Origin of the sequence: Paenibacillus sp. MDMC362 (assembly GCF_003269305.1) — a bacterium.
Classification (GTDB): Bacteria; Bacillota; Bacilli; order Paenibacillales; family Paenibacillaceae; genus Paenibacillus_AQ.
The window spans coordinates 1-57671 of the sequence record NZ_QLYT01000051.1 but is presented as its reverse complement, the minus strand read 5'-3'; the positions used below and the strand labels follow the sequence as shown (position 1 = coordinate 57671).

The window sequence follows — 57671 nt, the reverse complement described above, 5'->3', positions numbered from 1 at the left end:
GCAGATTATGCAGGGGAGCTGTCCTGGAGCTACGATCATTACTCCCTGAATTATGGCACCAATCATATCGTCATGTCCGCCAAGACCAAGAACAAGGAAGCGGCCATGAAATTCATCAACGAGCTTTATGCGCCCGAGGTGGGCATGCAGGTGCTGTTCGGATCCCTCGGACCGAATATTAAAGATAACGGAGACGGTACATATGCCGTTCTGCCTCCAGCCGATGCAAAGATGGATCCGGGCACATGGAAATGGACCTCGACGATGGCGGACCACGGCGCATTTTATATCCCCGATACCTTAGAGCTGACGCTTGGCACCGATATGCAGGAGGTGCTGGGTCAATCGGAGCCGCTGGAGGCGGCCTTGGACGTGGATCCCGATAAAGACGTGTTCCCCGGCATGTTCATCAAGTATTCCACCATGGACAATAACGCCATGAGCCTGAACAACACGAATGTAATGAATCTGGCGGAATCCAGTTTTGCCAAATGGGTGACCAAGGGCGGCGTGGAAGCCGAATGGGACGCGTACATCAAGGAAAGCGAGAAGGCAGGCCTGAAGCAGAATCTAGAGATTATGCAAAAATATTACGACGAGTACATGAATCAAAACTAGGAGGGAGGATATGGAATCACGTAAAAGACAGAACACCTTCAGACGAGATTATCAGCTGTGGATTATGATTTTTCCGGCTATTATCGTCATCCTGTTGTTTAACTATATCCCGATGTACGGCATCCAGCTTGCTTTTCGGGACTACGATTTCAGCAAAGGCTTGACCGGCGGCGAGTGGCGAGGGCTTGCTTACTTTCAGCAATTCATCGACAGTTACCTGTTCACGGATCTAATGCGGAACACGTTTCTGATCAGTCTGGCCACGATTGTGCTTGGCTTTCCGGCTCCGATCTTATTGGCCCTCATCCTTAACCAGATCCGCAGAAAAAGAATGAAGCAGCTGATGCAGACTACCGTATACCTGCCCCATTTCATATCCATTATCGTGCTGGTCGGCATGCTGAATTTGCTGTTATCCTCCGAAACCGGAGTTGTCGGTCACTTCATGAAGGCGGTGGGGCTGGGACATATCAATCTGTTGGCATCCACCTCGACCTTTATCCCGGTGTATGTGCTTTCCGACATATGGCAGCACTGCGGCTGGAACAGCATTATCTATCTTGCAGCCTTGTCCACCGTGGATCCCCAGCTGTATGATGCCGCCAAAATCGATGGGGCCAGCCGATGGCAGACGATCCGGTATGTCGACATCCCCGCCCTCATCCCGACCATCATCATCCTGTTCATTCTCAGCATGGGGAATATCCTCGGGACCGGCTTTGAGAAAATATTCCTGATGCAGAATTCGCTGAACCTTCCCGTCTCGGAGGTCATAGCCACCTACGTCTATAAAATCGGGATCATCTCTAATCAATTCAGCCTGGCTTCGGCCATCGGTTTGTTTAACACGCTCATCAATTTCGTATTCTTGTATGCGATGAACACGATCTCGAAGAGAATGTCGGAAACGAGCCTATTCTAATGATCGGGGAAGGAGAAACGGTTGTGGAACATGAATATACGAGAACGCGTTTAAACGGCAAGGAGTTAGCGTTTAAGATCACATTGGGTTTTCTGTGCAGTATGATTTTTCTGCTGATTGCCTATCCGCTGTACTTTATCATCATTGCTTCGTTCAGCGACTCAACGCTCGTCTCTACGGGGAAAGTCCTGTTTATCCCCAAAAATATTAGTTTTTTCGGTTACCAGGAGATTTTCAAGGATATGCGGATTTGGACCGGATATCGGAATACGCTGTTTTATACGGTGTTCGGCACCTTGGTTAACATGCTGTTCACGCTTCCGGCAGCTTATGTGCTATCCAGAAAGGAATTCCGCGCCAGACGGCTGATTATGTTTATGTTCGTGATTACGATGTTTTTCAACGGCGGGCTGATTCCCACCTATTTGCTGATGAAGGGGCTTAGTCTGACGAACACCATCTGGGTGTTTATTCTCCCCTTCTCCGTGAATGTGTTTTATTTGATCATTGCGCGGACCTTTTTTGAGAACTCGCTGCCGCAGGAGCTGCATGAGGCGGCTGTCATGGACGGCTGCTCCCATTTCACCTTTTTCTTTAAAGTGGCCTTGCCGCTGTCCAAAGCGTTGGTATCCGTCATCGGACTCTATTATTTGGTGGGGCACTGGAATGACTTCTTCACCGCGCTGATCTATATCCGAGACACGAAGCTCCAGCCGCTGCAAATCGTTCTGCGGGATATTCTGCTGTCAAACCAGGTATTCTCGAGCGGTGCCGGAACAGGCGGGGATGCAGGGGGGTATGCGCAGCGATATGCCGACCAGATTAAGTACGGGGTCATTATTGTATCGACGCTTCCGATTCTGCTCATTTATCCGTTTATGCAAAAATATTTCGAGAAAGGCGTCATGATCGGCTCCATTAAAGGTTAACGCGTCCGGTAAATTTACGAATCAAGTTTCAGAGGAGTAGACAAAAAAAGGGACAGTCCCGAAAGATCCAGGATCTGGCGGGACGTCCCTATTTGTATGTTAAATAAAGCCGATGGATATGGGTGATTGCCGCCGTCACGCTAGAGGGCAGGGTGCCAGCGGCGTGCAAATGGGATCAGGATTCATGGAGGCTTTCATCCGTAAAGTAGATTCCGTTGCCGGAATCATCCTTGGCACTCAACCAGAGGCCGTCCGGAGTTTCACCCGGTTCGCCAATAAATTGCAGCTTGCCGGGATTGTTCTCGTATATTTCCCGAACAGATGGCACGAGAAAAACAGGTCCGGCTGCATCCGGGCCTCCTTCCGAGACTTGTTCAACCATCAATTCAACGTCGGTACCGGGAAGCTTGAAGGCGACCGTGTAATCTCCTTCGCGCCATGATTCTTCCAAACCGAGCGTGTCGCGATAGAGGGTCTTGCCTGTCTTGATATCTTTGACCGGAACAAAATAAAAAATAACGTTGCCTTCCATGTTCTCACCTCGAAATAAAATATAGTTTCGTGATGTAAAATAACTGGGTTATATTTAACATAACTGAGTTATGTTTTATAATCAAGCTGTTTTTTTAGAAATGGCTATTCACAGCTATCAAGCATTATATCTCTTAAATTGTTGCTATGTTAGAATTTAGATATCTTTACATGAACGTTTCGGAGGGAGTTACATGAGTCATATACCAATACCGGGTACCACGCAGCACAAACTCATACAGGCAGGATTGAAGCGTTTTGCCGAGATGGGATACCACAAAGCGGAAGTTGACGACATTGCTGCCGATGCCGGAGTGACCGTGGGAGCTCTATATCATCATTACAAATCCAAAAAGAAATTTTACGGCTTGCTTCGTGATGACGTAACACTTCGAATATTGGATCGCATGGAAGCTGTTGCCGATGCAGCCCCTCCCGATCAGCGCCTGAAATCGGCTCTATTGACCGCTTACGACAGCATGATTCGCCTTAAAACGGGGCGATTGCTGTCTGAGCCCGATCCCCGTAAAGGAGACAATCCCGTTGCCCGTTATCTCGGTCAACTGGCCGCAGCATCAGGGGAAGAGGCTGGCGAAGAAATGGGCATTCTGCTGGCGGAGGCATTGCGTGCCGCGTTTGCGCAAGTCGTGGAACATGACGGCAGTGAGGCTGCCATGAGGTTGGTACTAAACAGATTGTTAACGTCATGAATGGGATGTTTTAATGTAACGGTTATGACTGATTCCGGATCATATCCACGAAGTTCATGGCGGCAGCAGATAACGGTTCATGCTTGCGGGTGCAGACCGCTATGATATTTTGAAGCTCGATTCCATCGACAAAGACCCGGCTTAGTTCGCCGCGTTCCACATACTCTCGTACGACGAGTGAGGACACAAAGTTTGCACCGTATCCGGCAATGACGGCCATAATCGCTTCGTGCAGACCGTTGAATTGCAGCGTAATCCGCGGGGAAGGCGCGCTATGGGTACGGCATAAGGCAAATAATCGTTCGCGCGTTGAACTGCCTTCCTCCCGCATAACAAAAGGCTCTCTCATCATCTCTTCCAGGGAGATACGCTGATTGGCATAGCGGTGATCGGGGGATACGACAAACCATAACTCATCCCGGAACAGCTCCTCGATCTGTATCGTATTCGGAGATTCCTCTGGCAGGCCGCCGTATATCGCAAGGTCGACATTCATATGTAACAGCTGCTTAAGCGCATCGCTTGAATTCGTGGTGGTAATGCTCATCTCTACTTCTTCGTACCGCTGCTTGTATTTCGCAAGCCAGGCCGGCAGAAGAAAATGGGAAGGAAGATAGGTAGCCGCCAAGCGGATCTGTCCCCTCGAACCGCTGCGGTAATCCAGGCAGAATTGTTCAATCTGCTGCTCGACGGAGAAGAGTCTTTTGGCAAGCGGAACGAGCTCGGCTCCGGCCGCCGTCAATCCGATGCCCCTGCCCTGCGGCTTGAACAGAGTTAGGGAGAGTTCTTTCTCGAATTTTTTTATCTGGGCTGTTATGGCGGGTTGGCTTATATTCAACAATTCAGCAGCACGGGTAACACTGCCCGTTGTGGCGATAACGTGAAAGAGCCGTAATGCGTGCAAATTCATGAGTGTCGCACTCCTATCTATTCATACATTTAAGTTATATAAGTCCTTTAAATATATATTATATCTATAATAATAAATCACATACAATGATTTTGTAAGATCCATATATGGAGAATAAGGGAGGAAGCGGACATGAAAATGAAGGATGCTGCAGCTGCAATTTGGGATAAAGTAGACGATTACGTTACAGAACATTTGATTCCTTATGATGAGGTTCTGGAGAGGGTCTTAGCTGCAAATCGGGAGGCCGGATTGCCGGAGATTGATGTATCCAGGACTCAAGGGAAGCTGCTGAACCTCATCGTTCAGATCAAGGGTGCGAAACGAATTTTGGAGATCGGTACGCTGGGAGGTTACAGCACGATCTGGATGGCCAGAGCGATTGGGGATGGGGGGCGGCTGATTTCACTGGAGCTCGATCCGCATCATGCCGAGGTTGCCACATCCAATATTGCGTTGGCCGGACTGGAGGATCGGGTGGAAATCCGGATAGGCGATGCTGTGCTGCTGCTGGAGGAGCTGGCCAAGGAGAAGGTGGAGCCGTTCGATCTGATCTTCATTGATGCCGATAAACCGAACAATCCGAATTATTTGAAGTGGGCGTTACAGTTCTCACGGCCGGGCACCGTCATGATTAGCGATAATGTGATCCGGAATGGAGAAGTTATCGATCATCACAGCACAGATCCTCGGGTGCACGGTATACGCACATTCATGGATATGCTGTCCGCCCAATCCGCGATTTCCGGCACGGCGATTCAAACGGTGGGAAGTAAGGGGTATGACGGCTTTTATATCGGAGTTGTATCGTGAGCTAGACTGGAACATCGTTCCATTTAAGGCGATCTGTAACAGGTTAATAGCAGAAGGGAAATGAACGCGCAGCAATCGGATTCGGCTTTATTTGAAAAAAAGGAGGGTGTCCCAAGATCTTAGATCTGGTGGGATACCCTCCTATTACGATTAAGAAACGCTATTACTCCGAATCGGGAATGACAAAAGATACGCTTGTCCCTTCATGGACCTCGCTTTGAATGGAAAGACCCCTCCCATACGTCTGAATCAATCTGCGATTCGTATTGTACAGGCCAATTCCTCTCTTGTCCTCTCGCGGAGCCTCCAGCAACCCCTGTACCTTTTCTCTGCTCATTCCCATGCCGTTATCCTTGACCTGAATCAGCGTGGAAAGCTCCTGACGTTCAATACGAATGTGTACGGTTCCGCCTTTAGCTATTTGCATAATACCGTGCTGTACGGCATTCTCAACCAGAGGCTGAATCGTTAAGGGAGGAAGCAGGAGGTGAATGTCCTGATCCACGTTCCATATGACATGGAGCCTGTTGCCATGTCGCTCCTTCTCAACATACAAATATGCGCGTACAAGTTCGAGTTCATCCGATAGTGAGACAAATTTGCCGGAGTTTTGATATTGAAAACTGATTTGCAGGTATGAACTAAAGGCCTCGTTAAGTTTTCGCATTCTTTCCACATCAATTTCACTCAATGCGTGGATTGAATTCAAGGTGTTGAACAAAAAATGCGGGTGGATTTGAGCTTGCAGATAGGCAGCTTCCATACGCAGGCGCTCGTTCACGGACTGTTTTAACGTAATCAACGACTGGATACGGTATTTAAGCTCCATCGGATCCACTGGTTTCGTGACATAATCATTGGCACCCGCCCGAAACCCCGCATACATGTCGGAGGGCTCGCTTCGTGCCGTCAACAGAAGCACAGGGAGTTCGGAAGGGGAATAACGTTCTCTTATCTTCCGCGTCAGCTCGTAACCAGAAATCTGCGGCATCATCACGTCTGCGATTACCAGATCCCATGGTTTCGTTCCGAGCAGTTCCAGCGCTTCCCCGGCAGATGTTGCTAATTGCAGGTGGTAAGGCTCCGTCATTAATATATTTGCAAGCACTCTCAAATTCACAAAATTATCATCAACGGCTAAAATGTTCATCTGCTCTTCCACTAACGGGACTTCTGCGGTTAGAAGCGGCTGGTCATTCAGGTCGTTCCGGCTTGCCGCCATTTCTTTATAAGCCTCGAGCCGAACAGCCGATAGGTTCGGGGCGATCTCTACATTAGTCGAATCCGCCAAAGGCAGCGTAAATGTAAACGTCGAGCCCTTTCCGATTTCGGAGTGAACCGTCATCCAGCCGCCATGAAGCTCCACCAATTCTCTGCTGATGCTAAGGCCCAAACCTATGCCGTTGGTGTCGCCGTATCCGGGATCGCCTTGTTCGTAAGGCAGAAATACCCGCTGCTGGGTTTCCTTATCCATTCCCGTTCCCGTATCCGTTACCTCGATGAACATTTGCCCGTTCTTAGCGTTGGCCGTTACGGCAATGATTCCTTCCTCGGTATGTTTGATGGCATTATGCAGTAAATTCATGAGGATTTGCACCAGCCTCTTTTCATCAGCCATAACGAGAGGGAGGGCTTCGGATGTGTCTATATCCATTTTCAATTGTACGGTTTTTCCTTCGAGCAAATACTTCAGGATATCGATAACGCCATTTACGATAGAGGGAAGGGATAGCGGCTCGGCATGCAGTACGATTCGCTTTTCCCTCAGCCTTACGGCGTCCAGCAGATCATTCAGCAAATGCGACATCTGACGTCCAACCTTTATAAGGAGTCTCATATCCTCCGCACTTCGACGGTCCATATTATGTTGTTCCCTGTCCGACACGCTCTGGGCGATATTCATGATCCCGTGCAGCGGCGTTCGCAGCTCATGTGACGTCTGGGCCAGAAACCGGTCTTTCATTTTGTCCGCTTTCTGCAATTGGCGGTTGAGCTTGCCGATTTTATCCGCGTTTCGGAAATAACGCTTAAACCAATAGGCTGAAAAACCGATAATGGCCGCGATCACATCCACGGGGTAATATACCATTGGAAGTCCCTGATATTTATTGAGCGCTCCCCAGATCACACTGGAGAAAATACCGCTGGCTGCCAGGAGGAGAAAGATAGCGTCGTCCCGGCTTGCAGCCACCATTCTCGCAAACATATAGACAGAGATGAACAGCGGCAACAAATAATGAATGCTAAAAAATTTGTATTCTACCGTCCAGAAAACAAGAGGAGCAGGCGCGATGACAAGGAATCCGGTATATAGAAGCAGGGAAATGCCATAACCGATAAACCATCGGTTTCGTTTCTTTACGGTGAAGCTCCTGCTCAGTTTCCAGATGAAAAAAGAGAGCCACGAATAAGATAATACGGCGATTTTAAGATCCCACGCGTAGTTGATCGGCAGCCATTTCAGCAGCAGATCATCATGTGAAATGACAACGGTCAAGGCTGCTGCAAGAAGCAGCAGAAAAAAGTCAAGAAATGTCCATTCCCGCGGGTTGAATAAATACAGGATGCAGGAATATATACCGTGAAGGATCAGCACAACAAACGTGATGAGCTGAAGATCGATAGAGAGTCCGCGTTCACCGTGGATGGCTTCATGGGATCCCAGCTTGATGGAATATACGATCCCGCCGGCAAACGGATTTTCGAAGTTGGCCACGCGAATGATCAAATCGATTTCTTGCGTATGTTCGGCGGGAGCGTAATCGACAACGAAGGGACTGCGAGCGGGTGAATAGTTGTCTTTGCCGTTCTCTCCGGTGTTGCCCATCTCTCCCATCTTAAGGCCGTTTATCTCGACGCTCGCCGAAGCCTGAATCTGTTGGATCCAGAACGAAAGGGGAGCGGTTAAGGATGGATCGACCAGAATACGAAGCCGATAGGTTCCGGTACCATAGGCAGATCCGGATTCCTTCGTTTGGCTCTCCTGCCAATTTCCCGGAACCTGCACATAGCGATGCTGCGGATTGGTTTGCTCCAGCTCTTGTTTTGTGGCCAGCATGTCAGGATAGAACTCCCATTCTCCATCCAATGTTATGGATTTGGAATGAATGAGGTCCCAGCTGCGTAAATCGAGCACCCCTTGGGAAGCTTTCGGATGGTGGGGAGGAACGAAGGCCTCGATCCAATACCACCGAAGGCTGAGGAGCACGGACAGAAAAACAGCAACTGCCAATATATACTGAAGAATCTTTTTAGTTTGAATGCGATAGGTATGGTTTGCAGATCGTGTTGGCACTGTTCACGTTCCCTTTTAGGTTTGGTATGGTTTGAAATCCGAGAATTCTTCTTCTTAATATACGAGAAAATGTGACGACCGTATAGCTATTCCCCAATAAAAAGCAGTCGTTCGGTTCTTTGGTAGTAGTCCCAAGTACTCACTGACAAGGATTCCGTTCACTTTTATTGAAATCGGATAGAAAATAACCGCCTTTTTTACCTGTCATGAATCAGGAAAAAGACGGTTATTGTGATCATTGTTAGGTTGAGGTCTTGCTTGTAATGGCTACATTCCTACGTCATGTCCGGAAGGGCTCTTTGCATCCTGCTCCTTCGGGGTGAACGGCCACCAGTTAGCCCGGCCGAAGATACGGACCATCACCGGTACGAAGAATGGAAGGAACAGGAGTGCGTAGAGCACAAGTCCAACCAGGACAACCGTTGCAATCTGCATCATGGACAGTACGCCGGACGGATACATCGCTGCAAAGGTACCGCCAAGAATGACCACCGCGGACAGGATCACCGTACCCATGTTGCGCATGGCATGCAGAATGGCATCCTGAACATTCCAGGATTTGTTCTCGTTGAAGCGCGCCATCAGGAAGATGCTGTAATCCACCCCAAGCGCGATCAGCATGACAAAGCTGAAGAACGGCGTAGCCCAGGTAATGCCGGAATATCCGAAGCCGTGAACGAAGATCATCTCCGTAACGCCGACCGCCGTAAAGTATGTGATAACCAGTGAAACAATCAGATAGATCGGCATGACGATGGAGCGCAGCAGCAAGACCAGGATAATGAAGATTCCGCTCAGCATGAGAATCACGGTTCGCGTGTAATCTTCATTCGATATGTTCTGCAAATCGTTGTTTGTGCTGGTTATGCCGCTGATGGCAACTTCGGCGTTCTCCAACTTCGTGTCTTTTACTGCGCGATTTACCGCGGATTGAATCTGTTCGACGCTGCCCAGCGCCTCTTCGCTGTACGGATTGGTTCCCAGAACCACATCCAGCGTCATCACTTTGCGGTCGTCGCTGAGATAGGTATCGAATACCGTCTGGAACTCTTCATTCTCAAGGGCTTCCTGCGGAATGAAGAACCCGCTGAGCTCCTCATCCTGAACGTCCTGGATCTGCTGCAGATAATCCTGTGCAGAATGCAGTCCGTCCGAAATTTGTTTCAATCCGTCCGCGCTGGAGTTCAGTCCTTTCGTTAGTTCTCCGATCTGGCCGGTCAGATCGCCAAAGCCGTCGGCAAGCTGCTTCTGGCCGCCTTGCAGCTGGTCCAGACCGCCTGTAATGGAAGGGATTTGGCTCACGATCTGTCCTTGCCCGCTAGCTGCCTGTGAAAGGCCGGACTGGAGCTCGGCGATACCGGTCACAAGCTGCTGAAGACCGTCGGCAAGCGCCGTTTGCCCGGCGGCTGCCTTGGCGTAGCCGGCGTTGGCTTCCGATAAGCCGGCCGACGCGCCTTTAAGCTGCTCGGAGATTTGTCCTAACCCTGCTGCCAGCTCGGCTGTGCCTGCGGCTGTTTGCGTAACGGTACCTTTGATGGTTTGATAGTCGGCATCCTGAATGAGTTCCGGGTGGTTGCTCTCCAATCCCGTGAAAGAGCCTTCAAGTCCACTCAGTGCAGCCGCAACGCTGCCGAGTTGTTCTTTAAGTCCGGCAACGCCGCCTTCAAGAGCTGCTAATCCGGTATCAAGCTGTTTATAACCTTGGAGCAGCTGGGCATGAGCTGCAGCTAACTCCTTCGCGCTTTTCGCAGCCTGGGCAAGCCCTGATTTGAGCTCGCCTGCGCCTGCGCTGCCGCTCTGGATTCCTTTTTGGATGGCGCTGAGACCTTGGCCAAGCTCCGTGATGCCGTCCTTGAGGTCGGCGGTTCCCTTGGTCAGCTCCTTGGCTCCCGCTGCGGCTTCATTCAACTTCGGCGTATTCTCGCTGAGCTGCTTGCCTGCTTCGGATAGTCCATTCTGAATCTGGGTTAGTCCGTCTTTGGATTCGCCCAATCCTTCATTTAACGTTTTCACTTGAGTGGGAATGAGAAAATCGTTGATCTGCTCGCCGGTTGGACGGGAGAGCCCGCGTACGCTGGATACGCCATCAACCTTTTCCACTTCCCGGCTGATTTTTTCCGCGAGTCCCATGTATTCCGCCGTATCCATCCGGTCATCGTTCTTGATCACGATGGTGGATGGCAGCGATTGTCCGGGACCGAAGCTGTCCGAAATAATGTTAAAGCCCTTGACCGAAGCGTAACTTGGCCCGATTTCCTCCAGGCTGTTAAACGACAGCTTGCCGCTGTACGTAGCCAGGAAAGGGGCCACGATAACGGCTACGACAAGCAATGCAGCCCAAGGACGCTTAAGTGAGAAGGAACCTGCCGCTCCCCAAAGCTTGTTTTCGCTATGCTCCAGCTTGCCGCGTGACGGCCAGAAGAGCTTCTTGCCCAGCACCGCCATGAAGAATGGAACGACGGTAACCAGTGCCAGGAGCATAACGGCGATGCCGATTGCAACCGCAACCGCGGATTTGTACAGAATGAATTTGGATAACCCGATGGCCGCAAAGCCGACAAATACGGCAAGCCCGGAATAGAGCACGGTGCCGCCTGCTTTTCGGTAAGTCTCGATGATCGCCGTCTTGGTATCCTCCGACGTGGTGAGTTCTTCTTTAAACCGGCTGATCAGCAGGATACAGTAGTCGGTCCCGATCCCGAACATGACGGCCACCATAAAGATCTGGGTGAAAGTCGATATCGGGAAGTTGAACTGGTCCACGAGAAAAGAAACGACCGATTGCGACACGATATAACTGAGCCCTACGGTCAACAGCGGGACGAACGGTGCCACGAAAGAACGGAATACAACGAACAGAATGAGGAGAATAAAGACAACCGTAATGTATTCCGTTTTCTTCAGGCCTTCCTCAGAGCTGACGATGGTATCTTCATTAATGAGGCCTTCGCTTGTCAGGTAATGATCGGCTTGAACGCCTTCCAGCACCTGATTAACCTTATGGGGCAGCTCTTTTACGGCTTCCTGACCGCCGCTGACCTGAAGCGCGACCATGATGGTCTTGCCGTCTTTTGCAATCAGCGTGTCCTCCAGCTCCGTTTGTGTGAACGGTTCATTGATAGAATCGATATGGAGACTTTCTTTATTATCGTTTAAAGCTTGAACGCCCTCCCGGATGCTCTCCTTATCCGATTCGCTTAACCCATCGGGTTTATTGAAGACGAGCGCAACCTGATGCAGGGTTTCCCCGCTCTCGCCGCCGGAGGCTTCCTTGAGGATTTCCGCCGCGCGCGAAGAGGTGTAACCGTCCGGTACGGATAATTGCCCTTTCTCCCGCACCAGATCCGACATGGACGGTGCGAACAGAAACAGCACAACTGCGGCAGCCAGCCACAGAACGATAATGGCCCATCTTGCTTTCAGTATGGTTTTCAATTCTTTCTCCCCCCCGATTCAAACATTAATTGCCCCAGTTTCTCGAACATCGAGATAAACATTTCGATATCTTTTTCTTCAAAATGCTGCAGGTAAGGGGAGACGATCTCCCTCATCTGTTCCTGGGCAGATTCAAAAATCGTATGTCCGTATTCCGTCAAAGTCAGATACACCAGCCTGCGATCTGCTTCGTCCCGGGTTCTGTCGATAATGCCGGCATCCACGAGACGGTTGACGATAGCCGTAACCGAGCTTTTGCCAACCGCGAGAGCTTCCGCCAGATAGGATGAAGTACAGTGATCCGTGCCGTTGATCAAGCGTACCACTTGAAACTGGTCACTGGTCAGATCCTCGCCGAGCTGCTCTCGAATCTGGGCGTTGATCCGCCTCGATACAAGCAGATAGACATCGACATACCGGTCGATCCACTGCTTTGCCTTGTCGTTCAATGATAGTTCTCCTCTCGAATAGTTCACGTATGAAATAGTTTCATAAATGAACTATATGGCAGAAGGAAAGAAAAGTCAACATCCGCATGACGGAATATAACAGACCCGCCTTGGAAGAAAATCCTCTGGGCAGGTCTATATGAAGTTAATACGACAGATCAATGTCCTAAGGCGCGGGGAGGCTCGAACTTACCTCGGGTAATACGAATATCCCGGGTATTTCACGACGGGCCACTCTTCTTTGCGCAAAGCATCGGTGACTTCGTTTCCGACTTTCAGGTTATCCTGGACCAGATCCCGAGGGGTCAAGGCCATCCACTGATTCAAGGAGATATCCTCGAACCGGTCGCTTCTGAACATCTCCAGAAACCACAGGGTTTCCGCACCCGTGTTCTGTATGTAGTGGCCGAAGGCCAATGGGACATAACCGACATCGCCGGCTCTATAATCGAAGGTTCGTGCCGCTCCATTGCCGGCGAATACGGTCATTCGTCCTTGGCCGGTCAAGTAATACTGCCACTCGTCCTGATTCGGATGCCAGTGAAGCTCCCGCATGGCGCCCGGTTTGATCTCGACAAGCGCGGCCGCTACGGTTTTGGAGATCGGAAAATTGCTGGAATCCACGATTCTTACGCTCCCGCCGGGGGTTATGATCGGTTCTTGCGCCAGCAGCCGATGCTTGAAACTGAGAGGCACCTTCCCGTAAGGAGACTGGACCTCTTGGTTTTCGAGCGAACCTGGCACCTGATCCTGAAAAATATAAACCTGTTCCTTCGGGATATGATTAAACGCGTTCTCCGGAACGCCGAAGTTGGCGGACAGCACATCCTTTGGCGTGTGGGCAAACCAGTCGGAGATGGATAGAGTATTCAGGTCTGAGAAGTGGCCGTCATCGAAAACCAGCAGGAATTCACAGCCTTCCTCGAGTCCCTGGATCGAGTGGGGGAGACCGGCGGGAAAATACCACAGATCGCCAGGCCCCACATCCGCGATGAAATTTCTGCCGCTTGCATCCATGGCCGTAATTCTGGCGCTGCCCCAGATCATATAGGCCCACTCCGCCTGCTGATGCCAATGAAGCTCCCGGATGCCGCCGGGCGTAAGACTCATATTCACACCGGCCAGCGTAGTTGCAATCGGGAGGTCCCGTACCGTAATTTCCCGTGACCAGCCGCCATGATTTAGCTGCATATGCGTGTCGGAGAACGACATTTTCAGATTGGGCATCAAGCCCGCATCCGTGGCCGGGGGCACAAGCATGTCGGGATTCTCGATATCCCTCATCACATCCCTCGGGCCATAGTCCGGCCCGCCTGCTCCGTCGCTGCGTATCGGCTGGGGTACGCGGTCATGATTTCCTCTGTTCGGGTTAGGATCCTTCATGAATCGGTATCTCCCTCTCTAAGTTTATTGCGTAACCTATCCGGTTAAACGGCTATCCATAATGGTTATGAGCCATCGCTTGGCTAATATGTAAGGGAATCCGAGGCCTGTTATTAAAGACGATTATCCAAGGACATGAAATTCTTTTAATCATAAAAAACCTGATACGGACGGGTCCGGTCAAGTTTTTTTGTGGGCTTATGGATGGAACGCCTATATATCTTGGCGGAAGGGGGCAATGCGTTTTCCAAGCGTCAGACCCGTCCATACCAGCAGCAGAGTGATTGGCAGGGCGATGATGGTTCCGAGGGCGAGAGAAGTCATATCTATGATGTCTGCATGAAGGAGGCGATAGAGCGCATAAATACCGTAAGGAATTTCAAAGATGGCGGCAGTAATGACACCCGGGGTGTATGCCCACAAGGCGATCGACGCTCCCACATGTTTCACGCCATCCAGCAGGAACACCGTGACAAATCCCGCGAACAGCACGTTGAATGGACTGCCGAAGGCGAAGTTAAGAGCCGTAAGGAGCGTTACGCCGGTGAGTATAAATCCGATCAGCAGGACGGCAAATGTGAATTGCAGGGTGATGTTTTTATCCCACGTAATGGAGACAGGCGAGATTTTGGATAGCACAGGGTTATTCTTGTTCTTCCTGAGCCACCATTCCATCGCGGCAATCTCTTCTCCATCGTGAATGAAAAATACAACCGGCAGCAGCCACAATATCATGACGAAACTCCAATCTGGCATGAATGACAGCATGATCTTCATTTCTCCCTTCAATGTAACAATGTTTTCGATATCTATAAAAACTGAGTGTACACTCAAATTGAAAGGATAAAAGAAGCTGATGCAGAAGATGCTGTTTCTGCTTCTGCGATCAGCTTTTCTATTCACCTTCCTGGGATGAACACCGGCGGCTTAGGATTCTTCAGTCAAACCATGCATCAGCAGCCGAACGAGCTCGCGAATATACGATTCGTCCCCAAGCGGGAGCGTTTCCTGCCCGAAGCGGGTATGGAGCATGCAATAGACCAGGATGGAGGAGGTCATCATCATCATCGCGGTCTGAACCGTATGTTCTGGTTGATGCTTCGATCCCGCCGCCTGTTTGAGTATGCTGCTGCCTGCTGTCCCAAAACCTCCGATCAGCTGTGATACCTCATTCGATACCTCGGCATCCTTCATGAGTTCCGGTGACCAAATGAGCATTAGATAATCCATGTTTGTCCTGAGGAACTGGAGGTATGCCATGCCGAATTGAATCAGGGCCTCCTCCGCAGGCAGCTTCGACAGTTCACCTGCCTCCTCTTGAAGCTGTGTAACAAAGGAAAAATTGTTTACGAGGTAAAGCAGCAGCTTCCGCTTATCTCCGAAGTGGTAGAAGATCAGCCCTTCGGCAACGCCGCTTTCGGCGGCAATCTCTTTGGTTGTCGTCGCATGATAACCCTGCTGGGAGAACAGCTTCAGAGCAGCGTTCAATATCCGTTCCTTCTTGGCATTTCGATTTGTTGTAGGCATAGGCAGATGGTTTCCTTTATCATGTAATGACGAATCTAAGAAAACTGAGTATTTACTCAATAATACAATTTTTATACTGCTACTATCAACTGAATCATTCCAGACGTCATTGATCAGCTGCACCAGACGAAGCGGGTTAAAGCGACCCAAGGTGCGTGATGGGAGTATTTCCCGAGGCAAGGTGGGATTGAAGAGGTGACGAACGTTTACAAAAGAAACGCGAAAGCGTATACTCAGACAAAATAACCGTTAATTATAGTACCTCACCAATTAAAAGCCACTTCGTGAGGAAATTCCCTTCCACGTGTTAACACTAACATTTAGGGCGTATATAACGTTATTCAAAGCTGAATGCCCCTATCCCGGCAAGAATGCGATTAATCGCGCTTATCGGATGGAGGGCGTTTTTTTATATGGTGGCAGACATAGACAGGGGATAGACAAGATGAGCAGGTTGACGAATGAACTGGCGCAAGAAATTGTAACGCGGACGATGCAAGTGATTCATTATAACGTGAACGTCATGGATGAACGGGGGCGGATTATCGGTTCTGGCGACCGCTCGCGCTTATATCAGAAGCATGAAGGGGCACTCATTGCGATTGAGAGGAAGGGTCGCTTCGAGATTGACGAGGAAAGCGCGCGCAAGCTGCAAGGGGTGCTGCCCGGAACGAATCTGGCCATTCACTTCCAGGGCGAAGTAGTGGGGGTCATCGGCATTACCGGGGATCCTAACGAGGTGACCAAGTACGGCGAGTTGGTAAAAATGACGGCGGAAATGTACTTGGAGCAAGCAGATCTGCTGGAAAAAGCCCAATGGGATAAGCGGATGAAGGAGGATTTCCTTCTGTCCGTCATTCATGCGGACGGCAAGGACAATGCCCTGCTGCGCCTCCAGGCGGAACGGATTGGCTTCCATCCGGATAAGGCGCGGGTTGCATGCATTCTGGAACTGACCGGTGCGCAGGACGCGAATTCATTGTCTACGCTCAAGCAGGTGGTCGAAATATTGGAGGGTCGGCCCGCCATCGACCTGATCGCCATTCACAATACGCGCCAAATCGTGTTGTATAAGCCCCATCTTCATCCGCGGGAGCCGAACGCCGATATATGCGAAGGCATCCGTCACATTCGCAGGCTGCTGGAGGAGAAGCGGATTGCGCCGCTCCGCATTGCGGTTGGCAAGGCGTATTCCGGCATCGACGGCTTAATCGCGTCATACCGTTCCGCACAAGATACGATGCGGGCAGGCCGGGCGATATTCCCGGAGCAGACGGTATACTACGGCGAAGATATGCCGAATGAGACCGTGGCAGCGAACGTTACGCCCTCGTGGGTGGCGGAAGAGCTGAAGCGGCTATGGTGGCGATTCGCGCAGGAGGATAAGAGCGGCGAACTGCAGCAGACGCTGGAGGCCTATTATGATGAGAACGGCGAGCAGCAGCGCATCTCCGAGCGGCTGTCGATTCACCGGAACACGCTTCGCTATCGGCTGCAGCGCATTCATGAGGCGACCGGCAAAGACCCGAAGGATTTTCGCGATTTATATACGCTGATGACGGCCCGCTGGCTAAGCGCGCTGGATGAGAGGAAGCCGGAGAGTGAGGGCGTCTGGAAGGAGCATGCATGATTTGTGCATTTGAACAAAAAACATGTTCCATAAAGTGCTTTATTTCATTTTAATGCATGATGAAGCGCTTTCACGTTACAGGTACAGTAACAATATAACGAATTGAGACAACACATTAGGGGGTCTTGACTATGGACGTATCTGTAACTGTACTTGGTGCTTTGACGGCATTGGTTGTGGCGATTGTGCTTATATTGCGTAAAGTCCCTCCGGCCTATGGCATGATGATTGGGGCACTTGCCGGGGGGATCGTCGGCGGAATCGGGCTGGTTGATTCGGTGAATTTGATGATGGATGGCGCGAAGGGCATGATTCCGGCCGTGCTGCGCATTCTGGCAGCCGGCGTGCTTGCCGGCGTCCTGATTGAATCGGGCGGCGCGAAGACGATCGCCGAAACGTTGGTCCGCAAGTTCGGCGAGACGCGGGCGCTGTTTGCGCTGGCGTTCGCGACGATGGTACTGACGGCGGTCGGCGTATTTATCGACGTCGCGGTCATTACGGTGGCGCCGATTGCGATCGCGATTGCGCAGCGCGCCGACTTGTCCCGCATGGCGATATTGCTTGCCATGATCGGCGGCGGGAAGGCCGGCAACATCATGTCGCCGAATCCGAACGCCATCTCGGCGGCAGAGGCATTCCATATTCCACTGACATCGATGATGATGGCAGGAATCATACCGGCTGTTCTGGGACTATTTTCCACTTATCTGATCGCGAAGCGGCTGTCCAAAAAGGGAACGAAGATCACGGGCCAAGAAAGCGTAGACGAATGCGCTGAGCAGCTTCCGAGCTTCCTGGCAGCGATGATGGCTCCGATCACGGCGATTGTGCTGTTGGCACTGCGCCCGCTGGCCGGTATCGTCATCGATCCGGTGATCGCGCTTCCGGTCGGCGGCCTCGTTGGGGCTTTGTGCATGGGCCGCATCAAGCAGATCAATCAATTTGCGGTATCGGGCTTGGGCAAAATGTCGGGCGTGGCTATCATGCTGCTCGGCACGGGGACGTTGGCCGGCATTATATCGAATTCGCAATTGAAGGATGTCATCATCGACAGTCTGGCCTCCTCCGGCTTGCCGGCTTACTTGCTTGCACCGATAAGCGGCGCGTTCATGTCCTTGGCCACCGCTTCGACAACAGCGGGTACCGCGGTCGCCAGCTCGGTGTTCGGCTCAACGATTATGGAGCTTGGTGTTGCATCCCTGGGCGCTGCGGCGATGATTCATGCCGGGGCGACCGTCTTCGACCATATGCCGCACGGCAGCTTCTTCCACGCAACGGGCGGAAGCGTCAATATGGCGATGAAGGAACGGCTGCGTCTTATACCGTATGAGACCGCAATCGGTCTCGTCCTGGCAGTCGTATCGACATTGGTGTTCGGCGTGTTCGGCTGGTTCTTGTAATTTGCGGCAAAATGATTGTTCAGACAGTTGGTTAAGACTGATGGAGAGGGAGTGGAGAGAATGAAGGTTGTAATTGCTCCAGACTCATTTAAAGAGAGTTTATCCGCATTGGAGGCATGTCATGCCATAGAGAAGGGAATGCGCGCCGTATATCCCGATGCGGATATCGTCAATGTGCCGATGGCTGACGGCGGGGAGGGCACGGTGCAGTCCTTGGTGGATGCGACAGGTGGACGATTGGTTCACACCGAAGTGACGGGACCGCTTGGTACTCCCGTGACCGCGTTCTACGGCATACTTGGTGACGGGAAGACCGCGATTATCGAAATGGCGGCGGCCTCGGGACTATCGCTTGTGCCGCCGGAGCAGCGCAATCCGCTCGTGACGACGACGCGCGGCACCGGCGAGCTCATTACGTCGGCGCTGAACGAAGGCGTCAGCACGATTATTCTAGGCTTGGGCGGCAGCGCCACGAACGACGGCGGCGCCGGCATGGCGCAGGCGATCGGGGTGCGGCTGCTTGATGCCGATGGCTCGGAAATCGGCCATGGCGGCGGTGAGTTGCATCGCATTGCCCGCATCGATACGGGCGGAGCCGATCCACGGCTGAAGCAGGTTGCCTTCGTGGCCGCGTGCGATGTGGACAACCCGCTGACCGGCGAGCGCGGCGCCTCGGCCGTATTTGGCCCCCAAAAAGGCGCCGATCCGGCCATGGTACAGCAGCTTGACGGCAATCTCGCCCATTATGCGGCGATGATTCAGGCATGCTTGGGCCGCGACGTGGCCCGGATTCCCGGCGCTGGCGCAGCCGGAGGGCTTGGCGCCGGTATGCTCGCATTTTTGGCCGCTGAGTTGAAGCGGGGCGTGGATATCGTTATCGAAGCGACGGGGCTGGCTTCGCATGTGAAAGATGCGGATCTCGTCATTACAGGAGAAGGCCGCATCGACGGGCAGACGATTTACGGCAAAACGCCGATGGGCGTGGCCAAGACGGCCAAGCGGTACGGAGTGCCGGTCATCGGCATCGCGGGCTCGCTTGCGGACGGGCATGAAGCGGTGCTTGAGCATGGCATCGATATGGTGTTCACGATCGTGCCCGGCGTATGCAGCCTGGACGATGCGATAAGACAAGCCGCCGCCAATATGGAGCGTACAGTGCGCAATATAGCGATGACGTTAAAATGCGGCAGCAAGTTAGCTTGAATAAGATGACGATCAAGGACGGCTCAATGGATGAATAAAACAGCAAAAATAAAGGAATGGCGGTTCCAGGGTGGTCAGCCCTGTACCGCCATTTCTGTTTTTTGGTCTATTGCCGCCTTCTTGATCTGCCAGCGTCTTCTAACAGCAAGAAGAGGGCCTCCGGCAAGATCTAAGATCTTTTGGGACAGCCCCTTACGGTCGTCTTACCGTGATTCTGCGTAATATTCCACGAGAAAATCACGGAAAGAAATCGCGGCCTTGGACAAGTACCTGGATTCCAGCCATGCTATTTGGAATATGCGGCGGGCCTGAGGCTCGTCAATGCTCAGCTTCGTCAGCTTTAATTCCTCGCCGCTTCTGCATTCCCCGATTAAAGCCACGCCAAATCCGGAACGTACCAGATCGGCTATGGTTCCGGGGTCCTCCACCTCGCAGACAATCTTCGGTAGAAAACCGGCTTGTATGCAAAACTCATTATTCATCTTCTGATACGGATGACCTTCTTTATAACCGACAAACGATTCACCTGCAGCCTCGCTTAAGTGAATTTGATTTTTGCCGGCTAAGCGGTGGGTGGGGGGAACGGCCAAGAACACCTCTTCGACGAGCAAAGGCAAGCTGCGTATATCCGGGTGCCGGATGGGCATGGAGGTGAGAAAGAAGTCAACCTCGTTATGTTCAATCGTCTGAACCATATCCTCCATCGAAGACTGGATGATATGAAAGTTGACCTTCGGATGTTTGCTTAGAAACAATCTTAAGGGCTCGCGGAGCTGCTCCATGTTGGATAAGGCCAAATGAATACGCCCATGCTCCAGCCCCGCCAGATCCTCGACTTCACGCCGTCCCTCCTCCAGCAGCTGCAGGGCTGCTTTGGCTTTTGCCAAAAATGCTTTGCCATACGGATTGAGGCGGATCTGCCGGCCTTGACGTTCGAATAACGGAGCGCCGAGATCCTCCTCAAGTCTGGCAATGGTCTTGCTGAGCGCCGGTTGAGCAATATGGAGCTCCTCTGCGGCTTTGGTCATATGTTCAAGTCTTGCTACGGTTACAAAATACTTCAGCTGTAACATTTCCATTCCGGTTCACCTTCCTCGCTTATATACTTCAGTATATGTATACATAGACATTTTTGTATTTTCTATTATCTATCGATGATTATAGAATGATCTCAGAAGCAAGATCAAGGGATTCACGAAAGGATGATCGATATGAAAGCCGTGGCGTTTAGCACGATTGGACCGCCGGATGTCCTGCGTGTCATGGAATTTGAAGATCCTCAGGCCGGTAACGGTCAGATCAGAGTTAAAATCAAGGCAGCCGGCGTACAGCCAGCCGACTGCGGGATCAGGGGAAGCGGCTGGGCGCCCCCTAATATGACATTGCGGATGCCGCAAATTCTGGGCAATGAGTTCGCTGGAACGATAGATCAGGTAGGTGAGGGGGTCAGAGGCTTTAAGGTTGGTGAGGACGTCATTGGCTGGTCTTTACTCGCCTGCTACGCGGAGTATGTCGTGGTTAGCTCGGATCAAGTGGTTCGTAAACCGGATCCGATGCCGTGGGAAGAGGCGGGCGTGCTGACTGCAGCGGGGCAAACTGCCCATACGGCCCTTCAGGCGTTAGGAGTCGGTGAAGGCGATACCGTTCTGATTCATGCGGCAGCAGGTGGCGTCGGTTCTTACGCCGTCCAGCTCGCTCGTGCCTGGGGAGCCCGGGTCATCGGAACGGCAAGCGAGCGAAATCATGATTATCTTCGTTCACTGGGTGCTGTTCCTGTTGTTTATGGCCCAGGCCTTGTGGCCCGGGTCAAGGCCGCCGCCCCAGAGGGAGTCAGTGCCGCGCTGGATGCCGCTGGTGAAGAAGCGCTGCTGGCCTCGTTGGAGCTGGTCGGCGACCGGAGCCGCATCGGCACGATTGTAGCCTTCGATCGGGTAGAAGAGCTGGGGGTTCTCGCGATCCGCAGTCAGCGATCCAAGGATCGATTGGCTGAACTGGTTCAGTTATATGAACAAGGCAAACTGCAGATCCATGTGTCCCGGGCGTTTTCGCTGAGCGAAGCAGCAGAAGCGCATCGCGCTGTGGAGTCCGGCCACGTTCGGGGGAAGGTCGTGCTGCGGATAGACCAGCCATAAGATGGAAGCATGATTTAGAGAAAGGAGGGTTTCTAAAAAGCAGATTTTGTACTGCGGGACTCTTCCTTTACTCTTTTAGCCAAATAGTAAAGATGGCTGCTCGGCAGCAGCATTGGAGGCGTGATTCGAATGCGCGGCGTCATACAAAAGACGGAGGAGGCGTCCCAGACTAAGGTCCAGGTACAAACTGGTCCGTGGCAGCGTGTCAATTTTTTCCTTCACGATATAATGGACATATACATATAGAGGATTGGACGTGGAGGATTTTATGAAGAAACAGAGTATGATGGCAGTAAAAATCTCATCGCTGTTGATATTTGCTGTCCTGGTAGGATGCGATGCCGCTAATAATGCGGAAGAAACAGTAAAGCGGGAGCTTGATCAATTGGCACAAGTCGGGAATTTGGCCGGCGATTCAGTGCTGGCTATCAGTGATCAAGTAAAGCGTGAAGGGAAAGAGTTCGAGTTGACGACGGCTCAGGAAGCCGGAGCAGCCGAGGGATTGACCATCGATCATGCGGTAGGGAATATTGAGCTCATCGCCGTACCCGGTAATGAGATCAAAGTAAAAACCACCGTGTGGTTTAATGAAAGCTTCTTCAAGAATGACAACATTCGTTCCCAGGTTACGGAGCAGGCCGCCACTTCCTTTACGCTGAAGGACGGCATGCTGGAACTAAGAACACATCCTATGGAGGACGCCAGCCAAAGTCTGTGGGATTGGTCGCAGAAGCAATATGGAGACTCGGGATTCATGATAGATTATGTAATCGAAGTGCCGGAAGACATGCGGAATGTTCGCATCAAGAATGACGTTGGAAAGATTCGGGTGAACGAATTGAAGGGCGCTTTTGAACTCCAGTTGGGAGCCGGGGAAATTCAGCTGGCCAAAACGGAAATCACGGGCAATTCCCAGATCGTATCCGAAGCCGGCAGCGTAAAGCTGGATCTTGAGCAGATCGATAAGGACAGCACGCTGACGGCCAACACATCGGCAGGCAGCATCATGGCCACGTTTGCGCCGTCCATGAAATACACGCTGGATACTGAAACCGAGCTTGGACAGATTACTGGAGCAAGCCGGGGGCAGAGCGACGTAAACGGCGGTGGAGCGAAAATATCCTTGGCGACCTCCGTCGGTTCCATTAAAGTTAATCCATAGTCGGCACATGATGAGGGGGATCAAGGAGGATCAATAAACATAAAAAACAATCATGGATGTAGTTCATCCTTGATTGTTTTTTTGTATGTTAAGCAACAGTGTACTTAGGAAGTGGGATTTACATTAATTTCAGTACTTGGCAAAGCTGATATAGATAGTGCACGCCGCGTATCTGGTTATGGTTGCGGTAGTTGAGGTATACAAGCGTGTCCTTGAGCACCCGTCTTGCATTATCGACTTGATGATGCTCGAGTTCATGCAGTACGTCTTTGATGACTTCCAGCGGGTAATTGGCCGAGCGAAGAATCCGAATGATCATGATCTGCCGGATCTGGGCGCCCTCGAACTTCCGATAGCCGTTTTCCCGATCCCGAGGCAGAATCAGGACGCCTTCCTTCTCCCAGTGGCGGATAGCCGAAGCCGGCACGCCGGTTTCGGCCGCAACCTCCCCGATGGTCAGCTCTCTTTTCCTCCCACGGGCATCGACTACGTCAAGCTGCTCGGTATCCAGAATGCGGATGGTCCGCTCCGCGAGGACTTTATCCTGCTGCAGATTGGCTTGCACCTCGTTTACAATCCAGAGCGCTTCATCCAGCTCGTTCTCCTGCAGCTTGATCATCACTTGCTTCGTAACGTCTACGCCGAAGCCGGGAAACATGGCTCTTATGCATTCGAAGTAAGCGGCATGTTCCTCCGTATACACCCGGTATCCGTTCGGGGCACGCTTCGCAGGAGGGACAATTCCCCATTTTTCATAATGCTTGAGCGCACTTGTGGTAATCCCCAGTTTTTTGGCTATATCAATCGGTCTGATACCCATGACGGTCCCCCTTACCTCATGCCGGATCTGTTTGAATCCTTTTTTCTGGGGGATTGTATCATGAAGAACGGCTCAATGAAAAGCCTGCCGGGAAATTAGCTTATATCATTGTCATGCTCATATTATGAAGATTGACGCTCCAAGAATGCCTGGATGTAATCCATGATTTCCGGTCCATGTGACTCCAACGCAAAATGCCCGGCATCCTTCAGGATGTGAAGCTCGGCATCGGGCAGATCGCGCAGATACGGATGGGCCCCGTTCTCTGGGAAGATATGGTCGCCTTGCCCCCACACGATAAGGGTCGGCGGCTGCGCATCGCGGAAATACTGCTGCCAAGCCGGATATAAGGGAGGATTTGATCCGTAATCCAGGAACAAGTCCAGTTGTATTTCCTGGTTCCCGGGACGATCCAGCAGCGCTTGATCCAGCGTGTAGGTGTCGGGGCTAATGAGGGACGTATCACGGACGCCATGGGTATATTGCCATTTTGTTGCCTCGATGCTGGTTAACCAGCGCAGGGCCTCGCGTTTATCCGGATTCGCGGGGTCTTCCCAGTACGCTTTAATGGGGGTCCAGAATTCCTCGAGCCCCTCCTCATAGGCATTCCCATTCTGTATGATCAACCCCCGAACCCGTTCGGGATGGCGTGCTGCAATCCGAAATCCAACGGGTGCGCCGTAATCCATAAGGTAGACGTAGAAGCTCTGGATATTTAATTGGGCGAGCAATTCCTCGATGAGTTGACTGAAATGGTCAAAGCTGTATTGGAATTGATCATGGTCAGGCGCACTGCTGTAACCAAAACCAGGATAATCCGGTGCAATTACGTGGTACTGATCGGCAAGAGTCGGGATCAATTGACGATACATTTGACTGGAAGTCGGGAAACCATGCAGGAGCAGGACAACAGGCGAGCCGGGAGCCCCCGCTTCACGGTAAAAAATATCCAAACCTTCGATTTGAGCCGTGCAATACTGGATTTTATGATACATCTGATCAATGCCTCCTTGAATTAGCTGCAAATTTTTACGATGCAATTGTTATGTAGAGCCTTTTGACTGGTTGTAATGTTAAGAAGAAAAACACCACCTTATTTAATTTATTAACCCCCTAAATGTGGTTAAGGGAATTATACATCCCGATTATTAACCTGTAAAGAGTTGTTTTGGGTATTAAAAAAGGAATCTTAGATGATTTATCTAAGATTCCTTCGTTTGCTGCTGTTTCTGACGCTCCAGATAGGCAGCGACCTTCATGCGGTTCCCGCATGTTTTTGGGCTGCACCAGCGCCTGGTGCTATTTTTGCTATTGTCGTAAAAGCGAAGCACGCACGCCGGATTTTCGCATTTTTTCACCAATTTCAGGTCATGGGTAGTTAAAAAATCAACGGCAGATGCGGCGACCGGGGTCAACAGATCCAGCGGCTTGCGAAAAAGCATCCGGCTTTTGCGGCTGTACGCGTTCCCTTCTGCCACAAGCGTTGTGCGAAGGATTTGCTCCTTCAGCAGCCCATTGACATACTGCAGGCTAGCTTCCGTTGAGGTCTCGTTCACGCTTCCCGGCTGAATCAGATTAAAGAGATGGTCGCGGAGCAGCCGGGCGGCTTCCACGATTCCGGCTTCCTCCTCGGAGCCGTTATACACCGCCTTGCGCAGGTTGCGCTCAACCTCGGACAGCAGGTTCGCCTTCACCATCCAATCCAATAAAGAATCGAATGTATCAAGCAAATCCAGGGGTTGTCCATCAACCGCAATCTTGGTATTCACGAAATCCAGCAGGGGATGGTTGCCAATAAAATAAAATTCGGGTGCGATTTTTTTCGGCATGGTTACCGCTCTCCTCAAAACATACGATAAGTATTATTTGTAGCCCATTATATAGTCAATGCTGTATTTACACAAATGGAACGGCATCAAACATTATATTTAAACCTTAAAGTCCTGTGACGGCTTTTGATCTCGGAAACGGCGATGGATCAACCTTTTCCCGTTTGGAATTTTGTACTTGCATCAATGTTGTAAGATGGGTTTGTAAATTGAAGTATTGGAAAACGAAACAATAGGCTTGCGAAGCGAGTTTATTGCGAGGCTTCTCAATGAAGCTAAGCTCCACAAAACTTTTAGGAGGCTGGAATTATGGAAGGAACGATTAAGATCCGTGGTGCCCGGGAGAACAACCTGAAGAATGTCTCGCTTGAAATCCCGAAGTACAAACTGGTTGTCATGACAGGTCCGTCAGGCTCGGGCAAGTCCACGCTCGCAATGGATACGCTGCAGCGGGAGTGCCAGCGGCAGTACATGGAATCCATGGGCATGGTGTCGGACTCGGTCAGCAAGCCGAAGGTGGATTCGATTGAAGGACTATCCCCCTCAATCAGCGTGGGACAGCACATTACGAACCGAAACCCAAGATCCACCATCGGAACGGTGACGGATATCTACACGCTGCTTCGAATTCTGTTTTCTAAGCTTGGTGAACGTACTTGTCCGTCCTGCGGCGATACGGTGATACCTCATGTGGAGGGAGAAGACTATCACGGTCTGGCTGAGGAGGAAGAGATCAGCGATTCTCACGAGACGGTTCATTGTAGGCGATGCGGCCATGGTCTCGAGAAATTGACGATGTCGCATTTTTCCTTTAACAAGCCGGAAGGCGCATGCGAAACGTGCAGCGGACTCGGTCAAACGGTGAGTCTGAACATGGCAGCCGTGTTTCGTCCCGAACTAAGCTTAAGAGACGGCGGGGTGGCAACGTGGTACAGCGCTCTTACCGATTATAACACCAGCATTCTGAAAGCGGCAGCCAAGTATTACGGACTCGCATTCGATGAGTTCATGCCGCTTCGGGACTATGACGAGGTTCAGCGTGACCTCTTGTATTTCGGCGTAGAGAGCGAGCAGTTCAGTCGGCATTTTCCTGACGTCAAGCCGCCGAAGTCCGTAGGACAAGGCAAGTACGAGGGTGTAGTCACCGGGATCTGGAGAAGGTACCGGGAGAAGGGGAGCGAGTCCGGTGAAGCGTCCCTGTTTCATGAGCACCTCTGTCCGGATTGTCACGGAACGAAGCTGAAGGAGGACAGCCGCCGCGTCCGTGTGGATGGAGTCTCCATTAACGAAGTCAACGCCTGGTCGATCGGGGAAGCCTTAAATTGGATGGAGGCGCTGCTGAGGAAGCTGACGGAAGACCAATTAACGATTGTGGAACCGCTCATTCATGATTCCGTTGTCAGACTAAAACGCATTATGGATGTCGGGCTGGGTTACATGTCCATGGAGAGGCAGGTCGTCACGATGTCAGGCGGAGAAGCCCAGAGGCTTCGACTCGCATCGATTCTGGGATCAGGCCTGACAGGGGTACTGTACATTTTGGACGAACCGACAACGGGACTGCATCCCAAAGATACCAGGGGACTGATCCAGGTTCTGAAACAACTGAGGGATCTGGGCAACACGGTGCTCGTCATCGAGCATGACGAAGAAGTGATGCGGGCCGCTGACCATATCATTGATATCGGACCGGGTGCGGGAACGATGGGTGGTACGGTTGTCGGTCAAGGAACGCTGGAAGAGCTTATCCATAACCCCGCGTCCGTGACCGGATCCTACTTCCGGGAGAACACGATGCTTGCGGCACCGAATCGGCGCAGGGCTGGAAATGGAAGCCTGCTGACGATCGAGGATGCCCGTTTAAGAAACCTGAAACATATCACGACCTCTTTCCCGCTCGGCTGTCTCATATCGGTGACAGGCGTATCGGGATCTGGTAAATCCACGCTTTTGTTTGATCTTCTGGCGGAATCCGGAAGCGATCAATCAACTCCAATCGGCTGCAAGGCCATCACGGGTTGGGAATCGGTAGGGCAGCTGATTACGGTTGACCAATCACCGGTATCCCGAATGCAGCGCTCCAACATTGCTACGTATACCGATGTTTACACCCATATCAGAAACTGGTACGCCAGCTTGCCGGCAGCCAAGGAGAGTCAATTGACGGCCAAGCACTTTTCCTTTAATACACAAGGCGGGCGCTGCGAGACATGCCAAGGGCTTGGCGTTGTTTCGGTGCATATGCACTTCCTTCCGGAGCTGGAGGTACGATGTCCGGATTGCAAGGGCAAGCGGTTTAAGGAAGAGGTTCTGCGCGTGACCTATAACGGCTACACCATCTCCGACATTTTGGATATGACGATTGAGGAAAGTCTGTCGATTCTGGAGGATCGGCCGAAAATCATGCAATTGACCCAACTGCTCTGCGACGTCGGACTTGGGTATTTGAAATGGGGGCAATCGGTGAGCACCTTATCCGGCGGTGAGGGACAGCGGATTAAATTGGCCAAGGAATTAAGCAAAAAGACCAAAAACCATACGCTGTATTTGCTGGATGAGCCTTCAACCGGGCTTCACCCTGGTGATGTCCGGCAGCTGCTCGTTCTGTTGAACCGCTTGGTGGACGCGGGGAACACCGTGATTTTGGTTGAACACAATTTGGACCTGATCTGGCATTCGGATTGGATCATCGATATCGGGCCTGGCGGAGGAGCTGCCGGCGGGTCTGTCGTGGCGACAGGAACGCCTGAGGAAGTAGCGGCTGTGGAAGCCTCGTTCACCGGCCGTTTTATCAAAGAAATCTATATGTGACGGCTGGATGCAAAAAGGGAGGAATTCCATATGGAGCAACACGTAGAAGAGAAGGGTAAGGTTACAAAAACCACGATTCGATATTTTATTAAGCTGCTGCGCGCTTCGGGTATTCCGAAGCTGGTGCTCTTTCTGGCCATCTTGCTCAGCTTGGTTGGTGCGGTGACGGGACTGGTCGTCCCGCTCATCACCGGCCAATTAATCGATAACTTTGCGGCAGATTCGTTCAATATTCGCACGGTCGGCTTTCTGGCCGTTCTGTTCCTGCTGGAAGCCATGGCGAGCGGACTTTCCTATTATATGCTTGCCTATGTCGGGAACCAGACGGTGAATAAAATTCGTAAGCGGCTCTGGACCAAGGTGCTGGCATTGCCGGTTCCGTTCTTTGACAAGCACCGCTCGGCAGAAACGATGAGCCGGGTCACTAACGATACGAATGAAGTGAAGACCCTGATCACGGATCATTTGATTGCTTTTTGCTCGAATCTATTGACCGTCTTGGGGGCCGTTGCAATCTTGTTTTACTTGGATTGGCGGATGACCCTCATCATTCTGATTGCCGTTCCGGTCGGGTTCGGCATATTAATGCCCATCGGCGGAAAGATGTACAAAATCTCCATCAGCATGTATGGACAGCTTGCCCAGCTGTCCGCCATGCTGACCCAGGTAATCGGCGAGATTCGCCTGGTGAAAGCCTCCAATGCAGAGCGGAGGGAGGAGAAAAGCGGGTATGACGATATGGACAGCTTATACCGATTCGGCATGAAGGAAGCCAAAATCAACTCGGTTCTGATTCCGTTGATGTCGATGGTCATGGTTGTCCTGCTGGTGGTCATCATCGGATACGGCGGCGTTCGCGTCTCTTCCGGCGCTCTTAGCGCAGGCGAGCTGGTATCGTTTATCCTGCTGTTGTTCCAGATCATGTTTCCATTCAGCCAGTTTGCTACATTCTATTCCCAGCTTCAGAAGGTGATGGCGGCCACCGAGAGATTGCGGCTGATCCTCGAATATGAGCCGGAGAGCGACGATCGTGCGGTGCGTACTGCACCGGATGGGCATCGAGACGTTGAATTTAAAGAGGTGACGTTTGCTTATCATGAAGGCGAGACGATTCTGTCCGAGGTATCTTTTTTGATCCCTGCCAAGAAGGTCACCGCTCTGGTAGGACCCAGCGGCAGCGGCAAAACTACGGTGTTCTCCTTGATTGAGCGGTTCTACTCGCCATCCGGCGGGGAGATTTACTTTGGCTCCGAAGCGATCCGTGATTATACTCTGGAGTCTTGGCGGCGAAAGCTCGGGTATGTGTCCCAGGACAGCCCGCTCATGACCGGAACGATCCGGGACAATATCGTCTATGGACGGGAGGAGCCGGTCTCCGACGAGGAAATTGCCGAAGCGGCGAGACTGGCCTATGCGGAGGGATTTATCGAGGCACTGCCGCGAGGATATGACACGGAGGTTGGGGAGCGAGGCATCCAGTTATCGGGAGGTCAGCGACAACGCGTAGCGATTGCAAGGGCTTTGCTGCGGAAGCCGGACATTCTGCTTTTGGACGAAGCGACGGCAAGCCTCGACAGCGACTCCGAGCACGAGGTACAGAAGGCGCTGAACAATCTAATGGTGGAACGAACGACCGTGGTCATTGCCCACCGGTTATCCACCGTGGTCGAGGCGGATCAGATTATTGTCCTGGAGAAGGGTCACATTACGGGAAGCGGGACGCATGAAGAATTGATTCAAAGCCATCCGTCCTACGTGGAGTGGGCGAAGAAGCAGTTCCAGACCGGGGAATAAGGATGCATGGGGAATTGAAGAGGGAACAACAGTGATCGGCACAATGTTTTGCATACCTTGCAATATGGTGCAATTAGGGCAAGAGGTTTTGTTTCGACCAAGGTCGAATAGAAATAAATAGGAAGCGTAAACCTTGGGATAGACGAGTAGGGTGGAGAGTAGAGTAGAGGAGATGAGCAGAGCATGGCGCAGATCAAAATTTATGGCGTCCGGGAGCGGCTGAACCCGGTCAAGGGGCAGTTGTCGGAAGTGATACATTCATGCGTGGCAGACGTTTTTCAACTTCCGGCAGATAAGAAGTTCCATCGTTTTTTCCCCATGAGCCGCGAGGATTTCTTCTTCCCTGACGGGAGAACGGATCGTTACACGGTGATCGAGATCAGCATATTTGAAGGCCGGACCGTGGAGGCCAAGAAACAGCTGATTCGATTGTTGTTCGAACGAATCGAGCACACGCTGCATATCTCTTCCCAGGATGTGGAGATTACGATAGTCGAAACGCCGCAGCACAACTGGGGAATTCGGGGCCTTCCCGGCGATGAACTGGCTTTAGGGTATAGGGTGAATATTTAGAGCATCAAGGAAGCTTGAAGTGCAGGGACAGTCCATGCGACTGTTCCTGTTTTTTTTTCATTTGGAGCATGCAGGTACTCCCCAACTTCACTCCTTCCATCGCTCTATTATAAGATCTATATCGGCAACCAGTTTGGTCATGATATCGGCTGCATCCGATTCTTGCTTAATGGATTCAAAATGTCCCTGGTACGCTTGAACCACTTGCAATGTATGTCTGATCCGGGCAATATGGTGGTTTAACGCATTTACTGCCGCTTTCGATCTTGTGATGGTTTGACCGGTATTGCAGATCTCGGATACGATATTACCGATCATATGACTGCCGAACTCTGCCTGTCGGGCGGATTCTTCTATTTCTGAACAACGCCGCCAAGATCTTTATGATCTCTGTGTTCTGCCCCGATTGACTGCTTGGGATGATATAAGCATCGTTCATAGATGGCGAGGGATATGGCTAACAAAACAACAGGAACAGCAAACAGCGTGTATAATGCGGGCCGAACTGACTACCATCTCGATAGAGGAGAGTATTCCATGTGTTGCATAGTGTGATCAAATAAATGGAAATTCCGATGTAGCCTATCTATTTGAGGTGAGTTAAATTTTTTCCTCAAATATATATATTTTAGAATGAAAATTTGTTCTACACCCGTTATGTATCGGCATCTCGATTCAAAATTATAGAGGAGGCGTCTGCTTTGACCTTACAGCAGTTAAAATATGCAATTGAGGTAGCCAATCGTGGTTCCATGAACGAGGCGGCCAAACGATTATTTATTTCCCAGCCAAGTCTGTCCAACGCAATCAAGGATCTGGAAGAGGAGCTGCATATTACGATATTCGAGCGGACGAACAAAGGGATATCACTTTCGAAGGAGGGGGCGGAGTTTCTCGGCTATGCGCGGCAGGTGGTCGAGCAGGCAGAGCTTCTGGAAGGGCGTTATCTGAATGCGAAGCCTTCCCCGCAGCATTTTTCGGTGTCCACGCAGCACTACGCCTTTGCGGTTAATGCCTTCGTGAAGCTGGTCCAGGAACACGGACAGGATGAATACGAACTGGCACTAAGAGAGACGAAGACCTACGAAATCATCCAGGACGTCAAAACCCTGCGCAGCGAAATCGGCATTCTGTACCTCAATGAGTTCAATGCCAAGGTGATCAACAAGCTGCTGAAGGATGCAGGACTGCAGTTTAACAGCTTGTTTACGGCGAAGCCGCATATTTTTATCAGCATCAAAAATCCGCTGGCCAAGCAGTCCATTGTGACCATTGACGAGCTTCAGAATTATCCGTATTTGTCATTCGAGCAAGGGGAATACAATTCATTCCACTTCTCGGAGGAAATTCTCAGCACGTTATCCCATAAAAAAAGCATCCGGGTCAATGATCGCGCGACCCTGTTCAATCTGCTCATCGGCTTGAATGGCTATACCATTTCGACCGGGGTGCTGAGCGCTGACCTGAACGGGAACGAGATTATTCCGGTTCCACTCGCCTGCGATGAGACGATTAACGTCGGATGGATCAGCCATAAGAATGCGACCCTGTCCAAGTTGGCTGCCGCTTATGTCGAAGCACTGCATGAAGCGATATCCACTTGATTTTGATGGGGATGGCTTCAGGATATAGCTATCCAGATTTTTATAGAGTTACTGTATAGAGTCGCCCCTTATATCCCCTTGGGTGGTATCGGAAAAGGATTCCGATAACCCTCTCAGGGGATGTTTATTAGCGGTTGGACATGATCTGGTTACGGAATTCCCCCGGCGACATGTTGGTGAACTGCTTGAATACCCGGCATAAGTAATGGACCTCCATTCCCACCTTTCTCCCGATTTCCTCCAGGGTCAAATCGGTGGTCATCAATAGACCCTTTGTTTTCTCGATCCTGACTTTAATAATATACTGCACAGGTGTCATCTTCATTTTGGATTTGAAGAAGCGGATGAAATAGTTGGGATTATAATGGATAAGTCCCGCCAGCTGTTCCACGCTGACGTTATCGTTGATGTGCTCCTCAATATACTGGAATACCGTGTTCAGCTTCTGCATATCGGGCAGCATGGACAGCGAGAGTTGACGATCGGGAACGATGTCAAGATAATGTCGGACAAGCTTCATCAATATTTCGTTCCTTTGCAGCGGGGCGGTCCAAGCGCTGCTCCCATATGCATCGATCAATTCCTTGAATAACTGCTCCATATATGACTCGTCCGGCACATCCAGCACGTGGGGAAGATGAATTAGCTGAAACAAGTTCAGCGTGTCCACCTTGGCGGTAAAATGGCACCAGAACTTCCTGTAGGTGTTGTCACCCACGACAGAGATGGAATGAAGCGATCCAGCTGGCATGAGAACGATTTGCCCGGGGGAGGGATGATACTCTTGTTCGTCGATCTTAATCCAGCCCTCGCCTTCCCGTATAAAATATAGGGCGTTATAGGACGGTCTCATATTAAAAAAACGCCAGTTCTGGGACACTTTATCAACCTTGGCAATGGATAAGCGAAGATTCGCGTTAGCCAGGTAATTCTGAATCAACTTCAGGTGGTTTATATCCATTGGCTGCCCCCTACCGGTTGTGTATTTTGGATACATTGATGTGTTTTTTATGCATTTTAAATCCGAGTGGTATTCATTAAGCTAAATGAGAAATCCCATTCAATGACATAGCAAGGGGGAGGTAATGACATCAAAGCTTAGGACTGATCTGCCATTCGATAAGGATATCAAAGGAAATCGAGGAGGAATCGTTAAGGAATGAAGATGATGAAACGGATTAAGAATTTCGCAGTAATCGGGTCCGTGGTATTAATAATGACCGCATCCATTGCAGTTGCCGAAGCTGCGGAGAGCAGTAAACGGACGGTAAAAGATCCTGCAATGGCGAATGCTGCCGGACCGACCGAACTTCAATCATCCGGATTGGCTGCTCCCTGGTCGGCCGGAACGCCGATAGACGTGCTTAAGAACGATTTCAGCATATTTTATAAGGATTTGCAAGCGATTCCATATTTCGCTGGCGGCGGCGTTGCTGCAGTAGGGGACGCTGCATTCAATATCAATGTACCCGATTACTATATTCCAGCCATCTCGGCAGCCCGTTATGGCAAAGGGCGTATCGTTGTCGCCGGGAGCAAGGCGTATTTCAATCTGTCCGAGTCGGCGGGTGATGCTGCGGGTAAGCTGGCCCGGAATATTTTATGGTGGCTGACGGACGATGCCTCCACAAATCAAGGCCAAGGCAACGACCGTACGAATCGTTATGAAGATGCATTAGAGCAGCCGGGAAAGAAGATTAGACTGATAACGACCTCCGACGAGCTCACGGTTAATCCGGATTTGCCTATTGAGCTTGTGAAAATCGACAGCTGGGATTCCGCAAACCTGAATCCGCAAAAATATGCGGTAGCCCATGTAGACCAGACGATGAAGGATAAGGATCTCGAAGCGCTGGATCAATATTTACGGTTGGGGGGTGCCATCATCGTGGCGGATAACCTGAGCGGTATTGAGGGAATAACGCGCGATACTCCCGAGGAAACCGTGCTTCAGGTCGGCAATTTAAGGGGAGCAAGGCTCAGCCGCGATTTTGCGATTCAAAAGCTGGTTAATCGGGCAGGGTTGACGTTGATGAACAGAGGCTCTGAGTCAAGTGTCGGCGAATCGGCATTGACCTATGATCAAGCCGACGATCATCATATCAGGGCAAGGCTCACGCAAGGCAAGGAAGTGGAAGTGGGGACGCTCACTTATGATCAAATCGATATCGGTCCGCCGGGTACACCCGCGAACAAAAAGCAGGAGCGGCTCTACAATATACTAAACGAGACAATCGAAACGTTAACCAGCGAATCCCCGCTGTATGCTTGGGCAGAATCGGAGGCCGAAAGTCTGCCGCCTGCCGTGTTCCCGATCCAAAAATTCCAGCAGCCCTATACGAATGCGCTGCATAACTTCCGCTTCAGTCATTTTACCTTGGATCCCGCCAACGTGAAATCTCCTTATGCCGACGCATTTCCGGGAATGGTCGGAGAGGAAGCGACCATCGTCAACGACCGGGAAGTCGAGGTCGACTTTGATTTTCCCAATACGATGTACACGCATGCGCTTCCGTCGAAAAACTGGATCAGCACCGGATTGTATGCGCCCCCCGGTAAAGTCATTACGCTTGAAGTGCCGGAAGGCGTGGAACATTTAACGGTTCAAATTGGTTCGCATGACGACGATTTGAGGGGATCCGGCAAGTGGGCTCGTGTTCCGCTTATCGTAAACCATCTGAAGCTGACACCGGGCATCCATCAAGTGAACAGCCCGTATGGCGGTTTCATCTATCTCATTCCGCTAAAGGCGAAGGAGAATTTCCGGGCAACCGTCAAAATCGGCGGAGCGGCGGAAGCCCCGTATTATGTGCTGGGAAAGACTACGCTCGAGGAGTGGGAGAGGATTCGCACGGGACCAGTTGCCGTTCCTTTTGCCGAGTTTCAGGGAGAACGTATTATCCTGACGGTGCCCTCGGATATGATCCGCCAAGTGACCGACCCGGAAGAATTGATGCGGACCTGGGATGAAATCTACGACAGTTATGATGAACTCGTCGGACTTGATCCGGACAGGGCGATGCCTCATACCGCCCATCAATTGAACCGCCGTTACGTCGCTGACGGACAGATCTCTTCCGGGGCGATGCATGCGGGATATCCCATCATGATGCCGTTCAGTTATGCGGCCAACCTGCTGGATGTCGATTATATTAAAACAAGCGCTTGGGGCTTCTGGCATGAACTTGGGCACGAATACCAGCAGAGGACATGGACGTGGGGCGATGTCGGGGAAGTCACCGTAAACCTGTTCTCTCTATACACCCAAGAGAAGTACGGCAATACCTCCGAACTGCTGAAAGTCGGGAATGACGGCAAGGATTACTACGATCGGGGGATCGCATTCGTAGAGAACAATGACCCGGCCAAAAAATACGGCCAAATCGGCAATTATAAAAGACTGGTGATGTTCAAGCAGCTTCAGCTTGCTTACGGCTGGGAATTCTATACCCGGATATTCGAGAAATACCGCGAATTATCTCGGGACGAAATTCAAGGCACGGTGGATACTTTTGCCGTCATAGCTTCTCAAACGGCGGGGGAGGACCTGACTGAATTTTTCGACAAATGGGCAATAGGTCTGACGGAAGACGGAAAAGGAAGGATTGCCTCATTGAATTTGCCTGAGCCGCAAACCCATATTTGGACGTTAAGAGAATAATCATGAAGAAGCCATGCTTTCTTGGTTTAGGAAGCATGGCTTTTTTATTTATGCAATATAGCATATTTTTGTACATGATATTGCATACAAGTGACTTTTTGCATACAATGGAATGGTAAATGATATGTACGTTTAGATACTTCGGATCCACGGGAGGAATTTCATATGTCCAGTCAATCGTTAAGCGCTTTCTTACAGGATAATCTAACAGAACTCAAGCAGCAAGGACTCTATAATACGATCCAGCCTCTTGAAAGTCCGAATGGTCCGCTTATTACCATTCAGGGTCGTGAATTCGTGAATTTATCTTCCAACAACTATCTGGGACTGGCGAATGATGAGCGATTGAAAGAAGCGGCAATCCGGGCTACGGCCGATTTCGGGACCGGCAGCGGTGCCGTTCGCTCCATTAACGGAACGCTTACACTTCATGTAGAGCTGGAGGAGAAGCTTGCTCAGTTCAAGGGAACCGAAGCGGTGCTGACTTATCAGTCCGGTTTCAATTGCAATATGGCGGCGATCTCGGCGGTGATGGGTGCCGGGGATGCGATTTTGTCGGATGAGCTGAACCATGCGTCCATTATTGACGGCTGCCGATTGACCAAGGCGAAGGTTATCCGTTTTAACCATTCGGACATGGATGATTTGCGTTCGAAAGCGCAAGAAGCGAGAGAATCCGGTTTATATAACAAAATTATGGTCATCACTGACGGCGTGTTCTCAATGGACGGCGATATTGCGAAGCTCCCCGAAATCGTGGAGATCGCCGAGACCTATGATCTGATCACTTATGTGGACGATGCGCATGGCTCAGGTGTTCTTGGCGACGGAGCAGGCACCGTGAAGCATTTTGGATTGTCGGAGCGAGTGGATATCCAGATCGGCACGCTGTCCAAAGCGGTTGGCGTTGTCGGCGGGTATGTTGCCGGATCACGGGATCTGGTCGATTGGCTCAAGGTCCGCAGCCGGCCGTTCCTGTTCTCCACGGCGCTCCCTCCAGGTACCGTGGCCGCTTGCATTACCGCCATCGACATTCTGCAGAACAGCAAAGACCTGCAAATGAAGCTGTGGGAGAACACCCGTTATCTGCAGGAAGGCCTTAAGCGTCTTGGCTATTCCGTCGGCCGTACGGAAACGCCGATTACGCCTTGCATTATTGGAGATGAAGCAACCACCCAGAAATTCAGCACCCGATTGTATGAAGAAGGCGTGTATGCCAAATCGATCGTGTTCCCGACGGTGCCAAAAGGCACGGGAAGAGTTCGGAACATGCCTACAGCCATGCATACGAAGGAGATGCTGGACCGCGCACTTTCCGCATATGAAACCATCGGACGCGAGCTGGGTCTGATCTAATAAGGGGGCACAAGTGATGAAACGAATTATGGTAACCGGTGCGCTCGGGCAGATTGGCTCAGACCTGGTGGCGAAATTGCGGCAGGTTTATGGCGAAGAAGCTGTTCTTGCAACGGACATTCGCCAAATCCATCATGAGACGATGCAATCAGGACCGTTCCGAACACTGGATGTAACCGACCACCAAGCTTTCCATGAAGCAGCTAAAGAACACCGCGCGGATACGATTATCCATCTTGCAGCCCTGCTGTCCGCCAAGGCAGAATCCAATCCCGCACTGGCTTGGAACTTGAACATGGGCGGTTTGTTAAGCGGGCTCGAGACGGCACGGGCATTATCCTGCCAGTTCTTTACACCGAGCTCTATCGCAGCATTCGGGGCAGACACTCCGAAAAGAGCAACGCCGCAAGACACGCTGCAGCGCCCGTTAACGATGTATGGAGTCAGCAAGGTTTCCGGCGAGCTGTTGTGTGACTACTATTACCATAAATTCGGAGTGGATACTCGCGGATTGCGCTTTCCAGGGCTGATTTCCCACTCCGCGCCTCCAGGCGGGGGAACGACGGATTATGCGGTTGAGATGTATGTAGACGCCATCCGCAGCGGCAGCTATACTTCCTATATTGATAAAGGGACCTACCTTGACATGATGTACATGCCGGATGCGATCTCCGCAATCATTGCATTGATGGAAGCGGATCCGGCTAAGCTGAAGCACCGTAATGCCTTTAATGTCACGGCGATGAGCGTCGACCCTGAGGGGATTGCGGCCAGCATCCGCCGCCATATACCGGATTTCAGCCTTGACTATGACGTGGATCCCGTCCGTCAAGCGATTGCAAACGAATGGCCGGATTCTATCGACGCAACTGCGGCACGCGAAGAATGGGGATTTGATGTACAATATGATTTGAACCATATGACCGATGATATGGTGTCAAAGCTTATGGAGAAGCCGCAAGCGGATCAGAGCAAGATCAGTTAACGGCTTCGCTTCAGAAGGAGGATATGGTTACACTTGGAACCCATTCATAAAAAAGTAGGGAGAAATCTGCAAGCTATCCGTAAATCACGGGGCCTCAGCCTCGATAACGTAGCCGAGTTGACCGGCGTAAGCAAAGCCATGCTGGGACAGATCGAGCGGGGGGATTCCAACCCGACGATTTCGGTATTGTGGCGCATCGTCAGCGGCCTCGGCATTTCATTCACCACGCTGATCGAAGAGGCGGAAACCGAAGTAACCGTGGTATCCCCGGAGGACGTGGAGCCTTTTCACGAGGCCGAAGGCGCGTATCGGGTATACCCTTTGTTCTCCTACAACCTGCGCACCAAATTCGAGTCCTATATGGTCATCATGGATCCCGGCTGTGACCATGGTTCAGAAGCGCATAATGATGGAGTGGAGGAATATATTTTTGTGCATCAGGGAGAGCTGGAGCTGTGGCGCGAAGACGAAAGCTACACCGTTCCTGCCGGAAGCTCTGTGCATTTCTCCGCTAACCGGCCTCATCGGTACGTTAACCCTGGGAATGAAACCACGAAATTTTACACGATTATATTCTATGCGGATGCCGCAGCCAGAGGATGATCTTGATAAACAGCTGCACTTATTGATTACCGACAACCAAATATTAAAAAAAGTTAGTGCCGTCCGGAAAAAATACAGTCCGATCTTAAATATCGACTGTATGGTGTTCCGGGCGGCCGTTTTATATTTAGGACGCAGGGAAAAAGGAAACTGGAGGAGAGGGGGAGGTGAAACGGAAGTACTTCGTTTCTCGTTGCTATTACGAAATCATCGACAAAGGAGTTGACCGATTGATGGGTTTCCACACCAAAAAGTGGTTGAAGCTGTTATTGGCGGTTGCCTGCACCCTTGTAGCCGTTCCGCCGTCAGGGAAGACACTGATGGCGGCGGATGGAATGACGGAGCAGGCTGACGTTCATGTATTAGGCACGAATACCGCAGCGAGCATGGCAACCCAGCATGATCTTGATGTAATCTATAAGGATTTGTCCGGTTATCCGACGGTATCGGCCACCTATAACGGCGGAGTCGCGGCCATCGGAGATCAAGCCTTCGTTCTGGCGGTCAACCCGGACACAACGCCGATTCTTGCAGCGGCTCGCTACGGAAAAGGCAAAGTCGTTGTTGCAGGCGATGACTCCTATTTCAAATTCACCTCCGACATCACCGATGAGCGGAAGACGGTGGCACGCAACATCCTCCTGTGGTTAACGGAGGACTCCGAGACGTTGACCTATCAGGAGGCGTTGGAAGGTAAGGGTCGATTGCCCATGTTGTCGGCAACCTGGAAGAATTATTTCATCGAAACCGATGTGCCTATCGATCTGGTTCGGTTGGACCAATTCACGGAGGAGCACCTGGATCCGGCCCGTTACCCCGTAGCTTATGTTGACGGGACGCTGAAGGATAGCGAGGTCGATGCCGTCGAGCATTACGTCGCGCAAGGAGGTCATGTCGTTGTCCCCTTAAAAGGATGGGTGATGGAGCAATATCCGCATGTCTTCCTCGGGAATGAATATCAGGGCCGTTCGGGCAGGCTCAGTGAAGATTTCCCGGTGCAGCGCCTATTGAACCGGATGGGTCTTGGTCTGATGAACAATACGGCGTCGACTCGAACGGAAACCTTGCCCACATTGACACCGGAGCAATCCGCCAATTACCATTCGCTAAAGCTGCTGGAGCAGGCCGAGGCGATTGAGGCTGGAACGCTGTCACCGGATCAGGTGAACGTCGGACGGCCTGGCGCCGGCGCTGACAAGAAGCTGCAAGTCATCGCTTCGGTGACCGGCGGAACCGTCAGCAGCATCACCCCGCAAAGCCCGCTATATGCTGTGATCGAGCAGGATGCCAGCGATTTGGAGTCCCAGCTTACGTTTCCGCTCGACCGTTCCAAAGCGCCCTATACCAGCGCATTGTTAGCTTTTCAATTGGGACGGATCGGCAATGACCTGACGGCCCCCAAATCCCCTTATGCCGATCAATTTCCCGGAACCGTCCCGGCGGACGCACCGCGAGTGTCGGGACAATCCGTTCACGTGAATTTTGATTATTCAACCTTTGACTATTTGCGCCAAGGGACGGTTCCGAAGAATTGGATCAGCACGGGGTTATACGCACCGGCCGGAGAATGGGTAACGATTCATGTTCCTGAAGGCACCCAGAATTTGGATGTGCAGGTAGGGGCTCACACGGATAATTTGACAAGTAAAACGGAATGGGAGCGACCTCCGGTCATCACGCAGCGAAAGCCGCTCCTTCCGGGCGAGAATCGGATCCGCAGTCCTTATGGCGGCTTGATTTACCTGATTCCGACCAAGCCGCAGCCGGGCGTTGCGAAGGATATTGAAATCAGCGGCGGCGTTCGCGCTCCGTATTATATCCTTGGCGAGACCTCTTCGGCTGAATGGGAAGACACGATTCGGCATCATCCCGCTCCATGGGCAGAGCTTCAGGGACGCAGAGCGATCTTGACGCTTCCGTCCGAGTATATCAGGCAGCTGGAAGATCCGCAGCAATTAGTGGAGAAGTGGGACGCGATCGTAGACTACACCGAGGAAGTCGCGGGGCTTTCCCCGGATCAACCGCTGCCGCACAAAAGCATAAACCTTCCGTTCCGTTACGTTGCGGATCGACAGATTAGTGCGGGTTATATGCATGCCGGCTATCCGATTATGTTCCACATCGATCCTTCGGCGGGCCACGCCGTGGACATATCCCGAGTTACACAGGGAGGATGGGGCTTCTGGCACGAGACGGGCCACGAATATCAGCAAGGAGCGTGGAACTGGAACGTAACGGGCGAAATCACCGTTAATATATACTCCTTATACGTTCAAGAGAAATTCGGCAACAGCAGCAACTTATTGATTCGCAACGCGGATGGAAAGGATTTCTATGACTTAGCGTTTGAATATATCGAAAGCGATCTTCCGGGCAAGTCGTTCGGCACCTCGGGCCAGCTGGATCTCTTCGGCTATCTCGTAATGTTCCGCCAGCTTTCCCTGGCTTACGGATGGGACTTTTATGCTGAGCTTCATAAGGCGTACCGGGAGCTGCCGGCATCCCAGCTGCCAGCGACAAACCAGGAAGAGATCGATACGTTTGTCATCATGGCCTCGAAAACCGCAGGCGAGAACCTGACGGAGTTCTTCGATAAATGGGCGCTTCCGTATTCTAAGGCTGAGGTTCAATCCCGCATCGCCGCCTTGAACTTGCCCTTACCTTCGAAGGAGCTTTGGCGCATAAGGGAGACGCACGCGTTAAATGATCCTCCCGAGATCAAGGCCGATCAGGATTCCGAGTGGAGCCGCGAATCGGTGAAGGTCACCATCGCTATGACACCGGAGGCTGAAGCGGCAGGCATGCGAAACCAGTACAAAATGGGCTCCAATGGCAAATGGACCGATTACACGGCTCCCATAATTGTAGAAACGGAAGGTCAGACCATGATATACGCTCGGGCAGCTGCCCTGTCTGGAGTGACAAGTAATGAAGCGATTAAGATGGTGAAGATCGACCGAAGCGGACCGGAAGTCACGGCAAACGTGACCCAGGCCGTATACCAAACCGAACGTTTCACCATGTCACCTCACATCACGGACGCATTAAGCGGCGTATCCGGAATCATCTTGGAACTGGATGGCATGGAAGCTCCAGAAACGCTGGTTAGAGAGCCGTTAACGCTGACAGCCGGACCGCACAACCTTCGCATAACGGCAGAAGATGCAGCCGGGAATATCACGGTTCGCGAATACTCATTCGAGGTTGTTGTCGATCAGGAACAGCTCGACGAGATCGTAAGAGCAGGGGAAGAGAGAGGCTGGATCGATAATCACGGCATCACGCAAAGCTTATTGGCCAAAATCGCGAATCTCCAGCAGCATTCGCCTGGAAGCGAAGCAGCTGAGGATGCAATCACTTCGCTGGAGAATGCCATTAAGGCGCAGCAGGGCAAGCATCTCGATTTGGGCTTCGCGGAGCTGCTTCTTGGAGACATAGACTACATCCGAAGCCGCAGCTCGGCTTCCTAGCAGCTAACGGAATGAAGGGCGGCCAAAATGGCCGCCCTTCATTTCTGTATGGCCATCCATCATGAAATAAGTCAGTCCAAGATTAAATATAGACAATGTACTGCCTTAAAAATATATTGCACAATTAGAAAACACGGCAGTGTTCAATCGCCAAAATGTTCAGTAAGGTGGTGCTTAACAAACCAGAAGTTCACACAACAAGCAAAGGAAAAGGGAGGCAAATGATAATGAAGGTCAACAGGTTTAAAGTATTCTGGATTGTTTTGCTCGCTGTCACCATGGCCATTACGGCGGCAGGCTGCGGCGGACCTGCCAAGGAACAACCGGAGGTAGCGTCGGACCCGGAAGCCCCACCGGTTCTATCGGAGCTGACGTATTGGGTGCAAATCGTTAGCCAGGTGTCCGCTACGATGAAGAGTTATAACGAAATCGAGGCGTATAAGGAGCTGGAGAGGATCACCGGGGTGAAAGTGGATTTTCAGCATCCTCCCCAGGGCCAGCAGGCGACGGAGCAGTTCAACCTTATGATGACCTCGGATAAACTCCCGGATGTGATTGAATATTCATGGGCCGGTTATCCGGGTGGACCGGAGAAGGCGATCAAAGACGGCAAAATCATCAAACTCAATGATTTGATCGACCAATATGCCCCGAACTTTAAAAAGGTGCTCGAGGAGCATCCGGAGTGGAAGAAGGAAATTACGACCGATGACGGCAGCATCTACGTGTTCCCGTTTCTGCGCACCGACGACAAGCTTAAGGTGTTTCTCGGACCGACGATCCGGCAGGATTGGCTCGATAAGCTGGGGCTGTCGATGCCGACCACGGTTGATGAATGGTACAACGTATTGAAGGCTTTTAAGGAGCAAGATCCGAACGGCAATGGCAAGGCGGATGAGATTCCCCTGTATCTGACGAAAGGAGATGTCGATACAACGACCGCTTTTCTCGGGGCATGGGGTATTAATGCCGGGTTTTACCAAGAGGAAGGTCAGGTTAAATACGGCCCGACGGACCCGAGGTTCAAGGAGTTCCTGACGCTGATGAACCAGTGGTACAAGGAAGGCTTGCTTGATCAAGACTTTGCGACGACCGATGAGAAAATGCTGGAGGCCAAAATTACGGGCGGGCAGATCGGATCGGCGGTGTTATACACCGGCAGCGGGATCGGCAAGTATGGCACGCTCATGAAGGAAAAAGATCCGAACTTCAGACTGGTGGCAGCCCCTTACCCTGTGATGAACCAAGGTGACAAGCAAATCTGGGGATATAAGGACCATGCGTTTAACGGAATCGGGGCAGCGGTCACCACCAGCAACAAAAACCCGATTGAAACGGTGAAGTGGCTGGATTACGGCTATTCCGAGGAAGGCACCTTGTTGTTTAACTTCGGAAAAGAGGGCGTCAGCTATGCAATGAAGGACGGAAAGCCGATGTTTAAGCCCGAAGTATTGAAGGACCCCTCCGGACTGCCGGTGATCCAGTCCATGTCCAAGCATAACCGCGCAACCTTTAGCGGGCCGTTCATGCTTGATATTCGGTTCGATCAACAATACACGACCGAGCCGGATCAGCTGGAGTCCAAGATCATCTGGGCAGAGCCGACCATGGAGAAGAAAATGCCGCGCACAACGCCGACCCAATCCGAGAGCAGCCGCTACGCTTCCATCATGACGGACATCAACACGTACAAGGACGAGATGTACTTGAAGTTCGTCATGGGCGCCGAGCCGTTGGATCAGTTTGACAAGTATGTGAAAACCATTGAATCCATGGGTCTTGCCGAAGCTCTGGAAATACAGCAGAAAGCCTTGGAGCGGTACGGTAAACGATAAAGGATAAACGGTAAACGTCCTGGAGCGGCGAGAACATGCAGACTCCGCCGCTCTTGGCGCCATATAAATTGATTTGGAGGGAGGGATTCGATTGTCATCAACCGAGAAGTATCCCTTCGAGCATCGCAAAGGGAAATGGACAACGATTGCGAACGATTTGAAACGGAACAAATACGTCTACATACTGGCGCTTCCCGTCATTCTATACTATGCCGTCTTCCACTATGGACCGATGTACGGTCTGTTGATGGCTTTCAAAGATTTCAGCATTGCTGACGGCATTTGGGGAAGCGAGTGGGTCGGATTTGAGCATTTCCGCAATTTTTTTAACAGCTATTATTTCGAACGCCTTCTGCGCAATACCGTGCTGATCAATGTCTATGAGCTCATCTTCGCGTTTCCGGCACCGATTATCCTTGCCCTGCTGCTGAACGAAATCCGCAGCCGGCTGTTTAAGCGTACGGTTCAGACGATATCGTATTTGCCGCATTTCGTATCCATCGTCGTCGTGACTGGGATCATGTTCGATTTCCTTGCAAGAGATGGCTTGGTGAATCAGATTCTGGGCTTTTTCGGCATCGAATCGATTCCGTTCATGAGCGAGGCCAGCTGGTTCCGTACGATATATGTCGGCTCCGGCATTTGGCAAGGTGTAGGCTGGGGTTCGATCATTTATCTTGCCGCCATCGCCACGATTGATCCGACCCTGTACGAGGCGGCCAAGATGGACGGCGCAGGCCGCTGGAAACAGATGCTGCACATCACGCTGCCTGGCATGCTGCCGACGATCATCATCATTTTCATTCTCAATATGGGCTCCATGCTTAGCGTTGGCAGCGAAAAAGTATTGCTGATGTACAGCCCGCTTACTTATGAAACGGCAGACGTGATCTCGACCTTTGTCTACAGGAGAGGGGTTCTGGAGACAGATTACGGCTTTACGACCGCCGTTGGTTTATTCAATGCGGTGGTCAGCTTTATCCTGCTTGTACTCGCGAACTCGATCAGCAAGCGGGTCAGCGAGCATAAACTGTGGTAGAGAGGGGGGCATCCATGGCTAACAAACGATCCGCAGGCGAGATAACCTTCGTCTGTCTGAATGCGTTGATCCTGACGGGCCTCTGCTTCGTCACCTTATATCCGTTCGTGTATGTTGCCTTCGCTTCGTTCAGCGATCCGGCTTCATTGGCCCAGCATCGGGGGCTGCTGTTCGCGCCGCTTGATATTAACTTCGAAGCCTATAAGGCGGTGTTTAACAATCCGATGATTACGACGGGATATCGGAACACGCTGATCTACGTCGTGGCGGGAACGGCCATCAATCTGGTAGCCACGGCGATCGGCGCATATGTGCTGTCCCGCAGAAATTTGTACTTCAAAAATGTCCTGATGATGCTGATCGTCATCACCATGTTTTTCGGCGGCGGACTGATTCCGACTTATCTGCTGATCAATAACCTGGGGATGCTGAACACGATCTGGGCGATGCTGATCCCCGGGATGATCGGGACGTTCAATATGATCATTATGCGGACTGCCTTTCAGTCCGTTCCGATAAGTCTTGAGGAATCGGCGAAAATCGACGGGGCGAACGATCTGATCATTCTGTTCCGGATCATTATTCCGCTGTCCATGCCCGTTATCGCCGTCATGATTCTATGGTATGCCGTGGGACACTGGAATTCATATTTCGGAGCGCTCATCTATCTGAGGGATCGGGAGCTATTTCCGCTCCAGCTCGTGCTCCGGGAAATTCTCATAACCAATACAACCGACAGCATGATGACGGAGGCCTCGGGAGACCGGATGGCGATCGCGGACACCATTAAATATGCAACGATTATCGTGTCCACGCTGCCGATACTGCTTCTGTATCCGTTTTTGCAAAAATATTTCGTCAAAGGCGTTTTGATCGGCGCTATTAAGGAATAGGAGGAGAACGATGGCTGACTCATTAGATATCGTAACGGAAAGCAAGAGCCGGATGCAGTGGTGGAGGGATGCCAAATTCGGGATGTTCATCCACTGGGGGGTATATTCGCTGCTCGGTAAAGGGGAGTGGGTCATGTATGCCAACAAAATTCCGGTAAAGGAATATGAGAAACTCGCCAAGGAATTTAATCCGACGCAGTTTGATGCCAAGTCTTGGGTCAATTGCGCCAAAAGGGCAGGCATGAAATATATCGTCATCACAGCCAAACATCACGATGGCTTCGCCATGTACCATTCACGGACGGACCCGTTCAATATCGTGGATGCTTCTCCATTCGGCCGGGATCCGTTGAAGGAATTATCCGAGGCTTGCAGGGAGGAAGGAATCCGGCTCTGCTTTTACTATTCCCATGTCATTGATTGGCATCATCCGCATGCGCTTCACGATACGTTTAACAATCTATGGGACTATGAGCTGGAGAAGAAGGCGTTCTTTCGTTACTGGAACCATAAAGCGAAGGGACAGGTGCGTGAGCTGCTGACGGAATATGGTCCGGTCGGGCTGCTCTGGTTCGACACGTCCGGGGGATTGTCGAAGAAGGAGAGCGAAGCGATGGTAAACATGATCCGCGAGCTCCAGCCCGATTGCCTGATTAACAGCAGGGTGAGCCATTGGCCTGATTTCGGTGACTACCAATCCAAGGGGGACAACGAAATCCCGATGCAAGGCGAGGAAACGCGGGAATGGGAGACGCCGATGACCCTAAATCAATCGTGGGGGTACAGCACCAAGGATCAAGTGTGGAAGCCCACGGATGCTCTGATCCGAAAGTTGGTGCATATCGTAAGCAAGGGAGGGAACCTGTTGCTCAATGTCGGCCCTACGGAAACAGGCATCATTCCGGAAAAATCCGCTCTACGCCTGGAGGAAGTCGGCGAATGGCTTGCGCGAAATGGAGAGGCGGTCTACGGCACAAGCGCAAGCCCGTTCCCTTATGAGCTGGAATGGGGAGCGGTTACGTTAAAAGGAGATACGCTCTTCCTACATGTGTACAATCGCTATTGGCCTGCGGAAGAATTGGTATTGAACGGTGTAAGAAATACGGTTAAAAAAGCTTACCTGCTCGCGGACACCGGCGCATGTCTTTCTGTGCACCAGAGCTATCGGCCGGAAACGGACCACCACGAGATGCGGATTCGATTGCCTGAACTTCCCCCCGAAGACCATGTATCGGTTATTGCATTGGAGCTTGAGGGCAGGATCGATGTAGATCAGGGTTTTATCCAACAGGCGAGCGGCGCTGTTAAGTTGGATCTTGTACTGTCGGAAATAACGAAAGGCAACGGGATGAACGAGGCCCGGTGGACCTTCAAGGCAGCGTCGTCCGGCCTGTATGAAGTTACACTCGTCAACTTCAAAAAATCCGATGCCGTCTGGGAACAGGAATATGATCACGAAGTCACCGTACGGGCAGCAGGACAGACGATTGCTTGTATTCCCCGAGAGGATAAAGTCGTCGGCGACTCCATTTCTTGTCAGCATCCGTACACCGAGATTCATTCATCGATCGGCCGGATCGTTATAGAGAATCCGGGCACGTATGCATTGACCTTATCGAGCAAGCTTGCGAAGCCGAAACCTTTTGGACCGGAAATTTGGCAGGCGGCTGCCGTGAAGCTTCGTTCCTTGCGATTAGTTCAGGTGCTTTAAATACCCCGATGTATCCAAAATTTAAACATATCTTGTAACGGGGCGCTTCTCTCTTGGGTGACCGAATTGATTAAAGGGTTTGCTAGTCCGTTTGGCGAAGGATTCAAGAAATAGGTTTCCATACATTTTCTTGGAGGAATGCGACATGATCTCGATACCCGGCCTTCTTCCCGGCAAGCGAAAGAGCAGCCGGGGACGCGTCTTGAAAACCATGATCGTTTCGTATATGCTCATCCTTTTGTTGCCTATGACCGTGGGGCTTTTTCTATATGGACGGGTGGAAAACGTGATGGAAAACAATGCGGAGCGGTCAAATTCGGCGATGCTGGAGCAGCTGCGGCTTTCCGTGGACAGCAAGCTTAAAGAAGTGGATATCTTGGCTAAGCAAATCATGTTTAACTCGAAACTAACTTATTTGCTGAATCTTGATCGGCATGATCAAGGAGGGGCGTACCGCCAGGTAGAATTCGTCCGCGATTACTTAAATCGCTATCAATCTTTTGTAAGCGGATTCGTGAAGGACTACTATGTTCATTTGCAGGCCGGAGACGTCATCCTAAAGCCTGGATTGCGGACGGATGCCAGAACCTTTTACGACAAGTATTACCGGTTTGAGCATATGGACTTTGAAACATGGAAGCGGACGATGCTTGGCAGCTACCACAACAAGGCATTCCTGCCCTCCGATGTGCTGCTGCAGAACCCGAACCAAGGAAATGGCAACCCGGCGGATGTGGTTACCTATGCGCAATCCCTTCCGCTTCATGACGTGTCCAATATCCGCGGAACGCTGGTTATTATGATCGATGGACAGCAGCTTCAAGAGATGTTCCGCCAAATCGAGTCCGCCAACGACAGCGAGATTTATATCCTCGATAAGGAACGGGGCGTGATTGCAAGCTCATCGGACTCGGGGCTGTCCGCACAGGTGACAAAAAGACTAGCCGGTCCATCGGGATTGTTCAAGACAGCATTAAATGGCACGGACAGCATGGTAACCTTTACGGAATCCAAGGAGGCCGGTTGGCAATATGTGTCCGTCATGCCGATGGGCAGTGTTATGGAAAGAGTAGCACAACTGAAGAGAATGGCGCTGACGGTGTTTGTCGCATCGCTTGTCGCAGGAGCGGCCGTTGCTTGTTGGTTTGCATACCGACAATACAGCCCCGTCAAACGTGTGGTGGATGCTATTCTTCAAGGAAAGCCGATTCAGGATAAGCCGGCCGCGAACGAATATGATTTCATATTGCAAACGATCGAGGGATCGCTCGTAGAGCAGCGGCATCTGAGGGAGCGACTGTTCAGGCAGACGCCCGTCATCCGCGCTGATTTCCTGTCAAGGCTCATTCGGGGGTACATCGATCCAGATCATGCGGGGGAGCAAGGGGGTCCGACATTAGCGACCATGGGCATCCACTTCGAGTCCGACAAGTTTGCCGTAATCATTGTTCAAGCCGTGGATATTACAAGGCTGTCGCCGGAGCCATCCGAGCAAGGTTGGACGCAAATTCGGTTCATTATATCGAATATCGGCACGGACATTGCGAATTCGGGTCACCAGGGCTTCGCCGTCGATATGGAACGCGACCGGGTAGCGATCCTGGTTAATTTCCATCCGGTTGAGGAGGCGGAAGCCGAGCTCTTCCTTCATGAGATTGCAGAGCGATTGCTCCGGGTACTGGAGGACCGTTTCCATATTTCCGTGACGATTGCCGTCAGCAGCGTGCGCACAGGAAACGGAACGATCGGCAGCGCTTATCTGGAAGCCATGGCCGCCCTGGATTACCGTATGTTCAGCGGCAGAAATTCCATCATTCACTTCGGGCATGTACGGGACATCAAGCATCATTATTACTATCCGATCGAATTCGAGACGCAGCTTGTCAACCATGTGAGAAGCGGCGATACGGAAAATGTCGCAAAGCTGCTGGACAATATTTATGCGATGAATTTTAATTCGTCGGGGATGACCCCGGAACTGGGAAGATGCTTGTACTTCAATATCATCAGCACCTTTTTGAAAATACTGAACTTGACGAACACGGATCATGAAAGCCTGCTGGGCCCGAGCTTCGATCCCGTAAAGCACATATTCGGTTGTTCCACAAGTGATGAAATGCAAGCCGAGACCAAGCGGTTATATGACAAACTGGCTTGTCTCTTTCATACGGATCACAGCGATCACAGCATCCGATTGCAGCAGGATATGATGGCATTCATCGACAGGAATTTAACCGATTATAATTTGGGACTTGGCATGATTGCCGACCATTTCGGCATGACGCCGCAGTATATCTCAAGTTTCTTCAAGAAGATGAATCGATGCAATATCACCGACTATATTACCCGTGCGAGGATTGAGAAGGCGAAGGCATTGATGGAGCAATCGGAACTGACCAATGCGCAGCTGGCCCAACTGGTCGGCTATACCAATGATGTTGTGTTCATCCGGGCATTCAAGAAATTGGAGGGGGTCACCCCTGGCAAATATCGGGTGAGCGCAAGCGGGCAGTAACGCTTACAAGCAGAACGAATTGCAGGCGATTATTCGCGAATGCTGCTCAGATTTGTTAAATATACGAACAAAAAGCACCCGATTCCTTCAGGTGCTTTTTGGCGTGCCACCGCTTCGATGACGGTTTCTATCCAAACTTATAACAGCAGCTTCTCGGCATGGATTACTCCAGGCTTTTGCTCAATTTGACAATCTGGTCCCAGCCCTCGTCGATGCTGAGTTTACCGAACATGATCGACTGCGTGATGTTGTCGTATTCCTTCGTGAAGTTGGCCCAGCCGCCCTTATTCCCGGGGCCGGGGTCAAACGCGGCGCCGTCCTTGGACACCTCGTTGATCAGCCCCAGGGAGCTTTTATCGACGTCCGTAAATTTGGGCTGGAGCGCATCGGCTACGGTTTTGTTGACAGGAATCCCCCGCGAAGTGCCCAAGATCGCACCGGCTTCCTCGCTGTTGACGAACCAGTCGATGAATTTCTTCGCTTCCTCTTTATATTGGCTGTTGGGGCTGACGCTCCAATACATGGAGGCTTTCAGCCAGCCGCCCGCCTGCGTTCCCCTCGGCTGGGTCGTTAACGACATCGCGCCGGGTTTTAACGCATCCGTTCCGCCGAATTCCGCGGCATGCGCGCCCCGCAGCAGAATCTTTTCCTGGATGAGCAGGTCCATTTGCGCGTCCTGCGCTTTATCCGATACCGTTACGTCAGGCGGTGTCACGAGGTTGTCCTTGCGCAGATCCGCCCATTTGTTCATCCAATCCTTCCAGGTAGCCTCGTCATAATGGAATTTTCCGTCCTTGCTCATGGAGAATCCTTTGCCCATGCTTAGCTGATACGACATGTAGAACGCGCCGTCCGCGGTGAGGTCCCGCGTGAGGTATTGGTCCTTGGCCAGCTTCGGCTTCAGGTCGCGCGCCATGGCGAAAAATTCGTCCCATGTCTTCGGCGGCTGAACGCCGAGGCTGTCCATCATCGTCTTGTTGTACACCATGCCCCAGGCGTTGTTGCCGAGCGGCATCGCGTACAGTTTGTCCTGGTAGGTGCCTGTCTCGAGCAGCGCCTTATCGATATGGTCCGCCGGAATGGAGGAGAGATCCTCCAGCCGACCGCTGGACGCCCAATCGTTGAACCAGGCGGCATCCATTTGGAAAATATCCGGCGTGTTTTTCCCCGCGGACTGGGTCGACAGCTTGTCCTGATACCCGTCGAACGACTGATACTCCGGTTCGAACGTGATGCCCGGGTTCTTTTCAGAGTATAAATCAAGCGCTTTCAAAGTTGCGTCATGCCGTGCCTGAGAGCCCCACCACATGATCCGGAGCGTGATGGATTTGCCGTCTCCCGACTCCGCGGATCCGGCTTCTTCCTTCTTGATCCCGCTGCAAGCGGAGAGAACCAGGGACAGTGACAGCACGGCCGCAGCGCCGGCGGCGAGACGGTGCCATGATTTTCTCATTGGATGAACCTCCTTAAGTAACTGATCTTCTTCTTCCACTAACGTACCAAGTCCAGGGCCCTTCTCGTAGGGGACAAAATAACAAATCGTTTCAGTATTTTACGATTATCGAATAAAGGGGGCGAGATGCACAGGCGCCAAGAATAAAGCGGACCGGCGGCTTAGGCTTTGTGGAACTCGGTGGGACTGCGCCCGGTATGCTTTTTGAACAGGGTGGTGAAGTACGGAACATTCCGGTAACCGACCCGCTCGGCGATTTCGGCGATCAGCAGTTTTTTCTCGAGCACCATGCTCTTGGCTCTCTCCATTCGAACCCTAGTCAGATAATCGCCAAAGGTTTCGCCTGTAAACTGGCGGAATAAAGTGCTGAGATAGTTTTTGGAGATATACACCTGGTCGGCCACATCCTGAAGATGGATGTTCTCGGCGTAATGCTCATGAATGTATTGGATGATATAATCGACCGTTTCCTTATGCTTGAGGTTTTCATTCGGTGTGTAACGCGAACAGATTCGCTTCACTTTTTCCGCTACCCACGCTTTCCACTGCTGGGCATCTTCCATTTGTCCGAGCTCCTTGGTCAAGTCCGTCACAGGCAGCTCATCGTCGAGCCGGATGCCGGACTCGTACAGGGTAAAGGAGAGGATGGCGAACAGCTGCGTACCGATGGCAGTAAGCTCATCGGGCTGGAGCTGAGCGGCGCCGTCGTCCTTGCGGAAGAAGTCATCCAGCGCCAGCAGCGCCCTGGGCTCGTCAAAGGTCCGCACGGCGTCGGTCATTTCCTGGAAAAAACGAACAGGGCGTACGTTACGTGGTGCTGTAAGCCGGAAGCCGCCTTCGCTATAAACGTAGACACAGGGATGGGCGACATCCGGTTCGTGCCGCTCGGCGAGTGCTTGAAACGCTTCTTCGGTGGAGTCGGAGATGGCAAGCCAGTCGTCCTTGCGAAGACCGGCACCGATATGCAGCTTGACCCTGAGGAATCGATGCACGGACGAAATGATTCGCCCAGCCAGCGCCAGAACTTCCGCGCGGAACGCCTCTGTCGGCCAGGAGAGAGGCTTATACAGCAGCAGTGCCATATGGTGGCTGTGCAGCTCTAGGAAATAGCTTCGCAGCCCATCCTGACTGGCCAGCTCTTCCACCGTATTGCCTACGGCGAAGCGGAACAGGTGCCAGTCCCGGACGGAGATGCCTTCCATGCGTCCCTGGCGCTTGATTTCTAAGGCCAGCATCATGAATTGGGCATTCTTCCAACCGAGCCGCTCCAGCATACGGGAGGGATCCGTCAGCGGGGAGGAGGTCCCTCCGATGAGGATGGATTTGACCCATTCCCTTTCCAGATACGGCTCATACTCCATGAGTTGGTTTTGAAGCTCCCGCTCTCTGTTTTCCAGCGCACGGCGCTCCGCAAGCTCGCGGGTAACACGCTGCAGCACCTCGCGGATCGTGGTTGGTGAGGCCGGCTTGGGCAAATAATCGTCAACCTGAAGCCGAAGCGCCTTACGAGCGTAATCAAAATCCGAGTACCCGCTTAAAATGATGATTTTGCCGGCGTACTGCTGCTTACGGAGCTGTTCGATCATGTCGAGACCGTTCATCACCGGCATATAAATATCCGTGATGACGATGTCGGGTTGGCTTGCTTCAATCAGCCGCAGTCCTTCTTCACCATCCATGGCCTCCAAGACGAGCCGAACTCCGAGCTGCTCCCAGGGAATCAGCCGGGACATGCCGCCGAGCACTTGGCGATCGTCATCCACGATAGCGATGGTCCACATGGTTTTCTCCCCCTTCCTGATCCCACTGCTGATTTAGCCTTGGCCAATAGATTTCCGCTTCGGTGCCCGGCGCATCGGTACGGTTTCGAAGCGAAACGCCAAAGGGCGGACCGAAATAAACCTGAATGCGCTCCGTCACGTTGCGGATGCCATATCCGCCCGTCGGATGGCGTTTGCGCGTTTTCCAGTCGGCACTCAGCCCGATGCCGTCGTCCCGAATCCGAATCCGGATGCCTCGGTCCTCTTCCGCGCAAGTCAGATGGATCCGGCCCTGGTCTCTGCCATGAAAACCGTGCATAACGGCATTTTCCACAAAGGGCTGCAGGGTCAGTTTCGGAATCATCACCTGCCGCAAATTCTCCGGGCAATCGAATTGCCATTCCAATCCTTCGCCCCACTTGAACTGTTGGATTTTCAGATAGCAATCCACGTGCAGAAGCTCTTCCTGAATCGGAATCATGGATTCGCCGCCCGACAGCCCGATGCGGAACATCTGCCCCATCAGCTCAAGTACGTGGCTGATCTTCTCCTGGCCGGCTTCAAGCGCCATCCAGTTCAGCTGGTCCAGGGTGTTGTAGAGAAAATGGGGGTTGATCATCGCTTGAAGCGCCTTGATCTCCGCTTCGCGCTGCGCTTTATAGTGCTGCTCCAGTGACTCATACAGTGTTTCGATCCGCTCGGTGAGCTTGCGGTAGCCGCTGAACAGGCTGCCGAATTCGTTGCGGTATTCCGTCGGCAGCGGCTGTCCGCGCTTCCCGGGATTGAACGCCTGCATCAGCTGAACCAGCTTCCGAATCGGCCGTGTGAAATTTCGGGATAGGAACAACGTGAAGAACAGGGACAGCAGTATGGCGGCGGCTCCAACCACGGCCATCGTCCACGCGAGGCGGACACTCCCGCTGGTGATTTCCTTCCAGGGGGTAAGCTCCACCAGCATCCAGCTGCCCGGGGACGTCCGTGACCATACGGTGAGCATGTCCTTCTCCGGAAGCGAGCCGGCGGACGCCAACAGCTGATGAGCATGGCCGGTGTCCCCGGTGACCCGCCCCAGGATGGCATTGATTTCCCCGGGGGGCGGAGCGATCCGGGTGTGCATGATCATCCGGCCGCCGGAGTCGAGCAGCAGCCGACTGGCGGAGGAGTTGTCTTCCGTCAGAATTTCCTGCAAAAATTTAACCCGAACATTGATGATCAGAATTCCCCGGTTTACGCCGTCCAGCGTGGTGATTTTACGGACGAAGCTGATCACCTGCTGCTTTCCCTGCGGCGAACCGACCTCGCGCTGGCCGATCCAGAGAAAATCGGATTTGTCGACGGCCGGATACCAGCTCTCCCCGCTGGCCGAGGCCAGCGGGAGGTATTGAATGTTGGCGTTGGGATCGACCTGAAGCGGATCGTTCATATAAATCTGAAAGGAAAACATCGAGCGCGAGCTGTTCAGCATCGGCGCCAAATAATCCCGATTCAGCTCGTCCCTGGCTTTCTTGCGTGCATAATAATCTCCTTTCATCGTGACATAGTTGACCAGAGGCGAGTTGATGGACACGGCTAGCGAGGTTTGCTCCACAGCGCTCATCTGGTCGGTAAGCTGCTTGTTGAGCTGCTGCAGCACCGCCTGCTGGTACATGGAGGCGCTGTCCGCCTGCTCATCCGCCGTAAACCGATAGCTGACAATCATCATAATCGTGATGAGAACCGCGATAAAACCGGCAAAGCTGAAGAAAAAAACGTAATCGATACGGAACGTGCGAAACGGATTCATGCGTTTTCTCCTCCCCTTAAGAAGCCATGAGGACCCTGCATACGCGCTGCTGCCTCAATGTCCATGTTGGCGGAAGCCGGATGCTTGATATCGTCCGGCTTGACCGCTGCCTGAAGAAGAGCTGGAAGAACACGGCACAGTATCCGTTTACCGCTTAGAAACCTAACCTTTCAGCCCGGATGTGGCGATCCCTTCCACGAAATGCTTTTGCGCCAAAAAGAAAATGATCACCGGCGGCAGCACGGAGAGCAGGGATACGGCAAGCAGCTGCCCCCACGGAACGGCCGACTGGGAGTCGATGAACATCCTGAGCGCGAGCGGGACTGTATACTTGTCCACGGTATTCAGATAAATCAGCGGCCCAAAGTATTCGTCCCAGCCCCAAATAAACGAGAAAATCGTAACCGTGATGAGCGCCGGCAGCGTCAGCGGCATGATGATGCGCAGATAAATGCCGAACCAGGTGCAGCCGTCGATTTTTGCTGACTCATCGAGCTCCCGCGGAATGCCGCGGATGAATTGGACAATCAGGAATATAAAGAAGGCTCCGCCCATGGCTGACGGGACGATCAGCGGCAGATAGGTATTGATCCAGTCGAAGGAATGGAACATCGTATACTGCGGGATGAGCGTGACCTGTCCCGGAAGCATCAGGGTCATCAGCAGGATGGAGAACCATAATCCCTTCAGCGGAAAGGTCAGCCTTGCGAAGCCGAAAGCCACCAGGCTGGCTGAAATGACATGAATGATCGTGGTCGCCACGTTGAGCTTAAGGCTGTTCATAAAGAAGCGTGTAAACGTATACTTGGGCAGTGCCATCCAGCCTTCCGTATAATTTTGCCACAACCATACTTTGGGGAACAGAGTGGGTAGACTGATTTCCGGTGTTGATTTGAAGGAGGCGCCGATCCACCACAGAACGGGATAAAACATCACAAAACAGAATGCCATCATCAGCACATGGACCCACCAGTTTTGTTTATTATGAGCACCTGTCATTTGCGACCCTCCGTTTCGGTTTCGTAGAAGACCCAGTATTTGGACGCGATAAAATTAAGCGCCGTGGCGATGCCGATGATAACAAGCAATATCCAGGCCAGGGCCGAGGCGTAGCCCATCTGCAGGGATCCGAAGGCTTTATTGTACAGGAACAGGGCAAACATTTCGGTTGAATTCACCGGTCCTCCATTCGTGACAACAAAAGCCGATGTGAACATCTGGAATGCGTTAATGATGCCCATGATCAGATTAAACAGGATGACCGGGGACAACATGGGCAGGGTAATCCGGATGAACTTGCGGAGCGGCGAGGACCCGTCCACGGAGGCGGCCTCATACAACTCACCAGGGATTTGCTTGAGACCGGCAAGGAAAATAATCATCGATGAACCGAACTGCCAGGCCGTCAGCAGCACCAGGGTGCCGAGGGCGGTGGAGGGGGTGCCGATCCAGTTTTTGGGGGCGATCCCGACCAAAATCACAAGCTGATTAATGAAGCCGTTCAGACCGAAAATATTGCGCCACAGCACCGCCACCGCCAAGCTCCCGCCGATCAGAGAAGGCAGGTAAATGATCGTTCGGTAGAAGGATATGCCCCGGATGTTCCGGTTCAGCAGCAGGGCTACAGCCAGCGCAACCAGCAGTTTAAGAGGCACGGAAGCGATCACGTACAGAAATGTCACCTTCAGCGAGTTGAAGAAGAGCCGGTCGTGAGCGATATCCTGGTAATTCTTAAATCCGATCCAGCGGGCCGGCTCCAGCAGCGAATACTCGGTGAAGGATAAATAGAAAGACTGGATGATGGGCCACAGCTGCAAAATGAGAAAGCCCAGCAGCCAGGGGGCGATGAACAGGTAGCCGGCTAACGGAGCATTCCAGCGCCCTTTGAACGTTTTGGCAACCGCTTTCATATTCTTGTCCAGCTTTGCCTTGCCCGCCGGCTGTGCCGTTTGTGCATTCATGATTAATCACCTCTCGCCTATTGATAGCTTCCATTGTATCCTGATGAAAATCTGGCCTGTAGGCGAAAGATGTACAAATTCTTTCATTATTGAATGATTACGGCAATCTGCAGCTTGCGGTCTACGGAAAGCCGCTTGGCAACGGCATCGACGAATGCTGCATTTG

General features: G+C 51.9%; 44 protein-coding genes (1 of these 44 running past the window's edge). 25 read left to right on the top strand and 19 right to left on the bottom strand.

The features are described 5' to 3' along the window. The 3 genes in view from DP091_RS23885 to DP091_RS23875 are tightly spaced (at most 10 nt apart) and all read left to right on the top strand, a layout consistent with a single transcriptional unit that may run on beyond the window. Positions 1 to 618, top strand: partial view of an ABC transporter substrate-binding protein gene (locus DP091_RS23885; RefSeq protein WP_113060594.1) — the end only. 999 nt of this gene lie to the left of the window's left edge; only the last 618 of its 1617 coding nucleotides appear in the window; its start codon lies off the left edge, out of view; it ends in the stop codon at positions 616 to 618. Between the two features lie 10 nt (positions 619 to 628). Beyond that, positions 629 to 1540 carry an ABC transporter permease gene (locus DP091_RS23880; protein WP_113060593.1) on the top strand — a complete coding sequence of 304 codons (912 nt, stop codon included), beginning with the start codon at positions 629 to 631 and terminating at the stop codon, positions 1538 to 1540. After that, positions 1540 to 2469: a carbohydrate ABC transporter permease gene (locus DP091_RS23875; RefSeq protein ID WP_113060592.1), complete on the top strand. Its 930-nt coding sequence runs from the start codon at positions 1540 to 1542 to the stop codon at positions 2467 to 2469. Before DP091_RS23880 ends, DP091_RS23875 begins: the two co-directional genes overlap by 1 nt. Before the next feature lie 175 nt (positions 2470 to 2644). Here DP091_RS23875 and DP091_RS23870 read toward each other — a convergent pair whose 3' ends face one another. Further along, on the bottom strand, positions 2645 to 3001 hold the full coding sequence (locus tag DP091_RS23870; RefSeq protein ID WP_071223220.1) for a VOC family protein: 357 nt from the start codon (positions 2999 to 3001) through the stop codon (positions 2645 to 2647). A 193-nt stretch (positions 3002 to 3194) separates the two neighbouring features. On the opposite strand from DP091_RS23870, the gene DP091_RS23865 reads away from it, so the two are divergent. Beyond that, the gene (locus DP091_RS23865; RefSeq protein ID WP_113060591.1) at positions 3195 to 3710 is read left to right on the top strand and encodes a TetR/AcrR family transcriptional regulator; all 516 of its coding nucleotides are present in this window, start codon (positions 3195 to 3197) and stop codon (positions 3708 to 3710) included. 22 nt (positions 3711 to 3732) lie between these two features. Here DP091_RS23865 and DP091_RS23860 read toward each other — a convergent pair whose 3' ends face one another. Then, positions 3733 to 4620: a LysR family transcriptional regulator gene (locus DP091_RS23860; RefSeq protein ID WP_113060590.1), complete on the bottom strand. Its 888-nt coding sequence runs from the start codon at positions 4618 to 4620 to the stop codon at positions 3733 to 3735. 132 nt (positions 4621 to 4752) lie between these two features. Between DP091_RS23860 and DP091_RS23855 the strand changes: the two genes are divergently transcribed. Next, complete coding sequence (locus DP091_RS23855; RefSeq protein ID WP_113060589.1) at positions 4753 to 5433, top strand: O-methyltransferase; 681 nt, start codon at positions 4753 to 4755, stop codon at positions 5431 to 5433. Between the two features lie 163 nt (positions 5434 to 5596). On the opposite strand, the gene DP091_RS23850 is transcribed toward DP091_RS23855, so the two are convergent. The 6 genes from DP091_RS23850 to DP091_RS23825 all read right to left on the bottom strand — a co-directional run bounded on the left by DP091_RS23850 (position 5597) and on the right by DP091_RS23825 (position 15522). Continuing rightward, the gene (locus DP091_RS23850) at positions 5597 to 8728 is read right to left on the bottom strand and encodes an ATP-binding response regulator (RefSeq protein WP_113060588.1); all 3132 of its coding nucleotides are present in this window, start codon (positions 8726 to 8728) and stop codon (positions 5597 to 5599) included. Between the two features lie 267 nt (positions 8729 to 8995). Beyond that, entirely contained in the window at positions 8996 to 12163 is a 3168-nt protein-coding gene (locus tag DP091_RS23845; protein ID WP_113060587.1) for an MMPL family transporter, read from the bottom strand. Next, entirely contained in the window at positions 12160 to 12612 is a 453-nt protein-coding gene (locus tag DP091_RS23840) for a MarR family winged helix-turn-helix transcriptional regulator (protein WP_071223214.1), read from the bottom strand. Before DP091_RS23840 ends, DP091_RS23845 begins: the two co-directional genes overlap by 4 nt. A gap of 189 nt (positions 12613 to 12801) precedes the next feature. Further along, positions 12802 to 13995: an oxalate decarboxylase family bicupin gene (locus DP091_RS23835; RefSeq protein WP_113060586.1), complete on the bottom strand. Its 1194-nt coding sequence runs from the start codon at positions 13993 to 13995 to the stop codon at positions 12802 to 12804. 213 nt (positions 13996 to 14208) lie between these two features. Beyond that, complete coding sequence (locus tag DP091_RS23830) at positions 14209 to 14763, bottom strand: HXXEE domain-containing protein (protein WP_113060663.1); 555 nt, start codon at positions 14761 to 14763, stop codon at positions 14209 to 14211. Between the two features lie 159 nt (positions 14764 to 14922). After that, entirely contained in the window at positions 14923 to 15522 is a 600-nt protein-coding gene (locus tag DP091_RS23825; protein WP_113060585.1) for a TetR/AcrR family transcriptional regulator, read from the bottom strand. A gap of 445 nt (positions 15523 to 15967) precedes the next feature. Between DP091_RS23825 and DP091_RS23820 the strand changes: the two genes are divergently transcribed. From DP091_RS23820 to DP091_RS23810, 3 genes are all read left to right on the top strand, one after another. Continuing rightward, complete coding sequence (locus tag DP091_RS23820; RefSeq protein WP_113060584.1) at positions 15968 to 17152, top strand: sugar diacid recognition domain-containing protein; 1185 nt, start codon at positions 15968 to 15970, stop codon at positions 17150 to 17152. A 131-nt stretch (positions 17153 to 17283) separates the two neighbouring features. After that, entirely contained in the window at positions 17284 to 18552 is a 1269-nt protein-coding gene (locus tag DP091_RS23815; protein WP_113060583.1) for a GntP family permease, read from the top strand. A 60-nt stretch (positions 18553 to 18612) separates the two neighbouring features. Continuing rightward, positions 18613 to 19755 carry a glycerate kinase gene (locus tag DP091_RS23810; RefSeq protein ID WP_113060582.1) on the top strand — a complete coding sequence of 381 codons (1143 nt, stop codon included), beginning with the start codon at positions 18613 to 18615 and terminating at the stop codon, positions 19753 to 19755. Between the two features lie 203 nt (positions 19756 to 19958). Here DP091_RS23810 and DP091_RS23805 read toward each other — a convergent pair whose 3' ends face one another. Further along, complete coding sequence (locus DP091_RS23805; protein ID WP_113060581.1) at positions 19959 to 20834, bottom strand: LysR family transcriptional regulator; 876 nt, start codon at positions 20832 to 20834, stop codon at positions 19959 to 19961. A gap of 132 nt (positions 20835 to 20966) precedes the next feature. Between DP091_RS23805 and DP091_RS23800 the strand changes: the two genes are divergently transcribed. Continuing rightward, positions 20967 to 21887, top strand: a complete 921-nt coding sequence (locus tag DP091_RS23800) for an NADP-dependent oxidoreductase (protein WP_113060580.1) — start codon at positions 20967 to 20969, stop codon at positions 21885 to 21887. Between the two features lie 268 nt (positions 21888 to 22155). Further along, complete coding sequence (locus DP091_RS23795; protein ID WP_113060579.1) at positions 22156 to 23049, top strand: DUF4097 family beta strand repeat-containing protein; 894 nt, start codon at positions 22156 to 22158, stop codon at positions 23047 to 23049. A gap of 118 nt (positions 23050 to 23167) precedes the next feature. On the opposite strand, the gene DP091_RS23790 is transcribed toward DP091_RS23795, so the two are convergent. The 3 genes from DP091_RS23790 to DP091_RS23780 all read right to left on the bottom strand — a co-directional run bounded on the left by DP091_RS23790 (position 23168) and on the right by DP091_RS23780 (position 25698). Next, positions 23168 to 23869 carry a MerR family transcriptional regulator gene (locus DP091_RS23790; RefSeq protein ID WP_113060578.1) on the bottom strand — a complete coding sequence of 234 codons (702 nt, stop codon included), beginning with the start codon at positions 23867 to 23869 and terminating at the stop codon, positions 23168 to 23170. A gap of 122 nt (positions 23870 to 23991) precedes the next feature. Further along, complete coding sequence (locus DP091_RS23785; protein WP_113060577.1) at positions 23992 to 24864, bottom strand: alpha/beta fold hydrolase; 873 nt, start codon at positions 24862 to 24864, stop codon at positions 23992 to 23994. Positions 24865 to 25071: 207 nt separating this feature from the next. Beyond that, positions 25072 to 25698 (bottom strand): CGNR zinc finger domain-containing protein, encoded by a 627-nt coding sequence (locus DP091_RS23780; RefSeq protein ID WP_113060576.1) that lies wholly within the window; start codon positions 25696 to 25698, stop codon positions 25072 to 25074. 309 nt (positions 25699 to 26007) lie between these two features. On the opposite strand from DP091_RS23780, the gene uvrA reads away from it, so the two are divergent. The 3 genes from uvrA (at position 26008) to DP091_RS23765 (ending at position 30876) form a co-directional block, all read left to right on the top strand. Next, on the top strand, positions 26008 to 28509 hold the full coding sequence (uvrA, locus tag DP091_RS23775) for an excinuclease ABC subunit UvrA (protein ID WP_113060575.1): 2502 nt from the start codon (positions 26008 to 26010) through the stop codon (positions 28507 to 28509). 30 nt (positions 28510 to 28539) lie between these two features. After that, a complete protein-coding gene (locus tag DP091_RS23770) occupies positions 28540 to 30303 on the top strand; it encodes an ABC transporter ATP-binding protein (protein ID WP_113060574.1) in 1764 nt (587 codons plus the stop codon). Positions 30304 to 30486: 183 nt separating this feature from the next. Continuing rightward, entirely contained in the window at positions 30487 to 30876 is a 390-nt protein-coding gene (locus DP091_RS23765) for a tautomerase family protein (protein WP_113060573.1), read from the top strand. An 87-nt stretch (positions 30877 to 30963) separates the two neighbouring features. On the opposite strand, the gene DP091_RS23760 is transcribed toward DP091_RS23765, so the two are convergent. Next, on the bottom strand, positions 30964 to 31194 hold the full coding sequence (locus DP091_RS23760) for a hypothetical protein (protein ID WP_113060572.1): 231 nt from the start codon (positions 31192 to 31194) through the stop codon (positions 30964 to 30966). Positions 31195 to 31577: 383 nt separating this feature from the next. Here DP091_RS23760 and DP091_RS23755 point away from each other — a divergent pair, with 383 nt between their 5' ends. Next, positions 31578 to 32480, top strand: a complete 903-nt coding sequence (locus DP091_RS23755; RefSeq protein ID WP_113060571.1) for a LysR family transcriptional regulator — start codon at positions 31578 to 31580, stop codon at positions 32478 to 32480. Between the two features lie 127 nt (positions 32481 to 32607). Here DP091_RS23755 and DP091_RS23750 read toward each other — a convergent pair whose 3' ends face one another. Beyond that, complete coding sequence (locus DP091_RS23750) at positions 32608 to 33441, bottom strand: helix-turn-helix transcriptional regulator (RefSeq protein ID WP_181469909.1); 834 nt, start codon at positions 33439 to 33441, stop codon at positions 32608 to 32610. A 198-nt stretch (positions 33442 to 33639) separates the two neighbouring features. Here DP091_RS23750 and DP091_RS23745 point away from each other — a divergent pair, with 198 nt between their 5' ends. The 10 genes from DP091_RS23745 to DP091_RS23700 all read left to right on the top strand — a co-directional run bounded on the left by DP091_RS23745 (position 33640) and on the right by DP091_RS23700 (position 50548). Next, positions 33640 to 36141 carry a M60 family metallopeptidase gene (locus tag DP091_RS23745; RefSeq protein WP_113060569.1) on the top strand — a complete coding sequence of 834 codons (2502 nt, stop codon included), beginning with the start codon at positions 33640 to 33642 and terminating at the stop codon, positions 36139 to 36141. A gap of 165 nt (positions 36142 to 36306) precedes the next feature. Next, on the top strand, positions 36307 to 37497 hold the full coding sequence (locus tag DP091_RS23740; RefSeq protein WP_113060568.1) for a glycine C-acetyltransferase: 1191 nt from the start codon (positions 36307 to 36309) through the stop codon (positions 37495 to 37497). 16 nt (positions 37498 to 37513) lie between these two features. Then, complete coding sequence (locus DP091_RS23735; protein WP_113060567.1) at positions 37514 to 38482, top strand: NAD-dependent epimerase/dehydratase family protein; 969 nt, start codon at positions 37514 to 37516, stop codon at positions 38480 to 38482. A gap of 33 nt (positions 38483 to 38515) precedes the next feature. Continuing rightward, the gene (locus DP091_RS23730) at positions 38516 to 39085 is read left to right on the top strand and encodes a helix-turn-helix domain-containing protein (RefSeq protein WP_036660138.1); all 570 of its coding nucleotides are present in this window, start codon (positions 38516 to 38518) and stop codon (positions 39083 to 39085) included. Between the two features lie 167 nt (positions 39086 to 39252). Further along, positions 39253 to 42555, top strand: coding sequence for a M60 family metallopeptidase (locus DP091_RS23725; RefSeq protein WP_258394669.1), 3303 nt, complete (start codon positions 39253 to 39255; stop codon positions 42553 to 42555). A 227-nt stretch (positions 42556 to 42782) separates the two neighbouring features. Beyond that, complete coding sequence (locus tag DP091_RS23720; RefSeq protein WP_113060566.1) at positions 42783 to 44390, top strand: type 2 periplasmic-binding domain-containing protein; 1608 nt, start codon at positions 42783 to 42785, stop codon at positions 44388 to 44390. Between the two features lie 91 nt (positions 44391 to 44481). After that, on the top strand, positions 44482 to 45429 hold the full coding sequence (locus tag DP091_RS23715) for an ABC transporter permease (RefSeq protein WP_113060565.1): 948 nt from the start codon (positions 44482 to 44484) through the stop codon (positions 45427 to 45429). A 14-nt stretch (positions 45430 to 45443) separates the two neighbouring features. Next, positions 45444 to 46322, top strand: a complete 879-nt coding sequence (locus tag DP091_RS23710) for a carbohydrate ABC transporter permease (RefSeq protein ID WP_071223180.1) — start codon at positions 45444 to 45446, stop codon at positions 46320 to 46322. A gap of 10 nt (positions 46323 to 46332) precedes the next feature. Beyond that, on the top strand, positions 46333 to 48033 hold the full coding sequence (locus DP091_RS23705; protein WP_113060564.1) for an alpha-L-fucosidase: 1701 nt from the start codon (positions 46333 to 46335) through the stop codon (positions 48031 to 48033). A gap of 145 nt (positions 48034 to 48178) precedes the next feature. After that, positions 48179 to 50548: a helix-turn-helix domain-containing protein gene (locus DP091_RS23700; RefSeq protein ID WP_113060563.1), complete on the top strand. Its 2370-nt coding sequence runs from the start codon at positions 48179 to 48181 to the stop codon at positions 50546 to 50548. A gap of 163 nt (positions 50549 to 50711) precedes the next feature. Here DP091_RS23700 and DP091_RS23695 read toward each other — a convergent pair whose 3' ends face one another. From DP091_RS23695 to DP091_RS23685, 3 genes are all read right to left on the bottom strand, one after another. After that, entirely contained in the window at positions 50712 to 52001 is a 1290-nt protein-coding gene (locus DP091_RS23695) for an ABC transporter substrate-binding protein (RefSeq protein WP_113060562.1), read from the bottom strand. 161 nt (positions 52002 to 52162) lie between these two features. Then, complete coding sequence (locus DP091_RS23690) at positions 52163 to 53782, bottom strand: response regulator transcription factor (protein WP_113060561.1); 1620 nt, start codon at positions 53780 to 53782, stop codon at positions 52163 to 52165. Further along, complete coding sequence (locus DP091_RS23685; protein WP_113060560.1) at positions 53757 to 55544, bottom strand: cache domain-containing sensor histidine kinase; 1788 nt, start codon at positions 55542 to 55544, stop codon at positions 53757 to 53759. Before DP091_RS23685 ends, DP091_RS23690 begins: the two co-directional genes overlap by 26 nt. A 26-nt stretch (positions 55545 to 55570) precedes the next feature. Between DP091_RS23685 and DP091_RS32030 the strand changes: the two genes are divergently transcribed. Beyond that, positions 55571 to 55702 (top strand): hypothetical protein, encoded by a 132-nt coding sequence (locus DP091_RS32030; protein ID WP_258394668.1) that lies wholly within the window; start codon positions 55571 to 55573, stop codon positions 55700 to 55702. Between the two features lie 4 nt (positions 55703 to 55706). On the opposite strand, the gene DP091_RS23680 is transcribed toward DP091_RS32030, so the two are convergent. Then, positions 55707 to 56543, bottom strand: coding sequence for a carbohydrate ABC transporter permease (locus DP091_RS23680; RefSeq protein ID WP_113060559.1), 837 nt, complete (start codon positions 56541 to 56543; stop codon positions 55707 to 55709). Beyond that, positions 56540 to 57505 carry a carbohydrate ABC transporter permease gene (locus DP091_RS23675; RefSeq protein WP_113060558.1) on the bottom strand — a complete coding sequence of 322 codons (966 nt, stop codon included), beginning with the start codon at positions 57503 to 57505 and terminating at the stop codon, positions 56540 to 56542. The genes DP091_RS23680 and DP091_RS23675 overlap by 4 nt, the downstream gene beginning before the upstream one ends. Between the last annotated feature and the right edge of the window lie 166 nt (positions 57506 to 57671).

What these genes read in the sequence shown, in the direction of transcription:
- DP091_RS23705 (WP_113060564.1), top strand. Translation starts at nt 46,333, where the DNA reads ATGGCTGACTCATTAGATATCGTAACGGAAAGCAAGAGCCGGATGCAG.
- DP091_RS23815 (WP_113060583.1), top strand. Translation starts at nt 17,284, where the DNA reads ATGGACGTATCTGTAACTGTACTTGGTGCTTTGACGGCATTGGTTGTG.
- uvrA (WP_113060575.1), top strand. Translation starts at nt 26,008, where the DNA reads ATGGAAGGAACGATTAAGATCCGTGGTGCCCGGGAGAACAACCTGAAG.
- DP091_RS23830 (WP_113060663.1), bottom strand. Translation starts at nt 14,763, where the DNA reads ATGCTGTCATTCATGCCAGATTGGAGTTTCGTCATGATATTGTGGCTG.
- DP091_RS23785 (WP_113060577.1), bottom strand. Translation starts at nt 24,864, where the DNA reads ATGTATCATAAAATCCAGTATTGCACGGCTCAAATCGAAGGTTTGGAT.
- DP091_RS23880 (WP_113060593.1), top strand. Translation starts at nt 629, where the DNA reads ATGGAATCACGTAAAAGACAGAACACCTTCAGACGAGATTATCAGCTG.
- DP091_RS23805 (WP_113060581.1), bottom strand. Translation starts at nt 20,834, where the DNA reads ATGGAAATGTTACAGCTGAAGTATTTTGTAACCGTAGCAAGACTTGAA.
- DP091_RS23790 (WP_113060578.1), bottom strand. Translation starts at nt 23,869, where the DNA reads ATGGGTATCAGACCGATTGATATAGCCAAAAAACTGGGGATTACCACA.
- DP091_RS23745 (WP_113060569.1), top strand. Translation starts at nt 33,640, where the DNA reads ATGAAGATGATGAAACGGATTAAGAATTTCGCAGTAATCGGGTCCGTG.
- DP091_RS23700 (WP_113060563.1), top strand. Translation starts at nt 48,179, where the DNA reads ATGATCTCGATACCCGGCCTTCTTCCCGGCAAGCGAAAGAGCAGCCGG.
- DP091_RS32030 (WP_258394668.1), top strand. Translation starts at nt 55,571, where the DNA reads ATGAGGACCCTGCATACGCGCTGCTGCCTCAATGTCCATGTTGGCGGA.
- DP091_RS23765 (WP_113060573.1), top strand. Translation starts at nt 30,487, where the DNA reads ATGGCGCAGATCAAAATTTATGGCGTCCGGGAGCGGCTGAACCCGGTC.
- DP091_RS23800 (WP_113060580.1), top strand. Translation starts at nt 20,967, where the DNA reads ATGAAAGCCGTGGCGTTTAGCACGATTGGACCGCCGGATGTCCTGCGT.
- DP091_RS23710 (WP_071223180.1), top strand. Translation starts at nt 45,444, where the DNA reads ATGGCTAACAAACGATCCGCAGGCGAGATAACCTTCGTCTGTCTGAAT.
- DP091_RS23720 (WP_113060566.1), top strand. Translation starts at nt 42,783, where the DNA reads ATGAAGGTCAACAGGTTTAAAGTATTCTGGATTGTTTTGCTCGCTGTC.
- DP091_RS23685 (WP_113060560.1), bottom strand. Translation starts at nt 55,544, where the DNA reads ATGAATCCGTTTCGCACGTTCCGTATCGATTACGTTTTTTTCTTCAGC.
- DP091_RS23680 (WP_113060559.1), bottom strand. Translation starts at nt 56,543, where the DNA reads ATGACAGGTGCTCATAATAAACAAAACTGGTGGGTCCATGTGCTGATG.
- DP091_RS23835 (WP_113060586.1), bottom strand. Translation starts at nt 13,995, where the DNA reads ATGAAGGATCCTAACCCGAACAGAGGAAATCATGACCGCGTACCCCAG.
- DP091_RS23695 (WP_113060562.1), bottom strand. Translation starts at nt 52,001, where the DNA reads ATGAGAAAATCATGGCACCGTCTCGCCGCCGGCGCTGCGGCCGTGCTG.
- DP091_RS23735 (WP_113060567.1), top strand. Translation starts at nt 37,514, where the DNA reads ATGAAACGAATTATGGTAACCGGTGCGCTCGGGCAGATTGGCTCAGAC.
- DP091_RS23870 (WP_071223220.1), bottom strand. Translation starts at nt 3,001, where the DNA reads ATGGAAGGCAACGTTATTTTTTATTTTGTTCCGGTCAAAGATATCAAG.
- DP091_RS23740 (WP_113060568.1), top strand. Translation starts at nt 36,307, where the DNA reads ATGTCCAGTCAATCGTTAAGCGCTTTCTTACAGGATAATCTAACAGAA.
- DP091_RS23690 (WP_113060561.1), bottom strand. Translation starts at nt 53,782, where the DNA reads ATGTGGACCATCGCTATCGTGGATGACGATCGCCAAGTGCTCGGCGGC.
- DP091_RS23825 (WP_113060585.1), bottom strand. Translation starts at nt 15,522, where the DNA reads ATGCCTACAACAAATCGAAATGCCAAGAAGGAACGGATATTGAACGCT.
- DP091_RS23875 (WP_113060592.1), top strand. Translation starts at nt 1,540, where the DNA reads ATGATCGGGGAAGGAGAAACGGTTGTGGAACATGAATATACGAGAACG.
- DP091_RS23780 (WP_113060576.1), bottom strand. Translation starts at nt 25,698, where the DNA reads ATGCCGAAAAAAATCGCACCCGAATTTTATTTTATTGGCAACCATCCC.
- DP091_RS23820 (WP_113060584.1), top strand. Translation starts at nt 15,968, where the DNA reads ATGAGCAGGTTGACGAATGAACTGGCGCAAGAAATTGTAACGCGGACG.
- DP091_RS23770 (WP_113060574.1), top strand. Translation starts at nt 28,540, where the DNA reads ATGGAGCAACACGTAGAAGAGAAGGGTAAGGTTACAAAAACCACGATT.
- DP091_RS23865 (WP_113060591.1), top strand. Translation starts at nt 3,195, where the DNA reads ATGAGTCATATACCAATACCGGGTACCACGCAGCACAAACTCATACAG.
- DP091_RS23795 (WP_113060579.1), top strand. Translation starts at nt 22,156, where the DNA reads ATGAAGAAACAGAGTATGATGGCAGTAAAAATCTCATCGCTGTTGATA.
- DP091_RS23855 (WP_113060589.1), top strand. Translation starts at nt 4,753, where the DNA reads ATGAAAATGAAGGATGCTGCAGCTGCAATTTGGGATAAAGTAGACGAT.
- DP091_RS23750 (WP_181469909.1), bottom strand. Translation starts at nt 33,441, where the DNA reads ATGGATATAAACCACCTGAAGTTGATTCAGAATTACCTGGCTAACGCG.
- DP091_RS23760 (WP_113060572.1), bottom strand. Translation starts at nt 31,194, where the DNA reads ATGATCGGTAATATCGTATCCGAGATCTGCAATACCGGTCAAACCATC.
- DP091_RS23810 (WP_113060582.1), top strand. Translation starts at nt 18,613, where the DNA reads ATGAAGGTTGTAATTGCTCCAGACTCATTTAAAGAGAGTTTATCCGCA.
- DP091_RS23860 (WP_113060590.1), bottom strand. Translation starts at nt 4,620, where the DNA reads ATGAATTTGCACGCATTACGGCTCTTTCACGTTATCGCCACAACGGGC.
- DP091_RS23675 (WP_113060558.1), bottom strand. Translation starts at nt 57,505, where the DNA reads ATGAATGCACAAACGGCACAGCCGGCGGGCAAGGCAAAGCTGGACAAG.